The sequence below is a fragment of the Egibacter rhizosphaerae genome (assembly GCF_004322855.1).
GTDB lineage: Bacteria > Actinomycetota > Nitriliruptoria > Euzebyales > Egibacteraceae > Egibacter > Egibacter rhizosphaerae.
In genome coordinates this window covers 2,731,507-2,788,194 of sequence record NZ_CP036402.1, presented here as the reverse complement: position 1 = coordinate 2,788,194, position 56,688 = coordinate 2,731,507, and the positions used below count along the sequence as shown (strand labels likewise).

At 71.6% G+C, this 56,688-nt stretch carries 50 protein-coding genes and 2 pseudogenes (2 of these 52 cut by a window edge); 9 read left to right on the top strand and 43 right to left on the bottom strand.

Features of this window, described 5'->3' with window-relative positions; translation table 11 throughout:
• The 15 genes from ER308_RS13000 to ER308_RS12930 form a co-directional block, all read right to left on the bottom strand.
• Window positions 1-892: the 5' portion of a M24 family metallopeptidase gene (locus ER308_RS13000; RefSeq protein WP_165492068.1), read on the bottom strand. 239 nt of this gene lie to the left of the window's left edge; only the first 892 of its 1,131 coding nucleotides appear in the window; its start codon is at window positions 890-892; the stop codon falls past the left edge of the window.
• Window positions 893-903: 11 nt separating this feature from the next.
• The gene (locus ER308_RS12995) at window positions 904-1,824 is read right to left on the bottom strand and encodes a ketopantoate reductase family protein (protein WP_131155389.1); all 921 of its coding nucleotides are present in this window, start codon (window positions 1,822-1,824) and stop codon (window positions 904-906) included.
• A gap of 18 nt (window positions 1,825-1,842) precedes the next feature.
• Window positions 1,843-2,793 (bottom strand): ketopantoate reductase family protein, encoded by a 951-nt coding sequence (locus ER308_RS12990; protein WP_240732098.1) that lies wholly within the window; start codon window positions 2,791-2,793, stop codon window positions 1,843-1,845.
• A 2-nt stretch (window positions 2,794-2,795) separates the two neighbouring features.
• Entirely contained in the window at window positions 2,796-3,971 is a 1,176-nt protein-coding gene (locus tag ER308_RS12985) for a M24 family metallopeptidase (protein WP_131155387.1), read from the bottom strand.
• A gap of 44 nt (window positions 3,972-4,015) precedes the next feature.
• Window positions 4,016-4,897: a fumarylacetoacetate hydrolase family protein gene (locus ER308_RS12980; RefSeq protein WP_131155386.1), complete on the bottom strand. Its 882-nt coding sequence runs from the start codon at window positions 4,895-4,897 to the stop codon at window positions 4,016-4,018.
• Complete coding sequence (locus ER308_RS12975; protein ID WP_131155385.1) at window positions 4,894-6,144, bottom strand: M20 family metallopeptidase; 1,251 nt, start codon at window positions 6,142-6,144, stop codon at window positions 4,894-4,896. The genes ER308_RS12980 and ER308_RS12975 overlap by 4 nt, the downstream gene beginning before the upstream one ends.
• Window positions 6,141-7,223, bottom strand: coding sequence for an LLM class flavin-dependent oxidoreductase (locus ER308_RS12970; protein ID WP_205745600.1), 1,083 nt, complete (start codon window positions 7,221-7,223; stop codon window positions 6,141-6,143). Before ER308_RS12970 ends, ER308_RS12975 begins: the two co-directional genes overlap by 4 nt.
• 111 nt (window positions 7,224-7,334) lie before the next feature.
• Window positions 7,335-8,027 carry a GntR family transcriptional regulator gene (locus ER308_RS12965; RefSeq protein ID WP_131155384.1) on the bottom strand — a complete coding sequence of 231 codons (693 nt, stop codon included), beginning with the start codon at window positions 8,025-8,027 and terminating at the stop codon, window positions 7,335-7,337.
• Window positions 8,028-8,169: 142 nt separating this feature from the next.
• Window positions 8,170-9,228, bottom strand: coding sequence for an LLM class flavin-dependent oxidoreductase (locus tag ER308_RS12960; protein ID WP_131155383.1), 1,059 nt, complete (start codon window positions 9,226-9,228; stop codon window positions 8,170-8,172).
• Between the two features lie 49 nt (window positions 9,229-9,277).
• Window positions 9,278-10,852, bottom strand: a complete 1,575-nt coding sequence (locus ER308_RS12955; RefSeq protein ID WP_131155382.1) for a phytoene desaturase family protein — start codon at window positions 10,850-10,852, stop codon at window positions 9,278-9,280.
• Between the two features lie 208 nt (window positions 10,853-11,060).
• The gene (locus ER308_RS12950) at window positions 11,061-11,519 is read right to left on the bottom strand and encodes an SRPBCC family protein (RefSeq protein WP_131155381.1); all 459 of its coding nucleotides are present in this window, start codon (window positions 11,517-11,519) and stop codon (window positions 11,061-11,063) included.
• An 88-nt stretch (window positions 11,520-11,607) separates the two neighbouring features.
• Window positions 11,608-14,079: a xanthine dehydrogenase family protein molybdopterin-binding subunit gene (locus tag ER308_RS12945; RefSeq protein ID WP_131155380.1), complete on the bottom strand. Its 2,472-nt coding sequence runs from the start codon at window positions 14,077-14,079 to the stop codon at window positions 11,608-11,610.
• Complete coding sequence (locus ER308_RS12940) at window positions 14,076-14,567, bottom strand: (2Fe-2S)-binding protein (RefSeq protein ID WP_240731814.1); 492 nt, start codon at window positions 14,565-14,567, stop codon at window positions 14,076-14,078. The genes ER308_RS12945 and ER308_RS12940 overlap by 4 nt, the downstream gene beginning before the upstream one ends.
• 1 nt (window position 14,568) lies before the next feature.
• On the bottom strand, window positions 14,569-15,417 hold the full coding sequence (locus ER308_RS12935) for an FAD binding domain-containing protein (protein WP_131155378.1): 849 nt from the start codon (window positions 15,415-15,417) through the stop codon (window positions 14,569-14,571).
• A gap of 142 nt (window positions 15,418-15,559) precedes the next feature.
• A complete protein-coding gene (locus tag ER308_RS12930) occupies window positions 15,560-16,117 on the bottom strand; it encodes an NADPH-dependent FMN reductase (RefSeq protein WP_131155377.1) in 558 nt (185 codons plus the stop codon).
• 182 nt (window positions 16,118-16,299) lie between these two features.
• Here ER308_RS12930 and ER308_RS12925 point away from each other — a divergent pair, with 182 nt between their 5' ends.
• From ER308_RS12925 to ER308_RS12910, 4 genes are all read left to right on the top strand, one after another.
• Complete coding sequence (locus ER308_RS12925) at window positions 16,300-17,481, top strand: acyl-CoA dehydrogenase family protein (RefSeq protein WP_131155376.1); 1,182 nt, start codon at window positions 16,300-16,302, stop codon at window positions 17,479-17,481.
• A gap of 267 nt (window positions 17,482-17,748) precedes the next feature.
• Window positions 17,749-18,495 (top strand): Na+/H+ antiporter NhaC family protein, encoded by a 747-nt coding sequence (locus ER308_RS12920; protein ID WP_131155375.1) that lies wholly within the window; start codon window positions 17,749-17,751, stop codon window positions 18,493-18,495.
• 8 nt (window positions 18,496-18,503) lie between these two features.
• The gene (locus ER308_RS12915; RefSeq protein WP_131155374.1) at window positions 18,504-19,184 is read left to right on the top strand and encodes a Na+/H+ antiporter NhaC family protein; all 681 of its coding nucleotides are present in this window, start codon (window positions 18,504-18,506) and stop codon (window positions 19,182-19,184) included.
• A gap of 29 nt (window positions 19,185-19,213) precedes the next feature.
• A complete protein-coding gene (locus ER308_RS12910) occupies window positions 19,214-20,392 on the top strand; it encodes an aminotransferase class V-fold PLP-dependent enzyme (protein WP_165492067.1) in 1,179 nt (392 codons plus the stop codon).
• A gap of 29 nt (window positions 20,393-20,421) precedes the next feature.
• Here ER308_RS12910 and ER308_RS12905 read toward each other — a convergent pair whose 3' ends face one another.
• The 25 genes and pseudogenes from ER308_RS12905 to ER308_RS12785 form a co-directional block, all read right to left on the bottom strand.
• Window positions 20,422-21,654, bottom strand: coding sequence for a styrene monooxygenase/indole monooxygenase family protein (locus ER308_RS12905; protein WP_131155372.1), 1,233 nt, complete (start codon window positions 21,652-21,654; stop codon window positions 20,422-20,424).
• A 34-nt stretch (window positions 21,655-21,688) separates the two neighbouring features.
• A complete protein-coding gene (locus ER308_RS12900) occupies window positions 21,689-22,474 on the bottom strand; it encodes an SDR family oxidoreductase (RefSeq protein ID WP_131155371.1) in 786 nt (261 codons plus the stop codon).
• Between the two features lie 20 nt (window positions 22,475-22,494).
• Window positions 22,495-23,649 (bottom strand): LuxR C-terminal-related transcriptional regulator, encoded by a 1,155-nt coding sequence (locus ER308_RS12895; protein ID WP_131155370.1) that lies wholly within the window; start codon window positions 23,647-23,649, stop codon window positions 22,495-22,497.
• A 54-nt stretch (window positions 23,650-23,703) separates the two neighbouring features.
• Window positions 23,704-24,228, bottom strand: a complete 525-nt coding sequence (locus ER308_RS12890; protein ID WP_131155369.1) for a flavin reductase family protein — start codon at window positions 24,226-24,228, stop codon at window positions 23,704-23,706.
• A gap of 235 nt (window positions 24,229-24,463) precedes the next feature.
• The gene (locus ER308_RS12885; protein ID WP_131155368.1) at window positions 24,464-25,576 is read right to left on the bottom strand and encodes a polyprenyl synthetase family protein; all 1,113 of its coding nucleotides are present in this window, start codon (window positions 25,574-25,576) and stop codon (window positions 24,464-24,466) included.
• Between the two features lie 5 nt (window positions 25,577-25,581).
• Window positions 25,582-27,252, bottom strand: a complete 1,671-nt coding sequence (locus ER308_RS12880) for an NADH-quinone oxidoreductase subunit N (protein WP_131155367.1) — start codon at window positions 27,250-27,252, stop codon at window positions 25,582-25,584.
• Window positions 27,249-28,784 carry an NADH-quinone oxidoreductase subunit M gene (locus ER308_RS12875; RefSeq protein WP_131155366.1) on the bottom strand — a complete coding sequence of 512 codons (1,536 nt, stop codon included), beginning with the start codon at window positions 28,782-28,784 and terminating at the stop codon, window positions 27,249-27,251. The genes ER308_RS12880 and ER308_RS12875 overlap by 4 nt, the downstream gene beginning before the upstream one ends.
• A 3-nt stretch (window positions 28,785-28,787) precedes the next feature.
• Window positions 28,788-30,773, bottom strand: coding sequence for an NADH-quinone oxidoreductase subunit L (gene nuoL, locus ER308_RS12870; RefSeq protein WP_131155365.1), 1,986 nt, complete (start codon window positions 30,771-30,773; stop codon window positions 28,788-28,790).
• Window positions 30,774-30,782: 9 nt separating this feature from the next.
• Window positions 30,783-31,091, bottom strand: a complete 309-nt coding sequence (gene nuoK / locus ER308_RS12865) for an NADH-quinone oxidoreductase subunit NuoK (RefSeq protein ID WP_131155364.1) — start codon at window positions 31,089-31,091, stop codon at window positions 30,783-30,785.
• Complete coding sequence (locus ER308_RS12860; RefSeq protein WP_131155363.1) at window positions 31,092-31,874, bottom strand: NADH-quinone oxidoreductase subunit J family protein; 783 nt, start codon at window positions 31,872-31,874, stop codon at window positions 31,092-31,094.
• Window positions 31,871-32,548: an NADH-quinone oxidoreductase subunit NuoI gene (nuoI, locus tag ER308_RS12855; protein WP_131155362.1), complete on the bottom strand. Its 678-nt coding sequence runs from the start codon at window positions 32,546-32,548 to the stop codon at window positions 31,871-31,873. The genes ER308_RS12860 and nuoI overlap by 4 nt, the downstream gene beginning before the upstream one ends.
• Window positions 32,549-32,594: 46 nt before the next feature.
• On the bottom strand, window positions 32,595-33,845 hold the full coding sequence (nuoH, locus tag ER308_RS12850) for an NADH-quinone oxidoreductase subunit NuoH (RefSeq protein WP_131155361.1): 1,251 nt from the start codon (window positions 33,843-33,845) through the stop codon (window positions 32,595-32,597).
• A gap of 11 nt (window positions 33,846-33,856) precedes the next feature.
• Window positions 33,857-36,358, bottom strand: a pseudogene (locus ER308_RS12845) (NADH-quinone oxidoreductase subunit G); the annotation flags it as partial.
• Window positions 36,359-36,397: 39 nt separating this feature from the next.
• Entirely contained in the window at window positions 36,398-37,759 is a 1,362-nt protein-coding gene (gene nuoF, locus ER308_RS12840; protein WP_131155359.1) for an NADH-quinone oxidoreductase subunit NuoF, read from the bottom strand.
• Entirely contained in the window at window positions 37,752-38,681 is a 930-nt protein-coding gene (locus ER308_RS12835) for an NADH-quinone oxidoreductase subunit NuoE family protein (protein WP_131155358.1), read from the bottom strand. The genes nuoF and ER308_RS12835 overlap by 8 nt, the downstream gene beginning before the upstream one ends.
• A 33-nt stretch (window positions 38,682-38,714) precedes the next feature.
• The gene (locus ER308_RS12830; RefSeq protein ID WP_131155357.1) at window positions 38,715-40,085 is read right to left on the bottom strand and encodes an NADH-quinone oxidoreductase subunit D; all 1,371 of its coding nucleotides are present in this window, start codon (window positions 40,083-40,085) and stop codon (window positions 38,715-38,717) included.
• A 68-nt stretch (window positions 40,086-40,153) separates the two neighbouring features.
• Window positions 40,154-40,891 (bottom strand): NADH-quinone oxidoreductase subunit C, encoded by a 738-nt coding sequence (locus tag ER308_RS12825; protein ID WP_165492066.1) that lies wholly within the window; start codon window positions 40,889-40,891, stop codon window positions 40,154-40,156.
• A 307-nt stretch (window positions 40,892-41,198) separates the two neighbouring features.
• Window positions 41,199-41,669 (bottom strand): annotated as a pseudogene (locus tag ER308_RS12820) (NuoB/complex I 20 kDa subunit family protein); the annotation flags it as partial.
• Entirely contained in the window at window positions 41,660-42,025 is a 366-nt protein-coding gene (locus ER308_RS12815; protein ID WP_131155355.1) for an NADH-quinone oxidoreductase subunit A, read from the bottom strand. The gene ER308_RS12815 and the pseudogene ER308_RS12820, both read right to left, overlap by 10 nt.
• Before the next feature lie 165 nt (window positions 42,026-42,190).
• On the bottom strand, window positions 42,191-43,498 hold the full coding sequence (locus tag ER308_RS12810; RefSeq protein ID WP_131155354.1) for a geranylgeranyl reductase family protein: 1,308 nt from the start codon (window positions 43,496-43,498) through the stop codon (window positions 42,191-42,193).
• Between the two features lie 200 nt (window positions 43,499-43,698).
• On the bottom strand, window positions 43,699-44,436 hold the full coding sequence (locus tag ER308_RS12805; RefSeq protein WP_240731813.1) for a ubiquinone/menaquinone biosynthesis methyltransferase: 738 nt from the start codon (window positions 44,434-44,436) through the stop codon (window positions 43,699-43,701).
• Window positions 44,433-45,755, bottom strand: coding sequence for an amidohydrolase family protein (locus tag ER308_RS12800; RefSeq protein ID WP_131155353.1), 1,323 nt, complete (start codon window positions 45,753-45,755; stop codon window positions 44,433-44,435). Before ER308_RS12800 ends, ER308_RS12805 begins: the two co-directional genes overlap by 4 nt.
• Window positions 45,756-45,812: 57 nt before the next feature.
• On the bottom strand, window positions 45,813-46,331 hold the full coding sequence (locus ER308_RS12795) for a plastocyanin/azurin family copper-binding protein (protein ID WP_131155352.1): 519 nt from the start codon (window positions 46,329-46,331) through the stop codon (window positions 45,813-45,815).
• A gap of 134 nt (window positions 46,332-46,465) precedes the next feature.
• Entirely contained in the window at window positions 46,466-46,873 is a 408-nt protein-coding gene (locus ER308_RS12790) for a pyridoxamine 5'-phosphate oxidase family protein (protein WP_131155351.1), read from the bottom strand.
• Window positions 46,874-46,894: 21 nt separating this feature from the next.
• Window positions 46,895-48,367, bottom strand: coding sequence for a multicopper oxidase domain-containing protein (locus ER308_RS12785; protein ID WP_131155350.1), 1,473 nt, complete (start codon window positions 48,365-48,367; stop codon window positions 46,895-46,897).
• Window positions 48,368-48,594: 227 nt separating this feature from the next.
• On the opposite strand from ER308_RS12785, the gene ER308_RS12780 reads away from it, so the two are divergent.
• Window positions 48,595-49,173: a MerR family transcriptional regulator gene (locus ER308_RS12780; protein WP_131155349.1), complete on the top strand. Its 579-nt coding sequence runs from the start codon at window positions 48,595-48,597 to the stop codon at window positions 49,171-49,173.
• A complete protein-coding gene (locus ER308_RS12775; protein ID WP_205745598.1) occupies window positions 49,170-50,456 on the top strand; it encodes an isochorismate synthase in 1,287 nt (428 codons plus the stop codon). Before ER308_RS12780 ends, ER308_RS12775 begins: the two co-directional genes overlap by 4 nt.
• Before the next feature lie 70 nt (window positions 50,457-50,526).
• Here ER308_RS12775 and menD read toward each other — a convergent pair whose 3' ends face one another.
• From menD to ER308_RS12760, 3 genes are read right to left on the bottom strand one after another with little or no spacing between them, the layout of a single operon-like run.
• Entirely contained in the window at window positions 50,527-52,293 is a 1,767-nt protein-coding gene (menD, locus tag ER308_RS12770) for a 2-succinyl-5-enolpyruvyl-6-hydroxy-3-cyclohexene-1-carboxylic-acid synthase (protein ID WP_131155348.1), read from the bottom strand.
• The gene (locus tag ER308_RS12765) at window positions 52,290-53,246 is read right to left on the bottom strand and encodes an o-succinylbenzoate synthase (RefSeq protein WP_131155347.1); all 957 of its coding nucleotides are present in this window, start codon (window positions 53,244-53,246) and stop codon (window positions 52,290-52,292) included. The genes menD and ER308_RS12765 overlap by 4 nt, the downstream gene beginning before the upstream one ends.
• Window positions 53,246-54,139, bottom strand: coding sequence for a 1,4-dihydroxy-2-naphthoate polyprenyltransferase (locus tag ER308_RS12760; RefSeq protein ID WP_205745597.1), 894 nt, complete (start codon window positions 54,137-54,139; stop codon window positions 53,246-53,248). The genes ER308_RS12765 and ER308_RS12760 overlap by 1 nt, the downstream gene beginning before the upstream one ends.
• Before the next feature lie 126 nt (window positions 54,140-54,265).
• Between ER308_RS12760 and ER308_RS12755 the strand changes: the two genes are divergently transcribed.
• From ER308_RS12755 to ER308_RS12745, 3 genes are all read left to right on the top strand, one after another.
• On the top strand, window positions 54,266-55,606 hold the full coding sequence (locus tag ER308_RS12755; protein ID WP_205745596.1) for a class I adenylate-forming enzyme family protein: 1,341 nt from the start codon (window positions 54,266-54,268) through the stop codon (window positions 55,604-55,606).
• 32 nt (window positions 55,607-55,638) lie between these two features.
• Window positions 55,639-56,328, top strand: a complete 690-nt coding sequence (locus tag ER308_RS12750; RefSeq protein WP_131155345.1) for a hypothetical protein — start codon at window positions 55,639-55,641, stop codon at window positions 56,326-56,328.
• A 77-nt stretch (window positions 56,329-56,405) separates the two neighbouring features.
• Window positions 56,406-56,688: the 5' end (the start) of an AAA family ATPase gene (locus tag ER308_RS12745; protein WP_131155344.1), read on the top strand. Its footprint extends 1,076 nt past the window's final position; the window shows 283 of its 1,359 coding nt (coding positions 1-283); its start codon is at window positions 56,406-56,408; its stop codon lies beyond the right edge, outside the window.

Here is a 56,688-nt window from a genome sequence, read left to right as displayed (position 1 = left end):
GATACCCCTCGTCCTCGAGCGGCTCGGCGACCGCGCGATGGACGTCCTGGGCCGTCGCCCCGTCGCGGAGCGTCCGGGTCGCCGCCTCGAAGCACGCGTGGTACGCGTCAAACATGCGGCGGGACTCCGCGCTCAGCTCGCCCCGGATGAGGGGACGGGCGAACTCCGTCCAGTATCCGCCCGGCCCGGCGATCTCCAGCGAGTAGAGCAGCAGGTCGTCGGGCTCCACCGGCCGCTGGTGATCGGGGATCTTGAACTCGGGCTCGGCGGAGCCGCCCCGACCCGACAACACCATGTTCATCGTCCGCCGGCCCGTGCCACGCTCGACGAACAGCGCCTCCGCGGCCGCCATGAGCTCCGACTCGGTGCGGCCCGGCTCGTAGGCCCGCACGAGCGCCCAGAAGCCCTCCTCGTTGATCGCGAGGCTGTCGCGGACCAGTTCGAGCTCCTCGTCGCTCTTCACCGCGCGGGCGGTGTCGAACTCCTGATCGAACGGGACGAGCTCGACGTCCCCGGCACTCAGCGCGCGGTAGTCGCGCACGGGCATGACGAAGTCGAGGCCGTACACCCCGATCCGGCGCCAACCCCGCTTCTCGGCCTCCTCGCGGATCCAGTCGCCGGGGACCTGGGGGAACTCCTGGCGCTCGATCCAGGGCTCCGCGTGCACCCCGACCCACCGGGCCTCCGCGGGGAACAACGAGACCGGTTCGCCGTCGAGCGGCAGGACGACGTAGGTGTAGCGGTGCACGATCCGGAAGCCCGAGACGTACCGGATCCCGCCCTCGAAGCCGGTGTACTCCGTCCCGGTCACGACGAGCGCGTCGACGCCCGCGTGCTCCATGGCCTCGCGCAGCTTGCGGTAGCGGCGCTCGATCTCGGCGGTGCTCGGCATGGTGACCCTCCTCAGCGTGGTTGCGTCCATGAGCGCTCGAGCCCTTGCACGAGCGCCCAGACGGCACGGTTCATCGGCGTGGGGACCCCGCCCTCGTCACCGAAGCGGGAGATCCCGCCGTTCAGCGCGTCCACCTCGGTCGCGCGCTCGGCGAGCACGTCCTGCAACATGCTGGCCTGGTGCTCGTAGGCGACCTCCGCGGCGTGGTCGATCAGCTCGTCGGGATCGCTGTCGAGCTCGATCCCGAGCGCCTCGGCGACGGCGCGCCCCTCGGCGACCAGCGCACTCGCGAGCTCCCTCGTCGCGGGGAGCTCGCAGAGGCGCCCGTGCGTGAGGCCCGTGAGCGCGCCGAGCGGGTTCGTCGCGGCGTTGAAAATGACCTTCGTCCACTGGGCGCCGCGCGCATCGGTCATCGCGAGCGCGTCCAGCTGCGCGCGGTTCAGGGCATCCGCGAGGGCCTCGACCTCGTCCATGCGCGCGGGCTGGTCCTCGAACGGGCCGACCCACACCTTGCCCCCGGTGTCCATCGCGACGTGCCCGGGCTCGAGGATCCGTCCGGCCGGGAACGTCGTGCCGCGGATCACCCGGGCGACGTGACCGGCGATGACCTCCTCGTTGCCGACCCCGTTCTGGACCGAGCAGACCGCGCCGTCGGCGAAGCTCGCGGCGACGGCGCGGATCGCCGGCTCGGTGACGTAGGACTTCGTCGCCACGATGCCGAGATCGCATGGCGGCAGCTCGTCGGCGTGGCCGGTGGCCCGCGGCCAGCCCGTGAGGTCCCGCTGGCCCGACAGGCGCAGGCCGTGCGCGTTGATCGCGTCGACGTGGGCGGTGTCGACGTCGTAGGCCCAGACCTCCGCGTCCTCGAGTTGGGCGAGGTGGGCGGCGAAGATGCTGCCGACCGCCCCGCAGCCGATCACGGCGATCCGCACGGGTGCTCCTCTCGTGGGTCAGTCGTCGTAGGTCCGGTCACGCGCTTTCACGAGGCGGTAGAGCGCCCGCGTGAGCGGGACCGGCACCCCGTGGCGGTCGGCCTCACGGACGAGCGAGCCGGCGATGAAATCGACCTCGGTCGCCTGTCCGGCCCGCACGTCGGCCAGCATCGACGGCACGTGCGCGTACGCCTCGTTGCCGGTCTGGCCGACGCTGACCGCGCGCACGTTCATCTCCCAGGGGTCCTCGTAGAGCTCGACGCCCGCGGCCTCGGCGACGGCCTTGCCCTCGGCAACGAGGTCACTCAGGAGGTGGCCGAGGTCGGTGTCGCGCTCGCGGCGGGCGAAGACCCCGACGTGCGGCAGGTCCGTGACCGCCGCGACGCAGTTCACGGCCGTGTTGAAGAGGAGCTTCGACCACTGCGCCGGCCGCAGGTCCGCGAAGACCTCGGCGCGCAGCCCGCCGGCCACGAAGAGCTCCCCGATCGCGGCGGCCACCTCGTAGGAGGTCCCGGTCCCGTGGTACGGGCCCATCCAGGTGGCGGTGTCGAGCTCGTACTCCACGTGCACGTCCGAGTGGCGCACCCCGCTCATGAACGTCACGCCCGACACGATCGGCCACGATCCGTGCTCGCCCACGACCTCCTCCGCGCCCATCCCGTTCTGGAGGGTCAGCACCGTGGCATCGGGCGCGCGCCCCTCGAACGCGGCGATCGCCTCGCGCAGCTGGGTCACCTTGCACGCGACGATCACGAGGTCCGCGGCGGGCAGGTCGGCCGCGCGGTGCGAGGCCCGGATCGGGACGTGGCGCTCGGTCTTGCCCGACACCCGCAGGCCCTGCTCGGTCAATGCCGCAGCCTGGTTCTCGCGCCGTGTCAGCACCGACACGTCGGCGAGTTGGGCGAGATGGCCGGCGCAGAGGCTGCCGATCGCCCCGCTGCCGATGACGCAGACCGACTCGATGCGCATGCTCACCGCCGGAAGTCGTCGGGGGCGGGGCAGAGGCGCTCGCAGCCGTCGGCGGTCACGAGGAAGTTGTCCTCGAGGCGCAGCCCCCCGCCGCCGTCCCAGTAGCAGCCGGGCTCGATCGCGAGGACCATCCCCTCCTCCATCGTGGCGTCGACCGCCTGGTGCGCCCAGGGGGGCTCGTGCGCCCGAGCGCCGACCCCGTGGCAGACGAAGTGGCTGGGCTCGGTGTGGCCCGCCTCGGTGATCCGCGCGCGGATGAGCCGATCCACCTCCCCCAACGGCGCCCCGGGGTGGACGTGGTCGCGCGTCACCTCGTCCATGATCCCCAGGAGGTCGTCGAGGAGGCGCTCGTAGGCCGGCGTGAGGGGGCCGGGACACGCGTTCTTCGTGAGGTCGTTCCAGTACCCGTCCGCGCAGACCCAGATCTCCAGCAGGGTGGGTTGGTCGGGCTGGATGGGCCGGTTGCCCGTGGCGGTGAACGTGCTGATGCCCGGCCCGGACCAGGCGAGCGTGAAAGCGCGCGCCATCTCGACCGTGCCCTCGAACCCGATCCCCTCGGAGTGCACGAACGCCTCGTACATCCCCCCCACGTCCGGTTCACGCTGGTCGGCGGAGATGCGCTCGCGCACGTGGTCGACCGCCAACCCCGCGAGGCGGTTCGTGCGCCGGAGCCGCTCGATCTCCTGGGGGGTCTTGCGCATCCGCGCCCGCACGAGCAACGGCGTGGCGTCCGCGAGCTCGCCGGTCGCGGCCTCGAGGCGGTCGTAGCGGTCCTTCCAGGGCACCGTCGGCTCGCCGACCATGCGATCCGCACCCTGTGTACCGCCGGAGAGCTCGGCGCCGACCCGGCGGTCGAGGCCGCGCTCGGCCAGGACCTCGAGGGCCAGATCGAGCGCGCGCACGTGCGGCGGCCGCGGGTCGCCGGGGTCGTAGCCCGCGAAGTAGCGCACGTCGTCGACCCACGCGTTGCGTGCCACGTTCTCGGCCTGGGGCTCCACGGCGATCAGCGTCGGTTCGCCCTCGCGGGGGAAGACGAGGACCTCCCAGCCCTTCATCGTCCAGTAGTTGCCGAGGTACACGACGTTGTCGGGGGCGCTGCAGACGAGGGCGTCGACATCCTCGTCGGCCATGCGCGAGCGGACCCGGCTGAGCCGTTCCTCGTCCCGTGGGTACTCCATCTGCCGGCCCCTTGTCTCGTGAGGCTTCCGCCCCGGGTCGCCCGTCAGCGCGGCGGGGCGCTGTACGCGTCCTCCCAGCCGATGACCTGGTTGCGCAGGATCCCGACCCGCTCGATGTCGCACTCCACGACGTCGCCGGGCTTCAGGTAGTTCGCCTGGGGATCGTCGCTGAACGCCGCGACCCCCGAGACCGTGCCGGTCGAGAGGATGTCGCCGGCGCTGTAGCCGAGCGCGGAGTAGTGGGCGATGATCTGCGGCACCGAGACCCACATGTTGCTGGAGTGCGACTGCTGGCGCGGCTCCCCGTTGACCCGCAGCTCCATGCGCAGGTCGTGCGGGTCGCCGACCTCGTCGGGGGTCACGATCCAGGGGCCCACCGGGCAGAACGTATCGATCGCCTTGCAGAAGCTGAACACGCCCGAGCGCATCTCGTTTCGCTGGATGTCCCGAGCCGTGATGTCGTTGAATAGTACATATCCACCAATGTAGTCACGAGCGGCGTCGGCGTCGAAGTGCTTGCCCGCCTTCTTGATGACCACGCAGAGCTCCAGCTCGTAGTCGAGCTCGCTCGTGAGGTGCGGCGGGTAGACGATCGGGTCGTCCGGGCCGATGATCGCGTCGGTGTTCTGGAAGAACACGATCCACGGCGCGATCTCGTGCGACCAGTCCGCCTTCTGCGACTCCTCCTCGTGCTCGCGGAAGTTGCCGGCGGTGTGGAAGAACTTCTTCGGCACGATCGGCGCCTCGAGGTCGGCCGCGTCGAGCGCCGTGCCGTCGCCCCGTGCCGCCTTGGCGGAGGCGATCGCGCGGTCGTAGTCCTCGAACACCGCGCGCATGTCCGGGTAGTCGAGCGGGACGATCCCCTCGCCCCGCACCACGCCCGGTCGGGCGGTACCGGCGGCGTCGCGGTAGGTCACCAGCTTCATGTCTGCACCCCACAGAACTCCATCGCGGTCACGGCGTACGACGTGGCGATCCGGACGAGGCTGTCGATCGGCACGCTCTCCCCTTCGGGCCCCGGCAGGGCACTGGAGATCGGTCCGTAGTTGAAGGCGGCGACGCCGTACCGGGAGAGCGTCGACGCGTCCGAGGCCCATCGCACGTAGTCGTGCTCGGGCGCCTGCCCGTACGCGGTCTCGTGGCCGACCTCGGCCGCGCGCACGATCGGGTGATCGGACGCGATCTCGGCCCCCGGGGCGGTGACGAAGACCTCCCAGTCGATTTCGTGCTCTGGATGGCGATCGCGGAGCGCGGCGACGAGCCCCGCGACCTCGCGCTGCGCGTCGAGCATCGGCATCGTCGGAGGCACCCGCAGGTCGAGGAACAGGTCGGTCCGATGGGGGGTGCGGCTCACCCGCCAGGGGAAACCGCCGCGCATCGACCCGAGGTTCACCACGCCCGGCAGCCCCTGGTAACTGGCGCGCTCCTCCCAGGTCGGCGCCCACTCGAGCACACCCTGTACGACGTCCTGCATCCGGACGATCGAGTTCTCGTGCTGGCGGCCGTGGCTGAAGGCGGTGTGGAAGAACGGGCCCTGGGTGGAGATGCGCACCCACATGCTGCCGAAATGGCCGAGCACGAGGCGCTCCTCGGAGGGCTCGCCGAGGATGCACGCGTCGGCGAGGACCCCGCTCGTGACGAGGTGGCGTGTCCCGCAGCCGTAGCCGCGGTAGTCCGCACCCACGTAGTCCTCGCCCCAGGCCCGCCACTGGGTCTTCTCGATCTCGCCCGCGACGGCGGCGATCACGAGGTCGCCGGCCAGTTCCACGTCGGCGTCGCGCAGCGCTCGGGCCGCTTCGACGTAGCACGCCACCGCGCCCTTCATGTTCATGATCCCGAGGCCGAGGATCGTCTCGTCCCGGATCAGCGACGACGGCTTGAAGCCCGGCCCGGTGAGCCACGGCTCGTCGCCACGGTAAGAGGTGTCGAGGTGCCCGTTGAACATCAACGAGGGCCCGTCGCTCCCCCCGCGCCGCCGCCCGACCGCGTTCGCACGGCCCGGCTCGACCTCCTGCAGGCCCACATCGAGCCCGGCGTCGGCCAGCTCCGTGGCCATGAACTCCGCCGCGGCTTGCTCGTGACCCGTCGGGCTCGGGATGTCGACCAGTCCCGTGGCGGTCGCCTTGAGCCGGTCGCGGTCGACGCACTGCCTGACGTCGGCCAGTGACGTCATACGGGCTCCCCCTGCCCGACGTGGGGCAGGACCTGCTCGCCGAACATCCGGAGCTGACGGTTGCGGTCCTCGCCCCACAGCTCGAGCATGATGTGGCTGCAGCCGGCCTCGCGGTACTCGCGGATCCGCTCGATGCACTCCGCCGGGGTCCCCGCGATCGCCTTGGTCTTGTCGAGGACCTCGTCGGTCACGGCCTCCTTCGCGGCGAGGCGGCCCCCCTCCTCCATCGCGTCGGCGACCGGGCGGATCTCCTCCTGGGTGAGCTCGGCCTTGTCGAGCAGCACGTCGGCCGAGCCCTGGATGTTCTGGACCTTGTTCGCGAGGTACATGCCGGCGATCTCCCGCGCCCCCTCGCGGCCACGGGCCGGGTCCTCGTCGATGCTCGCGACGATCGTGCATCCGATGTCGACGTCGCCGGGGTCCCGGCCGGCCCGCTCGGCGCCGATGCGCACGTTCTCGGCGGCGTACCGCACGAACGCGGGTGTCGTGATGCTCGGCGTCAAGAGGCCCGCGGCCACCTCCCCGGCACTCTGCTGCATCTTCGGCCCGGTGCCCGCCATGTAGAGCGGCACGGGCCAGTCCGGCGCCTCCGCGTCCGCCTTGAGGGCCGGCGCGCGCGCCGTCCACTCCTTGCCGACGAGGTCGACCGCCTCACCGGCCAGGACGGCGCGGATGATCTCGAGGCTCTCCAGCAGGTTCGTCCGCGGGCGCGCGGGCCGTTCGTCCTCGATGCCCGCGGCCTTCATGAAGATCTTGGAGGCCCCCAGCCCGACCATGAAGCGGCCGGGTCCGGCAGCCTCCTGGGCGACGCGCGCCTCCATCGCCACCTGCAGGGGGTGGCGGGTGTACGGGGAGATGATCCCCCACGCGACCGCCAGACGCTCGGTCTCACGGGCGAGGATCGGCGCGAGGGCGGTCGCCGAGCGCGCCTCCATCGAGTGCTTGCGCCACCACGGGTACGCCTCGGCGAGCCACATGGTGTCGAAGCCTGCTCGATCCATGGTCTGCGCGTGCTGGATGATCTCCGGCAGCGGTTCCATGGTGAGTTGCATGACGCCGATTCGGAACGGCAGTGCCACGGGGCCACCTCCACGGGTCGCTCGAGCGGGGCAGGAGAATATGATATTTGCACAAACCTCACCAGTCGCGAGCGGCGGGTCCGGCACGGCGGACCGCGCAGCCGTGAACGATCAGGCGCTCACGTCCGAGGCGCCGGAGGCGCCCTCCTCCTCGAGCGTCTCGAGGGCGGCGTCGATCGTTCGCGTCAGGTGCTCGTGCAGTGCCGCGGCCGCGGCATCGGGGTCACCCTGCAGGCACGCGTTGGTCAACGCGTGGTGCTCCTGGAGGATCTGGGCGCGCTCGCGCTTGGGCAGCGACAGCCGTTGGTAGCGCTCGGCGTTGTCCCACAGCATGGGGATCAGCCGCAGCAGCCACTTCGAGTCGCTGTAGCCGTAGATCGCCATGTGCAGCCGGCGGTGGAGGTCGCGAGCGCGCGGGTCCTCGGCCTCGAACGCCGCCGCGTAGTCGGTGAGCAGCTGCTGGAGATCCCGGGTCCGTTCGGTGCTCATGCGCTCGGCGGCCATGCGCACGGCCATGGTCTCGAGCTCGACGCGGATCGCGTAGGTCTCCTGCAGGTCCTCGGGGGACATCGGCGCGACGAGGGCGCCGCGGTGCGGGCGCCGCTCGACGAGGCCGCTGTGCTCGAGGTAGCGCAGCGCTTCGCGGATCGGGACCGAGCTCATCTCCAGGCGATCGATGAGCTCGCGTAACCGCAGCGAGCTCCCGGGCTCCAGCTCGCACGAGATGATCGCCGCGCGGAGCTTCTGCAGCGCCGCGTCGGCGAGGGTGCGGGGTTCATCGAGATATTGCGCGTCAGAGCTCATGGTGTCCTGATCGCTGGGTGCTCATGGGGTTCGCAGGATGACGGAACAGGCTAGCCGATCCGCTGGGCACTCGGGGTGTCGGGACCCGAGGGCCCAGCCTGTGACAGCGACGGGCGCGCTACGTGTCGGGGCGGGGGCACGCTCACCCCTGCCTGAAGTGGGGCATCACCGTCCGCGCGAACAGTTCCTGGGCCTTGAGGGCCTGCCAGTGCTCGATCCCCCCCGGGTTCACGGTGATCGCGACCTCGGTCAGCCCCTCGCAGACGTCACGGACCGCCTGGATGCGCTCCCCCACGTCGTCGGGAGTGCCCACCCACACGATGTCGTCCTCGATCATCTTCTCGTAGGGGGTCTCGGCCAATCCCTCGAGGATACCCGACGCGTAGAAGCCGTAGCTCGCCTTCATCAGGGTCTCGTCATCGGGTCGTTCGTACTCGGTCAGCGGGGAGGCGTTGCCGGCGAGGAAGCCGCGCATCGCCTCCCGCGCCTCGGCGTGGGCCTTGTCGCGATCCTCGTCGATGTAGCAGGCGTGGATCCAGACGATGTCGGGCTCGTTGCCGTACACCGCGCACTTCTCGCGATAGAGGTCGAGCTGATCGCGCAGTGCCGCGTACGGCAGCAGCGGCGGCACCACGACCGCCCACCCGTGCCGGGCGGCCATCTCGTAGGTGTGGTCGCTCGTCCCGCCGAGGAACACGCGGAACTTGCGCTCCGGCGGGGGCACGACCTGCGCGTCCTCGATCTGGTAGTACTCGCCGTGGAACGAGAAGCGCGGTTCCTCGAGCGCCTTCGCGAACAGCTCCAGGGACTCCTGGTAGCGGGGCACGGACTCCTCGTCCATCGGCAGCCCGGCCTTCGGCGGCATCCAGCCGTGTCCGCGCCCGACGCCGAACTCGTACCGGCCGTCGAGCACGAGGTCAGCGAAGGCGATCTGCGAGGCGAGCGCGACCGGGTTGTAGAAGGGCAGGGGGTGCAGCAACGTGCGGAAGTTGATGCGCTGGGTGCGCTGCGCGGCGGCACCGAACAGGGCGAACGGGTTGGTCGACATCGAGAACTTCGGGAAGAAGTAGTGCTCGACGACCGCGTACGCGTCGTAGCCGAGCGTGTCCGCGTGCGCGATCTGCTCGAGGGTCTCGTCGACCTGCCGACGCCAGGTCTTCCCGGGCCAGTGCTGCAACTCGCTGTACAGGCTGAACTTCATCGTGTGCCCTCCTCCTCCGGGGCCCCGTCCGGGGCCCGTCCGATCGCCGTCACAGCAACTGCCCCGCGGCCAGGTAGCCCGAGACCCCACCGAGCCCCGGCCCGGGATGGGTCGAGGCACCGATGTGGTGGAGCCCCTTGACCGGGGTTTCGTGGTTCTTCGTCCTTCCCATCGGTCGCCACAGGAAGAACTGGTCGAGCGTGCAGGCCCCGCTGTAGGGATCGCCACCGACCAGGTTCGGGTTCAGGGCCTCGAGATCGGCCGGCGAGTACACCCGCCGCCCCTCGACCTGGTCGTCCAGCCCGGGGAGGTGCCGCGCGAGTCGCTGCTGGATCCGGTCGGCGTAGGCCTCGCGCAGCTCCTCGGTCCAGGCGCCGTCGGCCGGCGCCGACAGCTCGCCAGCGGCATCGCCGGTGACGACCGAGGGGAGCTCCTGCAACTGGATCCAGAGGATCCACTTGCCCTCCGGGGCCCGCGACGGATCCACCGCCGTCGGCTGCCCCACCACGACGGTCGCCTCCGCCGGCAGCAAGCCCCGTTGCGCCTCGTTGACCGCGCGGCTCACCCCGTCCATGCCCGACGTCAGATGCACCATCGGCACGTCCGCGAGCGCCGGATCCGGCCAGTTCGGCGGCCCGCTCAGCGCGAAGTGGATCTGCATGTCGGCGCGGCCGTAGCGATAAGCGCTCGCGTCGCGAGCGACGTGGTGGGGCACGTGCTCGGACTCCAGGAGCCGCCCGTAGAGCTGGGTCGGCGTCACGTTGCAGAACACGGCGTCGGCGTCCAGCTGCTCCCCGTCGATGAGGCGCACGCCGCTCGCCCGACCCTGGCGGACGACGATGCGCTCGACCTCGGCGCCGGTGCGCAGCTCCCCGCCGTGGTCCTCGATCAGCTGGCGGAACGCGGCCACCGTGTTCGCGCTGCCGCCGCGGACGACCGGCAACCCCGCCAGCTCCAGGCTGGCGGTGATGACCCGCGCCATGACGCCGGAGTAGGCGTCGTCCGGCCCGAGTCCCGCGTGGAGCACCCAGGGTGCGAGGAGCGCGCGTGTGAGATCGGAGGCGAACGCCCGCTCCAGCCACGCCCGGGACGTCTCGAGCGAGCGCCCGAGGAACGAGGCGGTCTCCCTCGTTCCCTGCTTGCGCACCTCGGAGGCGACCAGCCGCGAGGCCCGCCAGCTCATGGGCTCACTGCCGAGGAAGCCGAAGACGAGCCCGCTGTCCTCCTCCAGGAATCGGTCGAGCTCGTCGGCGTAGCGCTGCCCCTCACCGTCGGCGACGGCCCCCAGCCGCTGGACGTTGGCTCGACGATCGGTCGACAGGACCGTCCACTGCCCGTCCTCGGTCAGCACCGCGGTGGGCGTGTCCGTGTTGAGGAGCTCCAGCCCGCGCGCCTCGAGTTCCGGCCCGAGCTCCGCGTACGCCGGCGACGTGACGAACAGCGGGTACCAACCCGACAGCACGTCGTGGCGGAACCCGGGGAAGAGCTCCTCGGTGCGGATGCAGCCACCGAGCTCCTCGTTGCGCTCGAGCACCGTCACCCGATGGCCCCCGCGTGCCAATCGGGCCGCGCAGACGAGCGAGTTGATCCCGCTGCCGACGACGATCACATCGCGAGCCGCCATCCCGCTCCTCCTTCTCGAACTCGAGGCTCCCTGCGCGCTCGCGACCGACCTGCCCCCGGGAAGGTGGTCGCTCACCGGGCCGTGCGAGCTGCGGTGCGGACGCCTCCGAGCCACAAGGACTATAGGAGCCCCCCCGGACCCGGGGAAGGGGTTTGAGCATTTATGATCTCGTAGGGCATGGGTGTGCCCCGGGCCGGGCGTCGTACCGTCACGCCGCCGCGAGCTCCTCGGAGGCCGCGGTGAAGAACTCGTCGAGGATGCCGTCCGCCTTCTGGCGGACGGTCGACGAGCCCATGGTGGCGATGGTGCCGAGGACGCTGTACTTGCCCGACACGGCGATCGTCGTGCCGCTGGGCTGCTCCTCCAGGGCCATGGTGGCCTCCACGCGGATGCTGGACCCGCCCTTGCGGTCCTTGCCCTTGCCGGTGAAGCGGATGAAGCGGTGCTCCTCGACGTCGGTGACGTCCACGTCGATGTCCGCGTAGACGGAGAACGGACCGAACTGGTCCGCCAGGACGACGGTGTACTTCGCGAGGTACTCGTGCTCACGCACCTCGTCGGCGATCGTGACCCACCCCGCGACGCGCTCGACGTCGGTGAGCACCGCCCAGCACCGGTCGGCGGGGCTCCCGACCTGGATGTCGCGCTCGAAGGTTGACGATGGCATGACGCCTCCTGCGTTCTACTCGCGGCGGTCGGCGCGTCGACGAGCCACCTCGTCGACGCGCCGACCGCCGTTCGTCACCGGATGGGGCCTACTTGGACGCGACACGGATCCCGCGATTGCCCCCGGTGCGCGCGGTGCGCAGGAGCCCGAGGACCCGCTCCGGAGGGTTGTGCGAGTCGTGCACGATCGGGGCTCCGGACCCCAGTGCGTCCTGGATCGCACTGCAGAGGGCGTGCAGTGGGGCACCGCCACCCTCGCCCATGCCCTTGGCACCCGTGCCCGTGAAGGGGGAGGGCGATTCGATCGCCTGGGTCTTGATCGGCGGGATGTCGTCGGCCCTCGCGACGTTGTAGTGCAGGAAGTTGGCGGTCATGAGCTGACCGTCCTCGTCGTACTCCATCGTCTCCTGGAGCGCGGCCGCGATGCCGTGCGACGCGGCCCCGTGCACCTGACCTTCGACCAGCTTCGGGTTTAGCCGCGTGCCGCAGTCGTCGACGACGGAGTAGTCGAGGATCTCGACCTCGCCCGTCTCCTCGTCGACCTCGACGACGGCCACGTGCGTCTGCGTCGCGTAGGTCAGCGTGAGGTTGCCGTACTTCCGCTCGATGTCGGGCACCTCGAACGGCGGGTAGTAGACGTGTCGGCACACGAGCGAGACGCGCTCGCGCACCTCGGGCGGGAGCTCGGCCGGGCTCGCGAAGAGCAGCCCGGCCGCGCCGATGAACGGCAGCGCCCGCTCGGGATCGCCACGCACCTGCGCCATGCCGTCCGCCAGCTCGATCTCGTCCGCCGGCGCCCCGAGCACGGCCGAGGCGATGTCGCTGATCTCATCGCGCAGCTTCTCGGTCGCGCCGATCACCGCGTTGATGCCCGTGACGGCGAACTGGCTGGCGTAGGTGCCGGAGAACCCCACGTAGGTGCTGTGGGACTTGTTGAAGCCCGCGTGCACCCGGATCTGGTCGGGCGACAGACCCAGGATGTCCGCGGCGACCTGTGCGGCCGTGGTCTCGTGGCCCTGCCCCTGGGGGGTGGTGCCGAGCTGGAGCGCGACCTCGCCGTAGAGGTCGAGCTTCGCGGTCGCGGCCTCGCCCTGCCCGGAGAACGGCAGGTTCGGGTTGAGCATCCGCGACTGGCCGAAGTTGTTCGTGCCGGAGTCGAGGGTCGTCCCGATCCCGATGCCGATCCGCTTGCCGGTGCCGGCCGCCTCCCGCTGGCGTTCCCGCCACTTCGGGTAGTCGGCGCCCTCGAGCGCGAGATCCAGCGCGCGGGGCAGGTCCCCGGAGTCGTAGATGCACCCGTTGGGGGTGGTGTACGGGTAGTCCTCGGGCTGGACGTAGTTGTGCTTGCGGAGCTCGACGGGGTCGAACCCGAGCTCGTGGGCCACCGTGTCGACGATGCGCTCGGTCAGCCAGATGTGCTGCATGCGCGAGTACCCGCGGTTCGGCACCGCTGGCGCCTTGTTCGTCACGCACTCGGTGTAGTCGACGTTGATGTGCTTGAACCGGTACGGGCCCGGCAGGACCTGGGACCAGATGACCGCCCCGAGCGGCTCGTAGTGCAGGTACGCCCCGGCGTCGTCGTACGCGCGCGCCTTGAAGCCGAGGATCGTGCCGTCCTCCATGATCGGGACCTGGACGTCGAGGAACGTCCGCTCGTTGCCGTGCCCACCGGACTGGTGATGCTCGGTGCGGAACTCCGTCCACTTGACGGGCCGGCCGGCCTTCCGCGACAGCAGCGCGAGGACGCCGATGTGCACGTAGGTGTTGATCTTGATTCCGAACCCGCCGCCGATGTCCTGCGACGCGAAGTTCAGCTGGTCGATGCCCACCCGCAGCGAGGGGGCGATCACGAGCGCCGCGAACGTGGGGAACTGGTTGTTCGACACGATGTCGATCACGTCGGTTCCCTGGTCCCAGTCCACGAGCACCCCGAAGCACTCGAGCGGGGTCGACGAGAACCGGTGGAAGTGCAGCCGGTCGATCGTGACGACGTGGTCGGCGGACTCCAGCGCCCAATCGATGTCGCCGTAGTCGTACTCGCCCTTCCACGCCACGTTGTCGCCGAGGCTCTCGTGCAGGACCGGGGAGGTGGGCTCGGCGGCCTCCACGACGTCGGTCACGGGCGGCAGTGGCTCGTAGTCGACCTCGACGAGCTCCGCGGCGTCCTGGGCGACCTCGGCGGATTCGGCGAGGACGACCGCGACGGCGTCGCCCTGGTACCGGGCCTTGCCGACGGCGAGGAGGTACTCCTCCACCTGCGACCCGTCCTCCTTGGGCGCGAACTGGAACAGCGGGTCGGTCTGCTCGGCGACCTCCACGCCGGTGAGGATCGTGATGACCCCCGGCAACTGCTCCGCCCGGGTGGTGTCGATCGACCGGATCTCGGCGTGGGCGAACGGGGAGCGCACGAAGGCGGCGTGCCCCATGTTGTGCATGCCGCGGTCGTCGACGAAGGCGCTCTTGCCCGTCAGGAGCCGCTGGTCCTCCTTACGGGACAGGCTCTGCCCGGTCCAGCCGCCGGTCTTCTCGGTGCGCTCGGTCGGCGCGGTCGGTGCGCTCATCGCGAACCCCCTTCCTGGGCGGCTGCCTGCACGGCCTCGACGATGTTCACATAGCCGGTGCAACGGCACACGTTGCCGTGCAACCCCGCTCGGACCTCCTCCGCCGTCGGCTGCGGGTTGTGTTGCAGGAGGTTCCGAGAACTCATCAACATGCCCGGTGTGCAGTAACCACACTGCAGCGCGTGGTGTTCGCGGAACGCCTGCTGCAGGGTGTTCAGCTCACCGTCCTCGGTCAGTGACTCGACCGTCTCGATCTCGTCCCCCCTGGTCTGCACCGCGAGCACCATGCAGCTCTTCACGGTCTCTCCGTTACGGGAGACCGTGCAGGCCCCGCAGTGGCCGGTGTCGCACCCGACCTTCGGCCCCCGCAGCCGCAGATCCTCGCGGAGGAAGTGGATCAGGAGTCGCCGAGCGGGGATCTCCCGGCTGACGACCTCGCCATTGACGGTGAGCGTGACCTCGTGCGTCGTGTCCTTCTCGATCTCCACGTCACTCGCCTCCATTGATCGCTTGCAGCACCGCACGACGAGCCACGACCGGCGCGATCTCGGCCCGGTACGCGGCGGACGCGTCGGCATCACTCGGGAACTCGACGCCCTCCGCGACACCCGCCGTCGCCGAGCTCACCGCCTCCTCGGTCGCGGGCGCGCCGCGAAGGTCGTCCTCGACTGCCGGACGACGTGTCGGCACCGACAGGCAGCCGAGCACCACCGTCGCGTCGGCGATTCGGTCCCCCTCGACCCGAACGGTGGCCACCGCCCGCACCGCCGCCTCGTTGATCTCGACCTCCTCGTAGCCGACGCGGGCGCCACCGAGCGGCGGCAGCTCGATGCTGCGCAGGATCTCGCCCGAGCGGAGGTCGCTCCAGAACGCCCCCAGGAAGAACTCCTCGGGTGTCGCCCGCCGCTCCCCCTCGGGGCCGACGAGGTTCAGGGTGGCGCCCACGGCCGCGACGTACGGGGGGAAATCGTTGATCGGGTCGTTGTGGCAGATGTTGCCGCCGAACGTTCCTTGGTTGCGAACCTGGACGTCGACCGTGCCGGAGGCGACCTCGCACAGTTTGGGCTGCACCCGCTTGAGATCGGGGGAGCGGGCGAGTTCGGCGTACGTCACGCCGGCGCCGATCTCGACCGACCCGTCCTCCCGAACGTCGATGAACTGGAGCTCGGGCAGGCGGCTGATGTCGACGAGCAGGTCCAGCTGCGCCGCGCGCAGCTTCAGCAGTGCCAGCAGACTCTGCCCGCCTGCCAGTGGCCGTGCCGAGGGCTCCTCGCCGAGGACGCGGACCGCCTCCGCCAGGCTGTCCGGCCGACAGTAGTCAATTGGGGCCATCAACATGCCCGTCCCTCCCTTTCCCCGACCATCCGCCGGGAGACAGCGCAACGACCACCCCTACCGCGGGCAACCGTCGCACACGCGAATCGACTGAACGACCTCTGCCGCATTGCCACCCACCGAGAACCAGCCCGCGGGGCCGGCATCAGCTGCACTCCGCGGGCCGGCCGGCGAACGCCACCACTTGGTCACCGACGAGGGCCAGTTGCTCGCTCACGGCCTCGTCGACGCACGCGCCGTTGGCGAACGGCTCCTGGGAGCGGTTGACGGCCGCGCCGTACGGCGTCGGCCACCCGCGCAGGGCGTGGGCGATGTCCCTGAGCGCACACATCGTCATGACCGCCGCCTGCCACCCCTGCGCCACTGCGATGCAGCCCACCGCCCGTCCCTCGAGGTAGCAGGGCTCGGCGTCCCGGAGGTCCTCGATGTAGTCCAGGGCGTTCTTCACGAGCCCCGACACCGTGCCGTGATACCCGGGGCTGGCGATGATCAGACCGTCCGCCTCGGCGACGGCCTCGACGAGCTGCCGCGCCTCGGGGACGCGCTCCGGGTCGCCGGGATCGTAGAACGGCAGGCGCAACTGCGGCCCGGTGATCCGATCGATGCCCGCCCCGGCGCGCCGACTCGACTCAAGGGCGGTGCTCAGCGCGACCTCGGTCGTCGAGCCGGGCTGTGGCCCGCCACCGATCCCGAGGACCTTCATGGGCTCGCCTCACTCTGAGTACCCCGCTGTCCGTCGCTGCGAACCGTCGCCGCAACGGCGGGACCATAGCAAGAGGTCAAGATTTGATCAATGATGGAAGGGACGTTCCGCCTCGTGCACACAACGCAGCCGACGAGGCGGCGCCCCGCCCTGCAGAGCGCCGCCTTCCTGGAGGACAGACGATGAGCACCAGCACCGGCCACGAGCTCGACCCCCGCGACCCCGTCGACCTCGACGCGAGCCTCACCGACGAGGAGCGGGAGATCCGCGACACCGTACGACGCTTCGTCGCCGAACGGGTGCTGCCCGACATCGGCGAGCGCTACGAGCAGGCCACCTTCGACTCGAGCATCGCCACCGAGCTCGGGTCGATGGGCGTCCTCGGCATGCACCTCGACGGCTACGGCTGCCCCGGCATGAGCGCGACCAGCTACGGCGTCGTCTGCGCGGAGCTCGAGTACGGCGACAGCGGCGTCCGTTCGTTCGCGAGCGTGCAGGGGTCGCTGGCGATGAAAGCGATCCACGCGTTCGGCAGCGAGGACCAGAAGCACCAGTGGCTGCCCCCGATGGCCGCCGGCGAGAAGATCGGCTGTTTCGGGCTCACCGAGCCCGACGCGGGCAGCAACCCGGCGCAGATGCGCACCACCGCGCGCCGCGACGGTGACGACTGGGTCCTCGACGGCACCAAGATGTGGATCACCAACGGCTGCTTGTCCGACGTGGCGGTAGTCTGGGCACGCACCGACGACGGGATCCGGGGCTTCCTCGTCGACACCGCCACCGAGGGGTTCGAGAGCCGGCCCATGACGCACAAGCTCTCGTTGCGGGCATCGGTCACGAGCGAGCTGCACCTCGACGGCTGCCGCGTCCCGGACTCGGCCCGTTTGCCCGAGGCGGCGGGCCTGCGGGCGCCGTTGGCCTGCCTGGCCGAGGCGCGCTTTGGGATCATCTGGGGCACCACCGGTGCGGCCCGCGCCTGCTACGAGGCCGCGCTCGACTACGCCACGACCCGCGAGCAGTTCGGCAAGCCGATCGCGGGTTTCCAGCTCACCCAACGCAAGCTCGTCGAGATGGCCGTCGACCTCGGCCGGGCACAACTGCTCGCGCTGCACCTCGGACGCCGCAAGGACGAGCGCGGCCTCGCCGCCGAGGAGGTCTCGATCGGCAAGCTCGCCAACGGCCGCACTGCGATCGAGATCGCCCGGACCGCGCGCGGCGTCCTCGGGGCCAGCGGCATCAGCCTCGAGTACCCGGTGATCCGCCACATGACCAACCTGGAGTCGGTCATCACCTACGAGGGCACCGAGGAGATCCACACCCTCGCGATCGGGCGCGCTCTGACCGGCGAGAACGCGATCACCTGACCGTCCCGCGGGCACCGCAGCGGGAGCACGACGGCACGGGTCCGCGGCGGCTCGGGCGATCCCGGTGCGAGATCGAACGGCACCGCCATGAACGTCCGCACATCTCAGACACTTTGATCATCGATAGATCATCAGGCTCTTGACGCCGGTGCAATCCCCGAGAACCGTGTGCATCACACGGGCCGCTCGTGTCCCGGGTCGTCCTGCTGATGGACGGCCGCCGCTCGCGGGGGCGGCGCTGCTGCCCCCGGATGGAAGGGGACTGCAATGACCGAGCAACAGTCGGCAGAGCCACGTCTGCGCTTCTATGGGGGCGTCCCGGCGCTCTTCATCCCGTTCGCGGTGATGCTCGTCGGCATCCTCTGGCTCGGGTTCACCGGGCTCGCATTCCCCGAGGCCTTCTGGCCGATGGTCCTCGCGGGACTCTTCGTCGGGCTCCTGCTCGCTCGTAGCAAGCAGGCCTACGTCGACGCCCTGGTCTCGGGTGTCGGCTCCCACATGCTCGCCGTCATCCTCCTGGCCTGGTTCCTCGCCGGCATTCTTGGCACCCTGCTGAGCCAGACGGGGCTCATCGAGGGACTCGTCTGGCTGTCCCTGACCATCGGCGTCGCGGCGGCCTGGTTCCCGCTCGTCACCTTCTTCGCGTCGGCGATCCTGTCCGTCTCGACCGGCACGTCGATCGGGACGATCCTCGCGATCACGCCCGTGCTCTTCCCCGCCGGCTTCGAGGTCGGCGCCGACCCGCTCCTGCTCCTGGGCGCGATCATCGGCGGCGCCTTCGTCGGCGACAACATCGCGCCCATCTCCGACACGACGATCGTCTCCGCCTACTCCCAGGGGACCGACATCCGGAAGGTCGTGCGCTCCCGTCTCAAGTACGCGGGTGTGGCCGCGGGGATCACGGTGCTGCTCTACATCGGGTTCGCCCTCGGTGGGACGACCGGGGCGCAGCCCCCGACCGAGGCCGAGGTCGGCCCGACGGGCCTCATCATGCTGTTGGCGCCAGCCTGCTGATATTCCTCATGGTGCGCGGGTTCCACTTCGTCGTGTCGCTACTGTACGCATCGGCCTTCGGGCTGGCCCTCGGCCTGGCCACCGGCCTGCTCTCCTTCGGCGACGTCCTGACCATCGATGGGGACGAGTTCGTCGCGAGCGGCGTGATCGTCGACGGGGTCGGGGGGCTCGTCGGAATCGCCGTCTTCACGATCTTCCTCATGGGCCTCATCGGCACGTTCGAGCACGGAGGCCTCATCGAGTGGCTCATGGAGCGCTCGCAGCGCTTCGCACGATCGGTGCGCAGCGCGGAGGTCTCGATCGTGGTCCTCGCCCTGGCGGTGAACGCGCTCACCACGGCCGGCACCCCGACGATGGTGATGCTGGGGTCGTTCGTCCGGCGCCTGGGGCATCGTTTCCGGCTCCAGCCCTGGCGCCGCGGCAACCTGCTGGACGCGTGCTCGACGACCATCATCGGGTTCCTGCCATACAGCGTGGCCGTGCTCATCCCCTTCGCGCTCGTGCAGGACACCGTGGCCGGTGCGGGACTCGAGGGCTTCAACCCGGTGGGGCTCGTACCGTTCGTCTTCTACTGCTGGGCCCTGATGATCGTCATCATCGTCGCCGCAATCACCGGGTGGGGCCGGGAGTACATGGATGAGGAGACCTGGGAGTCCGAGGGCGAGGAGCTCGCCGCCACGAGCGACTAGGTCCGACGCTGGCAACCGACGCCCGCTCGGTGGGCCGCTACCTCGACCATGCGTGCCTCGGCCCGCCGAGTGAGGCGACCGTACGAGCGGTCGAGGAGGCGGTCCGTGCGTTGCGCACGACCCCGAGCCCCGGGACCGACCGCACGATCGCCGCCCTGCGCGAGACCGAGCGCGCGCGCGAGCGTGTGGCCGCCCTCTTGGAGGCACACCCCGAGGACGTTTCGCTGGTGGACAGCACGACCCACGGCCTCGGGGTCATCGCCGCCGGGATGACGCTGCATCCCGGCGACAACGTGGTCGTCCCCGACATGGACTTCATGAGCGCCACGCTGGTGTGGCGGCCGGCCGAGGCCGAGCGTGGGATCGAACTGCGTCCCGTGCCGTCGGAGCAGGGCGTGGCCTCCGTCGATGCCTTCGCCCACACGATCGACGAGCGCACCCGCGCGGTGGTGGTGAGCGTCGTGCAGGAGATCAGCGGCTACCGAGTGGACCTCGAGGCGCTCGGCACCATGCTGGAGGGTCGGGACACCGTCCTGCTCGTGGACGGGATCCAGGAGGCGGGGGCATTGCGCCGCGACCTCGCGAACCGACCCGTCGACGCCTACATCGCGGGCGGCCACAAGTGGCTCAGCAGCCCGTACGGCATGGGCTTCGCCTGGACCCATCCCCGACTCCGGGACCGCCACCGGTCCTCGTACCTGGGCTACACGAACGTGGAGGAGCCCGCCCCGGGATGGGGGCGGTACCTGCAGGACCGCCACCGCACGGCGTTCGATCGCCACGCGGCGCGCAGCTCGGGCGGGCTGCTGGAATCGGGAGGGACACCCGACTGGATCGGAGCGGTCGGCCTGCGAGCCGCGGTGGACGAGCTGCTCGCACGGGGCCCGGCAGACGTGGAACGACACGTGCTCGCGCTCGCGAGCCAACTCCGCACGGGGCTGGCTCGGATCGGCCTCGGCGAGCGGATCGCGGGCTCGGGCGACCCGATGACCCACTCGGGGATCGTGACCTTCGGTCTCCCGGGCGGCGAGATCCGCGAGCGTCAGCTCTACGACGAACTGACCCGCTCGGGGATCTACGTCTCCTTGCGGGCCATCGCCGGCACCGGAGGCATCCGGGTCTCGCCCCACGCCACGAACACCGCGGACGACATCGACGCGCTACTCGAGGTCGTGCGCGAGTACCGACGGCGTGACCGTCCGGGCTGAGCCCCCCGGGGTCGGCCCGCACAGCGTGCTCATGGCACGCCGGTGGGTTCCTCGGCGAGCAGGGCCTCGGCCGCGTCCTCCTCGAACCACCAGGGGTGATAGTCGGGCGGGTGGTCGAAGCCGTTGACGATCCGATGGGCGAGGTCTCCACGCTCCTGCGCCGCGCCGAGCAGCTTCTGCAGGTGCGGCTCGGGCGGCTTGAGCAGCGTGTTCGTCCAGTCGACGACGTACTGCACGTACTCCCAGAAGGCCTCGAAGGTGGCCTGCATCCATTCGGGGTCGAAGGGCTCGTTCCCGCGGGCGAGGATCGACCGGTAGTACACGTCCGCGCACTTCGCCGCGTTGTTGGAGCCCTGCCCGGTGATCGGGTCGTTGAGCACCACCGCGTCGGCCATCCCCACGACGTGGGCACCCGAGGGCAGCTGCGCCACCGGCTTGCGGATCGTCGGCGGGAAACGTCCGGCCAGGATCCCCTGATCGTCGGTGAGGCGCACGTCCCGACAGCGCTCGGCCTCCCACGGCATGAACTCCTCGAAGATCCAGAGGCTGCGCTCGAGGTGTTCCTCGGGCGTGGACACGTCGTGCCAGCAATCCATCGGGCCGCCAGGGACACCCTCGAACACGAGGATGTCGCACGGGCCGGTGGTCGTGAGGGCGGGGAAGGTGAAGTGCTCCCCGACGCCGGGCACGATGCTGAAGGCCACCGCGGTGAACGTGGGGCGCGGAGCCATCCCGTGGAGGTACGTGAGCGCGAGCGCCCGCTGCGGCGCGGAGAACTCCGAGCGCTCCTCGTCACGTTCGAAGAGCTTGCCGATCTCGCCCTTGCCGCTGGCCACGATCACGAGGTCGTTGGCCTCCGCCAGCTCCTCCAGCTCGGCGACGCCGGCCTCGACGAAACGCAGATCGCCCCCCATACGCTGGAACTCGTGCATCCAGCCCGGCATCTTCACGCGCTGATCCACCGACTGGCCGGGGCGATCCAGCCGGGCCTCCCAGTCGATCGCCTTGCCACCCTGGCCATCGGCGATCGCGAGGGCGATCCCCTCCGTGTACGGGCAGTCGTCCTCCCAGAAGTTCAGCCCCAGCTTGCGCTCGGTCTCCAGCGACTGGTCGAACATGAACTGGCTCGACAGCACGCGCCCGTTCCACAGCTGGTTCGGGGTGCGGTCGGACAGCATGGTCACCTCGCAGCCCTGCTGCAGCAGCCCAAGGCCGACCTGCAGCCCCGCCTGTCCGGCGCCGACGATGGCGATGGATCGCATGCGTGCCTCCTCTGGGTGGGTGTCGTGGGTTGCGCTACTTCTCGAGCTTCGGGATGGCCGGAGCGGCCTGCTCGGGCCCCATGGCGGTGTAACCGCCGTCCACGGGCAGGTCCGCGCCGGTGATGAACGACGCGTCGTCGGAGCACAGGAACAGCACCCCGGCTGCGACCTCCTCGGGGTCACCGACGCGGCCGAGCAGGTGGAAGGGCGCTGCGACGGCGTCGGTGTGCTCGCGATCGTCGCCGGACAGCTGATGCATGACCTGCGACCACGTCCAACCCGGGGAGACGCTGTTCACGCGGATGCCGTCGTCGACGAGGTCCATCGCCATCGAACGCGTGACCTGCACCATGGCCGCCTTCGTCGCCGGATAGAGCCACCGGCCCGTCTGAGCGACCTTCGCGCTGATCGACCCGAAGTTGACGACCGCCCCACCGCCCAATGCGAGGTGGGGGCGCGCTCCCTTGACCAGCATCACCGCGCCCACGAGGTTCACGTCGTAGCTCGTGAGCCAGTCCTCGCGCGTGGACTCGAGGCCGTCGTCGACGTAGACGCACGCGAGGTTCACGAGGAAGTCGAGGCCGCCGTACGTGTCGACCGCCTCCCGCACGCACGCGGCGACGTCCCGATCGGACCGCACGTCGGTGCGCACGAACCTCACCGCGTCACCGAACTCGCCCGCGACGCGGCTGCCGCCCTCCTCGTCGACGTCCGCGATCACCACCCGCGTGCCCGCCGCGTGGAAGGCGCGAACGACGGCCGCGCCGATGATGGTCGCCCCGCCGGTCACGATCGCGGTCTTGCCCTCCAGGCCTCGCATGCTCCCTCCTCGGTCGTGGTTCATCTCCGCGCTCCGACGGGCGACCGTCCGGCGCGCCGGGTGGTCATCCGTCGGCGCGGGGGCCGGCCACCGCCGACCCCGAACGCGACCCTGACCAGCCCGACGCGCGAGTCGAGTCCGAGCTTGCGGTAGATCTGCTTGAGATAGCCCTTCACGGTGTGGGGGCTCAGCACGAGGCGCTCGGCGATCTCGTGGTCGTGTAGCCCGTCCACGACGAGCCGGACCACGTCGCGTTCGCGCGCGGTCAAGCCCGCGGCCACCTCGCCCGGCAGTTCGGGCGTGCGGTCCTCCGTGCCCTCGTACACGGCGAGGAACGACACGATCACCGACGGGTCCACCGGATCGACGATCGTGCGCACGACGACCCGCAGTGCGGCGCCGTCCGGACCGGTGAGCTGCCCTTCGGCCGTGCGGACACTGCTGTCGACCGCCCGGGCCTCCGCCATCAGGTCCTCGAGCCATCCGGCAGGTGCGAGGGCATCGATCCGCTCGAGCGCCTCGCGCGCCGCCGCATTGCTGTGCCGGTCCCCGCTCGCGAGGTCGGTCACGATCACGGCCCGGTCGCACACGTCGAGCGCGGCCGCCAGCGTGTGGCGCTGTCGCGCCGTGCGCTCGTAGGCGCGCAGGGACGCGAGGCTCAGGCCGACGATGCGCCCCAGCGAGTCCGCGATCGCGAGCGAGCCGTGCCGCCCGTACTGGGGCTCCTCCCGATCCCCGAAGTTGAGGGTCCCGACGACGTGGTTGCCGTCGATCAGGGGAACCTGCAGCAGCGTGGTCATGTCGTGGAGGGCGAACACCTCGTCCCAGACCGGCAGGCCCCGCCACGCGTGCTCGCTCATGAGCGCCCGGTTGAGTGCCGGCTCACCACTCGTCACCGCGGTCTCGAACACCGGGTCCTGAAAGCGGCCGCGGTCCTCGTAGCGGCTCAGGAAGTAGTCGCTCACACCTCTGGCCGCCAACGATGCGGGCCGGTGACGCCCGTCCTCGAACACGTAGACGCCGTGCGCGCGGAACGGAAGGACCCGGGCCACGCCGTCGAGGTAAGTGCGCTCCAGCTCGGCGACGTCGGCCGCCTCCCCCAGCTCGCGGCCCAGACGGCTCAGCTCACCGAGCAGATCGACGTCGACGGCGAGCCCGTGGCTGGCGGTCGGCATCGGCCGCACCTCCGTGGATGGTGCGCAGGGGAAGTGGACATCGGCGGGATCAGCTCACGACGCGGAGCGAGCCACCTGCGGCGCCTGCTCGGACACGAACGCGCCGAACGTCCCGCGGCAGAAGGCGAGCGGCTCCTCGTCGCCGGCCTCGAACCCGTGCACGGCCCCGACAACCACGTCGTGGTCGCCGACCTCCATGCGGGTGTCCACGTCGCAGCGCAGGACGGCGACCGCCCCGACGACGGGCAGGAAGCCGGCACGTTCCTGGTGCACGTGCTCCCACGGGAACGGCACGTGCGGCCTGGCGAAGGCGAGCGCGGTCTCCTCCTGCCCGTTCGCGAGGACACTGATGGTGAGGCGCTCGGTGTCGCGGACCGCGGCCAGGGTCCGACTCCCGTGGGCGAGGCACACCAGTACCCGCATCGGATCGAGCGAGACGGACGTGAACGAATTGACCGTCATGCCGGCGGCATCGTCTCCGTGCCGCGCGGTCACGACCGTCACCCCGGTCGGGAACGTCCCCATGCAGTCACGGAACGCGCGGTCCTGCTGGTCCACCGCCGATGGCGACCGGCTCATCGTCGACCCTCCAAGGACGTTGACGGATCGGGGTCGAGCTCCGCATCGAGGACCCAACCCCGAGGTGACGGTACGAAGGGCGAACGTGCCATGTCATCCCCTCGGACGGTTGTGGTCATCGCCCCCCTCGATCGAGGGGTCAGCGATCACCTCCCTGCACCGAGATCTTTTATCAAGTATGACAGTAGATTCGGCCCCTCCGAAGGAACGCGACGAAGCGCGGCGAGGCGCCCGGTCAGACCAGGCGGTCGACGGCGTAGTCGGCCAGCGCCAACAACCCGCGTCCGGTGACGAGGTCGCTGTCGGCGCCCTCGGCGGTCGCGGTGAACTCGGGCAGCTCGGTCAGCGCCATCACCGCCCTGCGGGCCTCGAGGCGCGCCTCGTCGCGCGCCCGTTCCATCGCGGGGCTGCCCCGCAGGTGCCGCAGGGCCCGCGCGAGCGCCTCGTCGACCTCGGCCGCGGTGGGGCCGTCGTCCTCGTCGGGCTCCGCCGCGGCGACATCGACGAGCCGCGCGAGCTCGCCGGTCGGGTCGTCCTCCAGGGCCAGCAGGACCGGCATCGTCTTGACGCCCTCGCGCAGGTCCGTCCCGGGCGACTTCCCGGCCTCCTCCTCGTCGCCGACGATGTCGAGCACGTCGTCGGCGAGCTGGAACGAGAGACCCAGGTGCCACCCGTAGGTGGTGAGCACCTCGACGGCCTCGCGCGGCTGCCCGGACAGCAGGGCGCCGAGCCGGCAGCTGGACGCGATGAGCGACGCGGTCTTCTCGCCGAGGACCGCCCGGTAGTGCGCGGTGTCCGCAGCGACCGTGGGCATGCCGTGATCCTGGCCGCTCGCGGAGCCCTGGACCTCGCGGATCTGGCCCGTGCACAGGTCCGCGATGGTGCGGGCCATCACCTTCGTGACCTCCACCCCGAGCTCCGCGGAGAGCTCCGACGCGCGCGCGAGCAGGAAGTCCCCCGTGAGGATCGCGGTCGTGTTCGACCACTTCACGTGCGCCGCGTCGGCGCCCCGGCGCACGTCCGCCGCATCGATGACGTCGTCGTGGTAGAGCGTCGACAGGTGGACGAGCTCGACGATGGCACCCGCGTCGACGAGGTCGCGCGCCGTGGGCTCCACGCCACCGTGCAGCCCCGCCAGCAGGACGAGCATCGGCCGGAACCGCTTGCCGCCGGCGTCGATCAGGTAGCGCGAAGTCTCCTCGACCAGTGCCAGGTCGGCGCGGACGAGCTCCCGCAGCCGGGTCTCGACGAGTTCGAGGCCGGGGGCCAGGTCGACGCCCTCCTCGGCGCCACGCTCGGCGAGCTCGTCGAGCGCGCCCTGTGCCACGCCGCCCTGGGGGATCGCCACGAGGCCTACCCGATCCCTGCGATGAGCGTCGCCTGGCCGGCGACGTCGACGAGTACCGTCGGCAGGATCCCGAGGACGACCACGGCGGCGCTCGTCGCCGTGAGAGCGGTCGTGGTCCCCAGTGTCGTCTGCAGGGGCAGCTCCGCCAGCTCCTCGGGCTCGTCCTCCATGAACATCGCCCGGATGACGCGCACGTAGAAGTAGGCGGCGATGACGCTCGAGACGACGCCGATGACGACGAGCGTCCACTGCCCGCCGGCGACACCGGCCCGGAAGACGGCCAACTTGCCCATGAAACCGGCGGTACCGGGGATGCCCGCGAGCGAGAGCAGGAACAGCGCCAGCATCCCCGCCGGCACCGGATAGCGCTTGCCGAACCCGCGCAGGTCCGCGATCGAGATCGCCTTGCGCTGGCGCTGCTCGAGCATGGCGAGCACGCCGAACGCCCCGAGCGACATGATCGCGTAGGCCAGCAGGTAGAACAGCACGCCGCTCACGCCGTCACGGTTGACCGCGACGATCCCGATCAGAGCGTAGCCGGCGTGCGCGACCGCCGAGTAGGCGAGCATGCGCTTCACGTCGTCCTGCACGACCGCCAGGACGGCCCCGACGATCATCGTGAGCGCCGCGAGCGTCCAGAGCACCGGCACCCACGACCACTCGAGCCCGGCGAACGCACCGGAGAACAGCCGCAGGAACGCCGCGAACGCGGCCGCCTTCGTGGCCGCCGCCATGAACCCGGTCACCGGCGTCGGGGCGCCCTGATACACGTCGGGCGTCCACATGTGGAACGGCACGAGCGCGGTCTTGAACGCGAGCCCCACGATGAGGAAGGCGAGCGCGGCGAGCGTGAGCCCCGTCGGCGCATCGGCGGCGCTCATCGCCGCGCCGACGGCGGCGACGTTGGTCGATCCCGCGACGCCGTAGGCCAGCGCGATCCCGTACAGCAGGATCGCGCTGGAGAACGCACCGAGCAGGAAGTACTTGAACGCCCCCTCCTGGCTGCGCAGGTCCCGCTTCGCGAAGCCGGTCATGATGTAGAGCGCGAGCGACAGGATCTCGATCGAGATGAACACCATGATGAGGTCCTGCGCGGACGCGAGGAGGTTCATCCCGACGGCGGCGAAGATCAGCAGCGGGTAGTACTCGCCGCGATGCATGCGCCGGTCCTCGAGGTACTGGTACCCCAGTGGGATCGCGATCAGCGCCGCGAGGCACACGGTGATGCGTGTGAACAGGGCGATGCCGTCCACCGCGATCGTGTCGGCGAGCACCTGCTCCGGCTGCAGTTCCGACCCCAGCAGCCGACCCTCGGCGGACGTCACGATCCACTGCCACGCGATTACGCCGAGCGTCGCGGTGAGCCCGAGCGCGCTCAGCACCGCCGACAGGACGCGCGGGCGCAGGCGGAACAGCACCGTCAACCCGAGCACGACGAGTGCCGCGACGGCGAGCAGTGAGGGTCCGACGATCTGCTCGGTCAGCACGAACCACGTGGCCGCCGCCGCGACCGTGAGCACGAATCCGAGGCTCCCGACGCGCACGCGCGTCTCGCCGGCGGTCTCGAGCAGCAGCACGATGATGCCCGCCCCGAAGAGGACGAGCTCCGGCGACAGCGCCCCCCAAGGGATCTCGGGGATCTGGGGCGCGACCTGGGCGAGCGTCGCCTGGATCACTGGTCTGCCTCCTCATCGGCCCCGTCGACCTCGTCGGCCACCGCGGGCTCGTGGGCGTCCGCCGCGGTGGCTTCCTGCACGTCGACGACGATGGCCTCGACGCTGGGGGTCACGCGGTCGTACATCGGCTGGGGGTAGAGGCCGATCCCGACCATCAGCAGGATCAGCGGCACCATGATGCCGATCTCGCGAGGCTTGAGGTCGGTCATCTTCGCCGCGAGCCCCTCGACCGGACCGTGGAACATCCGCTGGTAGGCCCAGAGCAGGTACAGCGCCGCGAAGATGACGCCAAACGCGGCGAGGACCGCCGCCCACGGGACGGACTGGAAGGTGCCCAGCAGGATCGGGAACTCGCCGACGAACCCGTTGAGACCCGGCAGCGCGACCGAGCTCATCGCGGTCACGAGGAACAGCCCCCCGAACACCGGCGTCGCGGACATCAGTCCCGAGTAGTCGGCGATCATGCGGGAGTGGGTCCGCTCGTACATGAACCCGACGAGCAGGAACAGGGCCCCGGTGGTGAGCCCGTGGTTGATCATCTGGACCACGCTGCCGGCCGCCCCGGTGACGTCGAGCGCGAAGATGCCGAGCACCACGAACCCGAGGTGCGCCACAGACGAGTACGCGACCAGCTTCTTGATGTCGGCCTGCACCATCGCGACGAGCGCCCCGTAGATCACGGCGATCACCCCGAGCACGAGGATGGGGGGCGCGAGCGTCGTGGTCGCCTCGGGGAAGTAGGGCAGGCTGAACCGCAGAAACCCGTACCCGCCGATCTTCAGCAACACGGCCGCCAGGATCACGCTGCCGACCGTCGGCGCCTCGGTGTGGGCGTCCGGCAGCCACGTGTGCACCGGGAAGACCGGCACCTTGATCCCGAACGCGGCGAAGAACGCGAGGAACAGCCACGTCTGCTCGACCGTGGTGAGCTCGACCTGGCGGATGACGTCGTAGTCGAAGCTCTGCGCCCCCGCCGCGAAGTAGAGGTAGAGGATCGCGACGAGCATGAGCAGCCCGCCGATCAGCGTGTACAGGAAGAACTTCAGCGCTGCGTAGCGGCGGTTCTTGCCACCCCAGATCCCGATCAGCGCGTACATCGGCACGAGCATGATCTCGAAGAAGACGTAGAAGAGGATCAGGTCGAGCGCCACGAACACGCCGACCATCGCGGCCTGCAACGCGAGCAGCGAGCCGAAGAACCCCTTCACGCCCTCGACCTGGTCCCACGCCGCGAGGATCGCCAGCGGCATGATCAGGGTGGTGAGCAGCACCAGGAACAGGCTCACCCCGTCGACGCCGAGCCGGTAGGTGACCCCCCACTGGGGGATCCACTGGGCAGTCTCCTCGAGTTGAAAGCCCGGCTCGCCGACGCTGAACCATCCGAGCAGGAGGAGGCTGGCCACGAACGTGATCACCGTGCCGGCGAGCGCCATGCCCCGGATCACGTCGCGCCGGTCCCCCGGCACCGCCGCGATCAGCGCGGCGAAGATCGCCGGCAGGACGATCAGCAGGGTCAGCAGTGGGAAGTCCATCGGTTACGCCCCCTGCCCGAAGAAGAAGCCACCGGCGAACAGGACCGCCACCAGGATCGTCCCGGCCGTGACCGCGAGCGCGTAGCTGCGCACGAAGCCGGTCTGGGCCCGCCTACCGACGCTGGCGACCACGGCGGTGCCGCGGCCCAGCCCGTTGACGATCCCGTCGATGACATAGCGGTCGAAGGCGGCGAAGCCGTCCGACAGCACCTTGCCGGGCTTCACGATCGTGTTGATGTACAACTCGTCGACGTAGAACTTGTCGTGCGCGAGCCAGTAGAAGCCGCCGAGCCGCTCTCGGACGACCGTGTGGTCCACGGGGCGCAGGTAGAGCGCGGCGGCGGTCAGGATCCCCAACACCGCGACGCCGGTGACGATGAACACTGCGGGCACGTGAGGGACGAACGGGACGTCCCCGGCGTACGGCATCACCGATCCGGCCAGCCACCCATCGAGGAACGCCGCCTCGGGGGCCCAGAAGACGGCCAGTGAGCGTGGCGTGACGTTGAGCAGGCCACCCAGCGCGGAGGCGACGGCGAGCACCACGAGCGGCAGGGTCATCGCCGGTTCCGACTCGTGGGGGTGCACGTCGGGCAGCTCGCGCTCGTAGCGCTTCTCGCCGAAGAAGATCAGGAAGAACCACCGGCTCATGTAGAACGCGGTGAGCCCCGCCACGATCGTGCCGAGGATCCAGATCCCCTGGGCGCCGGGCGTGTCGAGCGCGGCGACGAGGATCTCCTCCTTGGAGAAGAACCCGGCGAACGGCGGCACCCCGCTGATCGCGAGCCAGCCGATCAGCGACGTACCGAACGTGATGGGCATGATCGTGCGCAAGCCGCCCATCTTCCAGACGTCGGTGTGCTCGTGCATCGCGTGCATGACGCTGCCGGCCGCGAGGAACAGCAGGGCCTTGAAGAACCCGTGCGTGAGCAGGTGGAAGATGCCCGCGACCTGGGCGCCGAGACCGACGCCGACGAACATGTAGCCGAGTTGGCTGACGGTCGAGTAGGCCAGGATCTTCTTCAGGTCCCTCTGCGCGCACGCGATGAGGGCCGCGAGCAACGCCGTGAGGATCCCGACCCAGGCCACGGCCATGCCGACCTCGGGCACCTGCACGTAGATCGGCGAGACCCGCGCGACGAGGTAGACGCCCGCGGTGACCATCGTCGCGGCGTGGATCAGCGCGCTCACCGGCGTGGGCCCGGCCATCGCGTCGGGCAGCCAGACGTAGAGCGGGATCTGCGCGCTCTTCCCGGCGGCGGCGAGCAGGAACAGGAGCCCCACCACCGCGGCCGTGCCCGTGGCGAGCGTGTCGGCTTGGGGCAGCACCTCCGTGAACGACAGCGAGCCGATCGCGCTGAAGATCACGAACATCGCGATCATGAACCCGACGTCGCCGATCCGGTTCAGCACGAACGCCTTCTTGGCCGCCGACGCGTAGTCGCGCTTCTTGAACCAGAACCCGATGAGCAGGTAGCTCGACAACCCGACGAGCTCCCACCCCACGAAGAGGGTGAGCAGGCTCTCGCCGAGCACGAGCACGAGCATCGACGCCGCGAACAGGTTCAGGTACGCGAAGAAGCGCGGGTAGAGCTCGTCACCCCGCATGTAGCCGACCGAGTAGATGTGGATCAACAGACCGACCCAGGTGACGAGCAGCAGCATCACCGCCGACAACGGGTCGACGAGCACCGCCCAGTCGACCGCGAAGTCGCCGGCCGCGATCCAGGTCGTCACGGTCATGACGAACGAGCGCTCGTCGGCGGGTGCCCCGAGCAGCTCGATGAACACGAACGTCGAGGCGACCGCGCTGAAGCCCATCGCGGTGATGGCCACTCCGGAGGCGGCCTGGCCGAGGCGCTTGCCGACCAAGAGCAGCACCGCCGCGCTGATCGCCGGCACGACCGGGATCAGCCACGACAGGCCGATCGCGCTCCCTGGATCGGGCTGCGCGAACGCAGGGGCGTACGCGAGCACGGACTGCAGCATGACCCCTCCCTAGGCCCGCAGGGCGTCGACGTCGTCGGCGTCGGTGGACGCACGCAAGCGGAACAGGTTGACCACGAGCGCGAGCCCGACCGTCACCTCGGCGGCGGCGACGACCATCACGAAGAAGGTCAGCACCTGGCCATCGAGCGTGCCGTGGACGCGCGAGAACGTGACGAGCGTGAGGTTGACGCTGTTCAGCATCAACTCGACGCACATCAGCATGACGATGATGTTGCGCCGCACGAGCACGCCGACCAGGCCGACGGTGAACAGCGCGGCGGCGAGCAGCAGATACCAACCGGCGGGTACTGCGAGCATCTAGCGACCCTCCCCGCGCACGTCGTCCTCGTCGTCGGTGTCCGGCGGGCTCGCGTCCTCGGCCCGCGCGCCCGGCTCGTCCGCGGCCGACCCCGCGGCGCTCGCCGAGGCCGTGCCCGCCGTCGACGGCCCCCGGGTCGCCGGCACGGCCGCGGCCGGCTGATCGACCACGTCGGCCGGGTCCTCGTATCGTTTGCCGAGGACCATCGCGCCCAGCGCCGCGATCACGAGCAGGACGCTCATCACCTCGAACGGCCAGACGTAGTCGGTGAAGATCAGCAGGCCCACGCCACGGACGTTGCCTTCGGCGTTCGCCTCGGCCAGACCCTCACACAGCAACCCGTCGCCCTCGGCTCGCACCTCGAACGGCAGGTTGCACGCCGCGGCCTCGCCCCAGTAGGGACCGGTGATGCCGGCGAGCACCGAGAACAGCGCCAGCCCCAGCAACACGGCGGCGACCTTCTGCCCCCGCAGCCGCCCGGTGAACGCCTGGCCACCGCCGACGCCCAGCAGCATGATCACGAACAGGAACAGCACGACGATCGCGCCGGCGTAGACGATGATCTGGATGACCGCGAGGAACTGCGCCTCGAGCATCGCGTAGAACGCGGCGATCGTGAACAGGTTGAGGACGAGCATCAACGCGGAGTGCACCGCGTTGCGCATCATCACCATCGCGATCGCGGAGCCGAGGGACAGCGCGCCGATGATCACGAAGGCGTACAGCTCGGCGCTGCCGCTCGCTTGCGCCGCCTCGGCGGCCTGGGCGAGGACGGGCGTCACGATCCCTCCTCACTGTCGCTGAGCTCGCCCTGCGGCTCCTCGTACTCCGTCCAGATGTTGCGGTCCCGCTCGACGTGGTTGTACTCGACGTCCGACAGCTGCATGAGGGCGGGGTCGAGCATCGCGCGGTGCGCGGCGGTCTCCTCGCTGTGCTCCTTCGTCGCGAGCGGGTCCTGCGACTGCGCGCCGGGGTAGTACGTTATGCCGCGGGCCCGCACCTCCTCGTCGGTGTGCGGCGGAGGCTTCGCGCCCTCGGGCAGCGGCGCGAGCAGCTGGTCCTTGGTGAAGATCAAGTCCTCGCGGCGATCAGCGGACAGCTCGTACTCGTGGGTCATGGTGAGCGAGCGGGTCGGGCACGCCTCGATGCACAGGCCACAGAAGATGCAGCGCAGGTAGTTGATCTGATAGATCGCGCCGTAGCGCTCCCCCGGCGAGTAGCGGGCGCCGGGCGTGTTGTCCGCGCCCTCGACCCAGATCGCGTCGGCGGGACACGCCCACGCGCACAGCTCGCAGCCGATGCACTTCTCGAGCCCATCGGGGTAGCGGTTCAGGACGTGCCGGCCGTGGAAGCGCGGCTGGACCTGACGCTTCACGTCGGGGTACTCGGTCGTCACCGCGGGACGGAACATCGTCTTCGCGGTGAGGCCGAATCCCTTGCGCAGTGCGTTGAACATCGTGCTCGCCTCCTCGACCCGTGCTCCTCGCGCGGGTTGGCGCTCGTCAGACGTCGACTTCGATCTGCTTCGCGCCACGCCGCTCGGCGGCCTCCCGAGCGGTCTCTGCAGCCGACGGCAGCGCCGACTGATCGGTGGGTTCCGCGTCCTCGTCCTCCGGCTCGGGCCCGCGGCGCTCGAACAGCATGCTGACGAGGAGTAGAGCGATGAGGACCGCCAGCACCACGCCGATGCCGAACAGCAGCTCGTCCTGCGCGAGCGTCTCCTGCGCGACGACGATCGCGGCGGTGAGCATGACCCACAGCAGCCCGAGCGGCAGGAAGACCTTCCAGCCGAGGTCCATGAGTCGGTTGTAGGTGAACCGCGGCAGCGTACCGCGCAGCCAGATGAACACGAACACGAAGGCCACGGTCTTGATGAGGAAGTAGAAGTGCGCGAGCAGGGCGCCCAGCAGCGTCCCCTCGAGCCCGAACAACGGGCCGTTCGGGCCGCCGAAGAAGACCGTCACCGTGACGGCGCTCATCGTGACCATCTGCATGAACTCGCCGAGGAAGAACATAGCGAACTTCGCGCCCGAGTACTCGGTCACGAAACCGGCCACGAGCTCGCCCTCGGCCTCGGGGAGGTCGAACGGGGGGCGCTGAGTCTCGGCGACCGCCGCCACGAAGAACAGCACGAACGCGAAGATCTGCGGCCCGATGTTCCAGGCGGGCAGGAAGCCGAAGAACGTGCCGGACTGGGCCTCGACGATCTCGGACACCTGCAGGGTGCCGGTCCAGATGAACACGGCGGCGAGGCCGAGGCCCATGGCCAGCTCGTAGCTGATCATCTGGGCGCTGGACCGCACCCCGCCGAGCAGCGGGTACTTGGAACCGGACGCCCACCCGCCGAGCGCGATGCCGTACACGCTGAGCGAGCTCATCGCGAGGACCCAGAGCAGCCCGATCTCGGGGTCCCAGATCTGCATGGTGACCTCGCGGTCACCCACCTCGAACGTGCCGCCGAACGGGATCACCGCGAACGTGAGCATCGCGACGACCGCGGAGAGCATCGGGGCCACGTAGTAGGTGAACTTGTCGGCGGCCTCCGGGGTGATGTCCTCCTTGAAGAACAGCTTGATCCCGTCGGCCAGGGTCTGGAGGATGCCGAGCGGGCCGACGCGGTTCGGGCCGATGCGGGTCTGCATCTTGGCGACGACGCGTCGCTCGCCCCAGATGGTGAGCGCCGTGCCGGTCAGCCACAGCCCGAAGCCCGCGAGGACGACCAGCAACGCGATCAGGACATCGGTCAGGTCCATGCCACCGCTCCTTATGCGCTCGCGCCGGCGCTGTCGTCGGAGGCCGCCACGGCCTCTCGCGGGGTCAGCTGCACCTGGACGGTCGGGCCGACGCCCTCGGGCCCGATCTCGGCGGGGGTGATATCGGTGGAGTTCGCCGGCACCACCGCCGAGCCGACGGCAACGTGCTCGGTCACCCGGGCGGACAGCTCGATCCGCCCGCGGGCTCCCTGGACCGCGACGAGCTCACCGTCACCGATCCCGAGGCGCTCGGCGTCCTCGGGGTGCACGAGGATCGCCGGTGGGCGCGCCGTCGCGAGCAGCTCGTCCGCACCGGCGAGCAGATCGCCGTGCCCGAGCAGCCAGTCGACCTCGTGGAGTGCGAGCATGCCCTCCTCGGGGCGAGGCGGGGCCGCCGTCCGCGGCACCGGCACCTGCGACAGCCGGGCGTTCAGCGGCGTCGACGGCGCCATCAACGGCGCGGCCTCCTTGCGGATGTCCGTCGCCGTCTCCCACCCGAGGTCACGGCCCATCGCCCGGGCGACGTGACGCAGGATGTCCCAGTCCTCGAGGGCGACCCCCTGGGCCGACACGGCCTGCGGGAAGGGCTGGCGCCGCCCCTCCCACGTCGTGAACGAGCCGGTGCGTTCCTGGGGCGCCGACGCCGGCAACAGGACGTCGACGTACGCCGTCGTCTCGTTGGTCACGAGCTCCTGCGCGATGACCGTCGGAACGGCGTCGAGCGCACGGCGGGCGAGCTCGGGGTCCTCGAAATCGCGGGCCGGGTCGACACCGACGAGGTACAGCGCCTGAAGCTCCCCCGACAGTGCGGCCTCCAGGATCCCCCGGGCGTCGAGTCCCGAACGCTCGGGCAGGCGGTCCCAGGCGTCGGCGACCGGACCCGGTTCGTCCAGGGTCCGCCCCCCGGGCAGGAGCCCGGGCACCAGTCCCGCGTCGACCGCGCCGCGCGCGTTGTTGCGGCGGCCGACCCACGCGAACGGCGGGGCGGACGCGTCCAGCTGCACCGCGAGCCCGGCAGCCGCGGGCAGGGCGCCGGGACTCTGGGCGAGCCGCTCACCGGCGAGCACGACGACCCGGGGGCCGTCGCCGGGCTCGGTGCCGGCCTGCGCCTCGCGCACGGCGGTGGCGACCTCGGCGAGCTCGCCCTCGGGCGTCGGCGCCTGCTCGTCGCCGGCGAGCGCCCGCAACGCCGCCGCCTCGTCGCCCGCCTGGGTCGCGATCCATCGCCACGCGATGTCGTCGAGCTGGTCGAGGCTTGGTCCCACGGACACGATGCGCTGCCCCCGGTTGCGCCACGCCTTGCGCAGCCGCAGGAAGAGGATCGGGACCTCCTCCTTGGGGTTCAGCCCCGCGAGGATCACCACGTCGGCGTTCTCGAGAGCCTCGTAGGTGACCGGCTGGCTGCCGCTCATCGCGCGCAGCACGGGACGCTCGTCCTCGGTCCGGGGCCGCGCCCGGAAGTCGACGTGGTCCGTGCCGATCACGTCCCGCGCGAAGCGCCCGAGCGCGTAGGCGTCCTCGTCGGTGATCCGCCCGCCGGTCAGGACCCCGACCGACTCCGGGCCACCGGCGTCGACCGCGGCCTGCAGCCGCCGCGCGGCCGTCCTGGTGGCAGCACGCCACGACACCGGCTGCAACCCCTCGGCCTCGTCGCGCACCTGCGGCTCGAGCACCCGGCGCTCGTGGTCGACGAACTCGAAGCCGAACCGGCCCTTGTCGCAGTTCCAGCTCTCGTTCACGGCCATGTTGTCCCGGGCCAGCTGGCGCTGGAGCCGACCGCGGCGCACGTCGACGCGCAGGTTGCAGCCAGCCGAGCACTGGTTGCAGATCCCGTCGGCACTGCGCAGGTCGAACGGACGCGACTTGAAGCGGTACGTCGACGCGGTGAGCGCACCGACCGGGCAGATCTGCACGACGTTGCCGGAGAAGTAGCTGTGGTACGGCTCGTCGCGGTAGATCGCGACCTGCTCGAGCGCGCCGCGCTCGAACAGCTCGATGAACGGGTCGCCGGAGATCTGCTGGCTGAAGCGGGTGCAGCGGGCGCAGAGCACGCACCGCTCGCGGTCGAGGCCGATCAGGGGGCTGATGGGCACCGGCTTCTCGTAGCGGCGCTTGGTCTCGATGAAGCGGCTGTCGGGCGGGCCGTGCGCGAGCGTCTGGTCCTGCAGGGGGCACTCCCCGCCCTTGTCGCACATGGGGCAGTCGAGCGGATGGTTGATGAGCAGGAACTCGAGCTGGCCCTCCTGGGCGACGCGCGCCATGTTGCTCGTGAGGTGGGTCTTCACGACCATGCCGTCGGTCGCCTGCGTGGTGCACGAGGTCATGGGCTTGGCCGCGCCCTCGATCTCGACGATGCACTGGCGGCACGCGCCGATGGGGTCGAGCAGCGGGTGGTCGCAGAACCGCGGCACCGTGATGCCGAGCGACTCCGCCGCGCGGATCACGAGCGTCCCCTTGGGCACGCTCGTCTCGATCCCGTCGATCGTCAGGGTGATGGTCTCGTCGCTCATGCGGCGTTTCCTGCGGTCGGGGCGGTCTCGGGCCTCGGGGGTCTAGCCCGCGGGGGTCGGGTCGCGCGGCACGGCGTACGCGGTCGGTCGGCTCGACTGTGCGTTGTCGGCGATCACGCCCGCGTGCGGCTCCAGGCCGTCGGGCAACCGCCCGTGCTCGATCAGGTGCTCGTACTCGTCGCGGAAGTACTGGAGCGACGACTGGATCGGGCTCGCGATCGCGTCACCGAGCGCACAGAACGCACGGCCGAAGATGTTGTCGCAGACTTCGTCCAGGATCCGCAAATCCTGCCACCGGCCACCGCCGGCGAGCATGCGTTCGTAGACCTGGCTGAGCCAGAAGGCCCCCTCGCGGCAGGGCGTGCACTTGCCGCAGGACTCGTGTTCGTAGAACTTCGTCCAGTTGTAGGCCGCCTGGATCGCGCTGGTCTTGTGGCTGCAGACCACCACCGCAGCCGTCCCGAGCAGGCTGCCGGCCTCGGCGATCGACTCGAAGTCGAGCCCGACGTCCTGGTGGTCGGCGGTGAGCAGCGGGGTCGACGAGCCACCGGGCGCCCAGAACTTGAGCTCGCGCCCCTCGAGCATCCCCTCGCACGAGACCTCGAGGATCTCGCGCAGGGTCGCGCCCATCGGCCACTCGTAGTTGCCGGGGCGGTTCACCTCGCCCGAGACGCACACGAGCTTCGTGCCGGGCGCCTTCTCGGTGCCGAGCGACTTGAACCAGTCGACCCCGCGCTCGACGATCCACGGCACGTTCGCGATGGTCTCGACGTTGTTCACGGCCGTCGGGGAGGCGTAGAGGCCGGCGGCCGCGGGGAAGGGCGGGCGCAGCCGGGGCTGGCCGCGACGGCCCTCGAGGGAGTCGAGGAGCGCGGTCTCCTCGCCGCAGATGTACGCACCGGCGCCGTAGTGGACCGTGACGTGGACGTTGACGCCGCTGCCGAGGATGTCGTCGCCGAGGTAGTTGTGGCGGTACGCCTCGGCGATCGCCTCCTCGAGGCGCATCCCCGGGAACAGGTACTCCCCGCGGATGTAGATGAAGGCGCGCTCGCTCTTCAGCGCGTGGCAGCTGATCGCGATGCCCTCGAGCAGCTGGTGGGGGTCCCGCTCCATCAGCTCCCGGTCCTTGAAGGTCCCGGGCTCGGACTCGTCGGCGTTGACGACGAGGTACACCGACTTGTCGGTCTGATCGACCGGCATGAACCCCCACTTCACACCCGTGGGGAAGCCCGCACCGCCGCGTCCACGCAGCCCCGCGTCCTTCACGGTCTGGCGTAGCTCGGCGGGATCGGTCTCGAGCGCCTGCGGCAGGGCGGTGTAGCCGCCCGTGCGCTTGTAGCCCTCGAGGGTGTGAGCGTCCTCGACGTCGTACCGCGAGGACAGCACCGCGACGGGTTCACTCATTTGCGTCCCCTTCGTTCTCGTCGTCCGCGCCGGTGCGCTCGCCTTCCCGCCCGGGGATGCCGGCCTCGCGGTGCTCGGTCTCGCCGGGAGCCTCGCCCGGGCGCTGCGCCACCGCGTCGGGGTCCCGGGTGGGGAACTCCCGCGCGCCGGGGCCGGCGGCCCCCTCAAGCACACCGGGGTCGGCACCGGTCTCGCGCACCTGCGCGCGCGCCCGCTCGCGCTCGGCCTCGTCCTCGTCGGAGTAGCTCGGCACGATCGTCGCCGGCACGTGGCCGGGGCCGCTCGTCGCGGTCGTGAGCGGCGTGGACCCCCCGTGGTGCGCCCGCGCGGCGCGGTTGGCCCGAGCGATCTCGCCATCGGGGTCGTCCGCGTCGCCGAGGCCCGCCAGACGGTGCGACACGTGGCGGATGCCCTCGGGCACCCGGCCGCGGGTCGGCGGTGGCACGTCCTCGCCCGCCACGAGCTTGTCGACGAGCTCCTCGGCCTGTTCGGGGGTGAGGCACTCGTAGTTGTAGTAGTCGACGGTGACGAGGGGCGCGCCCTCGCAGTTGCCCAGGCACTCCGCGTGCTCGAGGGTGATCGCCCCGTCCTCGGTCGTCTCCTCGTGGCCGACGCCGAGCTTCTCCGACAGGCGCTGGTACACCTCCTTGCCCCCGCGCACCACGCACGAGAAGTTCGTGCACACGCTGACGAGGTGGCGGCCCATCGGCTCACGCTTGTACATCGTGTAGAAGGTCGCCACCGCACCCACCTCGGCTTTGGTGAAATCCGTGAGCTCGGAGATCTCGGCGACGCCGTCGTCGCTGATGTAACCGTCCTGGTGCTGGACGAGATGCAGCAGCGGCAGCACCGCGGAGCGCTTCTCGGGATAGCGCCCGACGAGCTCCTCGGCTCGCTCGCGCAGCTCGGGGGTGAATGCCACGGGACTCTTGCCTCCTGCTACCGGTCTGCCGGTCTACCGGTCGACGCCGCCCATGACCGGGTCGACGCTCGCCACGGCCACGATGATGTCGGCCACCCCGAGCCCCCGGGAGAGCGGGTCGAGGGCGCCGATGTGGATGAAGCTCGGGTCGCGCACCCTGACCCGGTACGGCTTGTTCGTGCCGTTCGAGGTGATGTGGTAGCCGAGCTCGCCGCGCGGCGACTCGACCGCCGCGTACGCCTGCCCGGGCGGGGCGGTGAAGCCCTCGGTCACGATCTTGAAGTGGTGGATCAGGGCCTCCATGGACTGGCCCATGATCTTCGAGATGTACTCCTCGGTGTTGCCGAGGCCGTCCGGTCCGAGGCCGAGCTGGGCGGGCCAGGCGATCTTGTCGTCGTCGACCATGACCCGGCCGCCGGGCAGGCGGTCGAGCGCTTGCTCGACGATCGAGAGCGACTCGCGCACCTCCTGCACGCGGATCAGGTAGCGGCCGTACGAGTCCGCGGTGTCGGTGATCGGCACCTCGAAGTCGTACTGCTCGATGCCGCAGTAGGGCTGGGCCTTGCGCAGGTCGTGGGCGATGCCCGCGCTGCGCAGCACCGGCCCGGTCGCGCCGTAGTCGAGGCACGTCTCGGCGTCCATGATGCCGACGCCCTTGTTGCGCTCGATCCAGATCGGGTTCTTGGTGAGCAGGTCCTCGATCTCGTCGATGCGCTGACGCAGCTCGCTGATGACCTGCCGCACCCGCGCGTCGAACGTGTCGGGCACGTCGTTGGCCAGCCCGCCCGGACGGATGAACCCGTGGTTCATCCGCAGGCCGGTGACGTGCTCGAAGATGTCGAGCACGCTCTCGCGCTCGCGGAACCCGAAGATCATCGCGGTGGTCGATCCGAGCTCCATCCCGCCGGTCGCGAGCCACACCATGTGGCTGGAGACGCGGTTCAGCTCGGTGAGGATCACCCGGATCGCCTGCGCCCGCTCGGGGACCTCCTCCTCGATGCCGAGGATGCGCTCGGTCGCGAGGCAGTACCCGAGCTCGTTGAACAGGGGCGAGAGGTAGTCCATCCGCGTGACGAACGTGACCCCCTGCACCCACGGTCGGTACTCGGTGTTCTTCTCGATGCCCGTGTGCAGGTAGCCGATCACCGGGTCGTTCGAGAGCACCGTCTCGCCGTCGAGGGTGAGGACCAGGCGCAGCACCCCGTGGGTCGAGGGGTGCTGCGGCCCCATGTTGATGACCATCGTGTCGTCCTCGACGGCCTCGGGCAGGTCCTGCCATTCGCCGCCGACGACGAGGTAGTCGCTCTCGCCCGTGCGCGCGAGCGAGCCGGGCTGCTCCTCGCCCTGCCAGACGGGGCCCTCGCGGGTGCGGTCCGGCCCGGACTCGCCGTGTGTGTCGGTCATCTCGCCATCACCTCTCCGGGCGGGTACCCGGGCATTGGATCGGGTCGGGGATCGGACGCACCGGGCCCCTAGTACTGGCGCTGGTCGGGCGGGGAGATCGAGCCACCCTTGTACTGGATCTCGACGCCCCCGAGGGGATAGTCCTTGCGGTGGGGGTGGCCCTCCCACTCCTCGGGCATGAGGATGCGGACCAGCTCCGGGTGCCCCTCGAACACGACCCCGAACATGTCGTAGACCTCGCGCTCCATGAACAGGGCCGCCGAGTAGAGATCGGTGACCGTGCCCATCCTGGGCTCCTCGTCCGACACGTGGGTGCGGATCCGGAACACGTGGTTGTGGGTGATCGAGCGCATGATGTAGTCGACCTCGATGCGCCCCTCCGACTCCTCGGTCTCGTAGTTGGGCCACCCCGTGGTCTCGGCCGCGCGTTCCACCCGGCTCCCCCCGGGCCAATGCACCCCCGAGAGATCGCTCAGGAGCTCGCAGCGCACGTCCGCGTCTTCCTTGCAGAACCGCACGAGGTCGGGCAGGCGCTCGGGCTCGACGAGGAACGTCAGCTCGCCGCGGAACACCTCGGTGTCGAGGTCGCCGAAGGCCGCGAAGATGTGATCGCGCAGCGCCGCGAGCTCGGGATCGAGCTCGTGGGTGTCCTCGCGCCACAGCTCGCGCAGCTGCGTCGCCTCGCCCCCGGCCATGTTCGGGTTCGCGGTGCCGGGGCCGCCCATGCGGTGCTTGGACGGCTGCGGTTTCGTCGCCGGCACCTCCGGGTCGTGACGCTCGACCTCATCGCCGTCGGCCTCGCTCATGTGCTCCTCGCTGGTCGGTTCCTCGCGGACCGGGACACTCCGGAGCGCGGGGCTCGGTCCAGGGTGCTGCCCGCCCGGTCGCCGCCCGTGGCGGCCGGGGGGCTCACCACTCCTCGGAATCGGGGGTGGTCTGGCCCGTGCCGCGCGCGTAGTGCCCGACATGGCCGCGTCCGCCGGACTTCTCGGTCGGCTGGCCCAGGTCGTCCCCGGGCTGCTGCGACTCCTCACCGTCCGGCCAGCCCATGCGCCCGGCGAACTCCTCCTCGGTCTCGCCCTCGCGGGGGCGATCCACGAACTGCTCCTGCTTGACCTTGTCGTGGAGCTTGAGGATCCCGTCCATCAGCATCTCGGGGCGCGGCGGGCAGCCCGGCACGTACATGTCGACCGGCACGACGTGGTCGACGCCTTGCACGATCGCGTAGTTGTTGAACATGCCACCGCTCGACGCGCACACGCCCATCGACAGGACCCACTTCGGGTCGGCCATCTGGTCGTAGATGTTGCGCAGGACCGGCGCCATCTTCTGGCTGACCCGACCGGCCACGATCATGAGATCGGCCTGCCGGGGCGAGGCGCGGAAGACCTCCTGCCCGAACCGCGACAGGTCGTAGTGCGCGCCACCGGTGGACATCATCTCGATCGCGCAGCACGCGAGGCCGAACGTCGCCGGCCAGAGGCTACCGGAGCGACCCCAGTTGACGAACTTCTCGACGTTCGTCAGCAGGATCCCCGTCGGCAGCTGCGCCTCGAGGCCCCCCTGTTGTGGTGTTACTCCCATTCCAACCCACCTCGACGGAGCACGTAGTAGTAGCTCTCGAACAAGAGCACCATGAAAATCGCCATCGCCCAGAAGCCGTACCACCCGAGGTCACCCAGCACGACCGCCCACGGGTAGAGGAAGACCGCCTCGATGTCGAAGATGATGAAGAGCATCGCGATGACGTAGAAGCGGACCGTGAACCGGCTGTTGCGCGGGTCCGTCTCGACCTCCGGGATGATCCCCGACTCGTAGGCCGCGTGCTTGGTCGGGTTCGGCGCCGTCGGGCCGAGCCGCGCGGACACGAGCAACGAGAGGCCGACGAACGCGACGGCCACGACGAACAGCAGCACCAGCGGCAGGTACTCGGCGAGCATGTCACCTCTCCCCGGCGCCCGACGGCGGGGCGCCAGCGTCCTCTCGGGCGGCGGTTCCGGGGTGCGGCGCGCCGCTCCGTCCCCAGGGTGCCCACGCTAGAGGGCGTGCGTTCATGGCCACAAGCCAGCGGGGCCGTGGGGCGGCAGCGGCGGCGATCGTCGGGCTCATGCGGCCGGCACCGCCCGCGAGAGGCTGTTCAGGATCAGGTCGGTCGCGTCCCGACTGCGCGGGCTCACGAGGTGCGCCATGGTGCGGAACACGAAGTCCATGAGGCGGCGCCGCGGCATCCCGTAGTCGCGGCAGACCCGCATCACCGTGGGGTGCCCCATGAGCCACGTGAATGTCCGCCCCAGGGTGTAGTACCCGCCCCACTCGCCCTGCACGAGCTCGGGATAGCGCGAGAGGGGCGCGTCCGAACCGCGCGCGATGGCCTCGTCCCCGACCTCGGCGGCGAACGCGGCCGCCTCGATGGCGTAGCTGATCCCCTCCCCGTTGAAGGGGTTGACCATGCCGGCGCTGTCGCCCACCAGCAGGGCGCCGCGGTGGAGCATCGGGTGTCGGTTGTGCGCCATCGGCAGCCCGGCGCTGCGGACGCCGCCGGTCCGCGTCTCGGGGGTGATGCCCCACTCGGCGGGGAACTGGTCGACCCAGGCCTCCAACACCTTGCGGTAGTTGATCGAGCGGAAGTGCGGGCTGGAATCGAGCAGCCCCCAACCCACGTTCACCACCCCGTCGTCGAGCGGGAAGATCCACCCGTAGGCGGGCAGAAGATCGCCGTCCTCGTAACGGGCGCCCTCCTCGGGGGGCGTGCGCATCTCGAGGAACCCCTCCATGCGGTCCATCTCCGCGCGGGGGCTCTCGTAGTACGCGCGCACCGCGACGCCCATGGGGCGGGACGCGTCGCGGTGCAGCCCCAGCGCGACCGCCATGCGGCTCGAGTTGCCGTCCGCGAGGATCACGAGCGGCGCGCGGACGGTGCCCTCCTCGGTGGCGCCGTCCTCGCGGTCGCGTGTGCGGTAGGTCACGCCGGCCACACGCTCCTGCCGGTCCGACAGCCAGACCGGCGCGGTCGCCTCGGTGCGCTCCCAGAGCTGCGCCCCGCCCTTGACCGCGTGCTCGGCGAGGGTGTGGTCGAAGAGCGAACGGGTGGCGGTCACCGAATGGGTGGGCCAGCCGCCGACCTCGGGCCAGGGGAGGTCGAGGACCGTCCTGCCCCCGTACATGCGCAACCCGGACTGCGCCACCCAGCCGTCGGGCTCCCCGGCCGCCTCCTCGTGCAGGCCCAGCTGCTCGAGCGCCCGCACCGCCCGCGGCGTGAGCGCGTCGCCGCACACCTTGTCGCGTGGGAAGGACGCCTTCTCGAGGACGACGACGTCGCGGCCCGCATCGGCGAGGAATCGGGCCGCCGCGCTGCCTCCCGGGCCCGCGCCGACCACGACGGCGTCGGCGTGCGTGATCGGGTGCTCGCTCATGCGCCTGTCGTCTCCGGCTGTCGACAACTTGGGCGGGCTGGCGCGCCAACCGGGACCGGGTCTCCGGCGCTCCGCGGACCCGGGTGGTCTCCCTGTCCGAGCGGCCACGCTAGCACGATCGCGCCGACGTCGTGATCCGTTTCACATGAGGCGGACAGCGTGATGCAACGCGACGATGCCGCCGGTGAGGTTCTTCCACCTCACGTGCCCCCACCCCCGGCGAGGAGGTGCTCGGCCAGCCGGGGCTGGTCGGGCCAGCGGCGGATCGACTCGGCGAGGTAGCGGTACGCCGCGGGCGCCGAGCTCACCCGATCGGCGACCGCGGGCAGGACGGTGCCCAGGTACGCGTCGTACACCCGCCGAAAGGCCGGGTGCACAGGGCGCGAGAACTCGAGCACCGCGAGGCGCCCGCCCGGGCGGGTGACCCGCGCGAACTCGGCGAGGCCGGCCGCCGGGTCGGGCAGGTTGCGCAGGCCGAAGGCGATCGTGACCGCGTCGACGCTCGCGTCGGGCAACGGGAGGCGGGTGCCGTCGCCGGCGACCCACGCGAGACCCGAGCGGCGGGGCACCCCCCGCTCCTCGCGTTCGGCGCCGGCGTCCAGCATCGCGGTCGAGAAGTCGAGGGCGACGACCGTGGCGCCGTCCCCCGCGGCCGCCGCCAGCTCGTGGGCGAGTGCCCCGGTGCCGGCCGCGACGTCGACGATCGTCTCAGCCGCCCTCGGTGCGACCGCGGCGACCGCGACCCGGCGCCAGTGCCGGTCGTGGCCGAGCGACAACAGCGCGTTCACGAGGTCGTAGCGGGGAGCCACACGATCGAACATCCGCTGCACGAGCGCGGCGTCCTTGGCGGGACCGGTCTCCGGGTCCGGCAGCGGGAAGTCGGCCTCGTGGCGCGCGCTCGCGCGGGTCGCGTCCATGCGCGCCAGTCTGCCGCTCACGAGGGTGTGCCGTCCTCTTCGCGGGGGTCGTGGGCGGGCCAGGGCTCATCCGCCGTCCGACGACGGGCCCGGCGGACCCCCGCGACGACCGTGAGCACCTGTCGCCCGGCACCGCCGTCGACGACGTCCTGGGTGGCCCCTTCCGCGTCGGTGTCGAGCTCGACGCCCACCAGGTCGGCGCGGCGACCGACGGCGAGCGCGCCGGAATGGTCGCCCCATCCCATCGCCCTCGCCCCGTCGGCGGTCACCAGCCGCAGCGCCGCCTCGGCGAGCGGGCGTGGCCCCCCGGGCAGCGGCCAGGTCTCGAAGCCACTCACTCTGGCGGCCGAGGCGAAGGCCCGCGCCTCGGCGAGCGCATCGACGTCCCCGGAGGCGGCGGGATCGTCGGTACCCAGGGCGACGGGCAGCCCCGCGGACGCCAGCGCGTGCAGCGGCGCCCCGCCGAGCCGGGTCCGCGCAGCCGCCCGGACGGCGACGACGACGCTGACCCCTCGTTCCGCGAGAAGGTCGAGCTCCCCGGGGTCGGCCTGCATCGCGTGGGCGATGCTCGTGCCGGGGCGCAGCACGCCGCAGGCGTCGAGGTATCGCAATGGCGGCAGACCGGTCCCGCCCTCGAGCCATTCGGCCTCGAGCCCGTGCCGCACGGCAGCAGCGGCGGTCGGCCCCGTGCCCTCGGCGATGGCCGCGACCTCTCCGCGCGTCACGGCCGCGGGCAGGTGGATCGGTCGACCGCGTCGTGCCGCGAGATCGGCCAGTGCCTGCAGGACGCCGGTACCGACCCGGTGCGGCCCCGGCAGCGCGATTCCGACCCGTCGGCCGGGCGCGGGCAGGCCGAGCGTCCGCTCGAGGGCCGCGATGAGGGCGTCGTGGCCGCGCTCGTCGACGTCGGCGACCTCCACCCACGAGTCGCCCACGAGGCCGGCACGGACCGCGGCGGGCACCGCGGGCCCGGCCCCGACCACGTCGCCGGCGCAGGTCACCCCCGCGCGCAACAGCGCGTGCACGCCGCGCTGCGCCGAGCGGCCGACGCGCTGCTCGTCCCAGTCGCGCGTCCGCTGCGCGACCGCGGCGAGCCACCGGTCGTGGCCGCCGCTCCAGGTGAGACCCGCCGCGTCGGTGTGCTCGATGCGCGTCCGGGCGTTGACGAGGCCGGGAAGGAGCGCGCCGTCGATGCTGTGCTCACGGTTGGCGCGCCCCGACAACTCGGCGGCCGATCCGACGGCGACGATCCGGTCACCGTCGACCACGACCACGCCGTCGTCGATCGGTGGCGTGGTGACGGGCACCACGACGCGGGCGCGGTAGGCAACGGGTGGCATGGTCGCCGAGGGTCGCCCCGGCCCGGGTGGCCCGCAAGCTCCGGCGGCTGACGCCGGTCAGCCCTCGACGGTGATGGTCGCCTCCATGCCCGCCTCGCGGTGCCCGGGAACCGAGCAGTACAGCGTGTACTCCCCCGGCTCCAGCTCCACGGTGCCCGACGCGGTCTCGCCGCCGGGGGTCAGCTCGACGACCTCCTCGTCGCCCAGCTCCTCGATCACCATGTCGTGCTCGGCCGCGCCCTGGTTGTCCATCACGAACTCGACCGTGCCCGCCGACACCGAGTCGGGCAGATCCTCGTAGAAGTTGTCGTCGGCGACGAACTCGACGGTCTCCTCCGCCTCGCCGTCGTCGGCGGCCTCGTCGTCGGCGGCCTCGTCGTCGTCGGCGGCTGGTTCCTCGTCGGGTGCCTCGGCGACCTCGTCGGCCGGCCCCGCCCCCGGCGTGCCGAGCAACACCCACAGAAGAAGGATCACCAACAGCGTCGCCGTGAACGCGAACGCCGTCCACGCGACCGTCGCCGAGTCCAGGGCGCTGCCCCCGCCCGACCGGGGATCCTCGTGTGACGTTGCCGACATTCCTCGCTCCTCGACGTGACCGGCGGCTACCACACCGCGCGCCCTCCCGGGGCGTGGTGGTGACGTGAATTCGTCCCGCCAATAGTACGCATCCGGCCCCGCGCCGTCCCATCCGGCGCGAGCGCGCAGGGGTGTCAGTCGATCCGGCGACCACTCACGTCGTCGATCCGCACGCGGCGGTACTCGTGGTGTTCACCCGGCGCCCACGGCTCCAGGCCGAGCTGCTCCAACTCCGCGCGCAACTCCTCGCCCGGCACCTCGACCGTCCCCTCGGCGATGACGCTCCAGCCCTCCCGCCAGTGGGCGTCGACGTCGTCGACCTGGAACGTCACCGCCGTGCCGTCGGGCAGGCCGGCGAGCGTGGAACCGACGGCCGTGCGGAAGACGAGCCCTCGGTGGTGCAGGCGGTAGTTCACGGGCCGGATCGCCGCGCGGTTCCCCTCGACGAAGCCGACCCGCCCCAGCAGGTGGCGGTGGGTCCGCAACAGCTCCCAGCACCTCGTCTCGGCGAGGCGCACGACCCCCGTCGCGGAACCGGCCATGGGAACTCCCTCGGTCGCTCGCTACTCGACGATCATCGCGGTGACCATCCCGAACATACCGTCCGAGCCCTCCGCGTGGCTGAGCACGTGGCAGTGGAAGGCCCACGCGCCCGGCTCGGTGGCCTCGATCAGCACGTCGACCCGCTCGCCGGGCGCCACGTTGACCGTGTCCTCGGTGTGGGTCTGCTCGAGCAGGTCACCGTCGTAGGCGATGACCTCCTGGCGCATTCCGTGCAGGTGCATCGGGTGGATCTCGAGCCCCTCGTTCATGTAGCGCACCCGCACCGTCTCGCCCTGTTCGACCTCGATCGGCTCGGTCGCGGGGAAGCCCTTCCCGTTGATCGTGTAGCCGAGCGGACCGTCGTTCAAGATCATCGTGACGTCGTGGTCGGCGTCGACGGCGTCGGGGTCCTCGTCCTCGACGACGAACGCCCCGAGCAGGCCGCCGGGGACCTGGCGCGCCGAGTCGAAGTGCGAGTGGTACATGTGCGAGCCGTCGTTGTCGACGGTGAACTCGTAGGTGAACGTCTCGCCCGGCAGGATCGAGTCCTGGGTCAGGCCGGGGACGCCGTCCATCTCGTTCGGCACCGCGAGGTGGTGCATGTGCAGCGCGGTGGGCTCGTCCAGCTCGTTGGTGAGCTCGATGCGGACATCGTCGCCGACCTCGGCGCGCAGCTCCGGGCCGGGGATCATGCCGTTGTAGCCCATCCCCTCGCGGACGTCGCCGGGCTCGACCTCCCACTCGACGTGCTCGGCGGTGAGCTCCCAGACGAGCGTGCCGTCGTCGTCGATCTCGGGCTCGAGCGGCTCGCCCCCCTGCCCCTCGGTCTCGGCGGGGAAGTCGGCGACGCCGCCGTCGTGGACCTCGACCATCTCCTCGGGGGTCATGTCCCCATGGTCGCCGCTCTCCGTGGCGTCGGAGCCCTCCTCGTCGCCCTCGGAGTCGCCTCCGTCGGAGGTGCCGTCGCCTTCCTCGTCGGTAGCGGCCGGCTCCGCGGCGACCTCCGCGTCGGGGGTCGCGACCACGGTGGCGGTCATGCCCGCGCCCTCGTGCCCGGGCACGGTGCAGATGGCGCCGTGCTCACCCTCGGGGATGCCGTCGACCTCCCAGGTCAGGGTCTCACCGGGCTGGACCATCGGGCTCCCGCCCACTCCGTCGATCTCGAAGTCGTGCTCCGCGCCGCCCACGTTCTCGAGCTCGAACGCGACCGGGGTGTCGGCCGGGACCTCGATCTCGTCGGGGTCGATGTACATGTCGCCGAGCTCGATCCCGACGGTCACCGCCTCCCCGGCGGGCTCGGCCTCCTCGTCGGCGGGTTCGGCCGTCGGCTCCTCCGGGGTCTCCGCGACGTCCGCGGCGGGGGTGGTGGCCGGGCCCACGACGAGCAGCCAGACGAGCAGGGCGAACAGCACCACCGCCGTGGCCGCGAACGCCGCCCATCCCGTGGTGGCGCGGCTGCCTGTCTGTGTCCCGTGCTCGTGCTCCTGCGCCATGGCGCGCTCCTCGACTCGTGGTGGCGGCCGTCGACCCGGCCAGGCATGGAGCCGACCGATCGACTCGTCCGATCAGGACTGACGAGAGCATGACGTCGCCCCGTGCCGAGGATCAGGGCCGCTGGTCCCGGACTGGCGAGACGTTGGTCACCGATCGTCGCGGACCGCTTGGGCGCGCGGACGGGGCGACTCGGACCGGATGCCCGCGACCTCGTAGCTTGGGCACCATGAGCGGACAACACGATGACGAGGATCCCGCCGACGCCGCGCTCGTGCGCGCGCTCAGCGGCCCGGCCCCCGGCGAGCCCGACGAGGCGACCCTGAGCGGCGAGCAGCTCGCCGAGCAGACCGGCGTTCCCGAGGCACTGCTGGACGCGCTCGCGCGGGAGGGGCTGCTCGCGCCCCGCGAGATCGACGGCGCCACGAGATATTCCGCCGGTGACGCCGAGGCGCTGCGCGCCGGCCTCGCGCTCATGGAGGCCGGGGTCCCCCTCGACGAGCTCCTCGGCCTGGCGCGCCGACACGATCACGCGATGCGGGTCATCGCGGACGAGGCGGTCGAGCTGTTCGTCCGGTTCGTGCGCGACCCGATCCAGGGGTCGGCGGGTTCGGACGAGGAGGCCGGCGAGCAGCTGGTCGCCGCGTTCCAACGGATGCTGCCGGCGAGCAGCGCGCTCGTGGCGCACCACTTCCGTCGCCTCCTGCTCGAGGCCGCCGAGGCCCGCGCCGTCACCGGGCGGGACACCAAGCACGACACGGGGGGCAACACCGAGGACCCGGGGCGCGACACCGAGGACACGGGTTGAGCGCACCGGCCCAGGCGCGCAACGAGGAGGCACCACCGGCACTGTGCGCCCGGACGGTGCCCTTGTCCGACGACCGCGCGCTGCTCGACTTCCTGCCCGGCCCCGACGGGTGGGCCTGGCTGTACGGGCAGGAGGGCATGGTCGGCTGGGGGGAGGCCGCGCGGCTGCCGGTCGGCACCGGGCCCGGGCGGTTCGACGCCGCTCGCGATTCGCTGGCAGGGCTCGCCGCGTACACACCCGTCGACGACCCACTGGACCGGCCGGGCACCGGTTTGGTCGCGACGACCTCGTGGGCGTTCGAGGACGACGGCCCCTCGGTGCTCTCCGTCCCCGCCACCGTCGTCGGGTCCCGGGGCGGGCAGCGCTGGGTCACCGCGATCGGCCCGCCGGGCGACCCGCGCTTGGAGGACCCCTCCGCCGCGCTGCCCGGCCCGGCTCCGGTGCGCCCGCACGGCCGAGTGCGCTACGCGGGAGCCTCCCAGTCCGAGCTCGCGTGGCTCGACGCGGTCGCCCGCGCGACCGCCGAGATACGCGACCACGCCGGCGGCGAGCCACTCACCAAGGTGGTTCTCGCCCGGGACCGGGTGGTCTGGGCGCGCGAGCCGTTCGACACGCGCCTCCTGCTGCAGCGGCTCGCGGACCGCTTCCCGAGCTGCTTCGTGTTCGCGATCGACGGACTGGTCGGCGCGACCCCGGAGCTGCTCATCGGGCGGGATGGTCGCAGCGCCCGGTCGCTCGTGCTGGCCGGCACCGCACCGCGCGGGCGCGATGAGGTCGAGGACGCCGAGCTCGGCGCGCGGCTGCTCGCGTCGGCCAAGGATCGCGACGAGCACCGCCCGTCGGTCGACTCGGTACGCGAGGCCTTCGACGGGATCGCCGAAGACCTCGCGGTCGATCCCGAGCCGTGGCTGCTGCGTCTGGCCAACGTCCAGCACCTCGCCACCGACGTGCGCGTCCACCTCCGGGAGCCGGCGCCCGACCTGCTCGAGCTCGCCGCGCGCCTGCACCCTCCGGCCGCGGTCTGCGGCAGCCCCCGAGACGCCGCTCGAGCGACGATCCGTCGACTCGAGCAGCTCGACCGTGGCCGCTATGCCGCGCCGGTGGGCTGGGTCGATCCGAGCGGGGACGGTGAGCTGGGGATCGCCCTGCGCTGCGCCGAGGTGGACGGCGCGCGAGCCCGGCTGTTCGCCGGCGCCGGGATCGTGGCGGGCTCGTTGCCGGAGGCCGAACTCGAGGAGACCCGGCACAAGCTCCGCGCGATGCAGTCGGCCATCGAGGGCTGACCCACGGGCGGATTCACATCGCCGCGCCCGGGCGGGATTCGGCTCAGTCGTGCACGAAACCCCGCCCGGATCAGGGGAGGGCGTCGAGGGCCCGCGCGGTCGCGGCCTGCAGATCGCGGTGCAGCGCGCGGTTGGCCTCCCGGTCGGTGCGGACCTCCACGAGCCGCACCCCTCCGGCAGCGACGGCCTCCCCCACCGCCCCGGGCAGCGCCGCGGCACGGTCCACACGCGTGTGCGGCACGCCGTGCAGTCGGGCGAGATCAGCGACGTCGCGGCCGTGGGGGGTCGAGAACAACCGCTCGAACGCCTCGGACGGCAGGTGGTCGACCGGGGGGAGCAGCGAGAAGATGCCGCCACCATCGTTCTGGACGACCACGAGCGTGCAGTCGAGCCGCTGGGCCTCCGCGTCGAGCAGGAACCCGTTCGCGTCGTGCAGCAGCGACAGGTCGCCGACGAGGCCGAGCACCGGCCCGGGTCCGCCGAGGGCCGCTCCCAGGGCGGTGGAGACGATCCCGTCGATGCCGCTCGCGCCACGGTTGCCGAGCACCCGCAGGCCGCCGCGGGGGCGCATCGCGAGGTCGAGGTCGCGCACCGGCATCGAGGACCCGACGACCAGGGTGGCGCCATCAGGGGCGGCCGCGGCGACGTCGCGCGCGGTACGGGGCTCGCTCGGGGCGTCGGTGGCGTCCAGGACCGCGTGCAGGGCGTCGGTGGCCCCCGCGTCGGCCTCCCGCCAGCTCTCCAACCACGCCGGGTCGAGCGCCGCTCCGAGGGCGTCGAGCCGTCTCCGCAGCCCCTCGCAGGCCCTCGCCGGATCGGCGACGAGGATCCCCGACAGCGCCCGCTCGGGGTCGGTCCACGCCCCGTGGGGGTCGAGCAGCACCTGCGACACGTCCGCGCCGAGCCACGACCCCAGGGCACGGGAGAGTCCCCCGCGACCGATGCGCAGGACGAGATCGGGCCGGTGGGACGCCGCGAAGCCCTCGTGGGCGGCGAGGTACGGGGCGGCCGCGACCACGAGCTCCCCGTCGCGGGCGCCCGACAACGGCTCGGCCACGACCGGCCAACCGGCCGCGCGGGCCAGGCGGTGGATCGGCTCCGGCGGCGCCGTGGTCTCGCCGACGACGACCAGGCCGCGCGGGGCCGCGGCGATGCGGGCGGCGAGGTCGTCGAGCTCCTCGGGCTCGGGTTCGGCCAGCGTGCGGGTCACGCGGGTCCAGGGCTCCCCGTCGGCCCGCCCGTCGAGCGGTGTCCGGAACGGTTCCCCGCGGGTGCGGCCGTCGTCGCTGGCGGGGACGGTGGGCTCACGGAACGCGACGTCGACGTGCACCGGTCCGGGTCGGGCCCCCACCCCGCGCGCCTCCGCGACGGCGCGGCACACGGTCGACCGCCACGCGGCGGGCGCGCCCGCTCGGTCCTCGGCGACCCCGAGCTCGGCGAACCAGCGCACGTGGTCGCCGAACAGCTTGGTCTGGTCGATGGCCTGGTTCGCCCCGGTGCCCCGCAGCTCGGGGGGACGGTTCGCCGAGACGACGAGCAGGCCGGCCCCCGCCTCGTCGGCCTCGACCACGGCGGGCAGGAGGTTCGCGACGGCGGTGCCCGAGGTGGTCACGACGGCGGCGGGGCCACCCGCGGCCCGTGCGATCCCCAGGGCACAGAAGCCGCCGCTGCGCTCGTCGAGCGCCACGTGCACCCGCACGCCGGAGTGCTCGGCGAGCGCTCCCGCCAGCGCCGCCGAGCGCGAGCCCGGCGCCAGCACGACATCGTTTACCCCGGTCCGCGCGAGCTCGTCGACGAGGACGCGCGCGATCGCGGTGGAGGCGTTCGGGGCACTCATCGAGGGTCCCCGCCGGCCACGACGGCCTCGGCGGCACGCAGCCGCTCCCGGAGCGCGGCCGCCCGATCGGGGTCCGGGGTCCATCGCGCCAGCGCCTCGGGGTCCACGGTCGGCGGTCCGACCGGCAGGCTGCCGGCGACGGGCACCAGCGGGTCGACCACGACGTCACCGGTGAGCAGGGACTGCGTCCCGAGCCCGCACGCGTGTGGGAGTTCCGGCAGGGCCGCGGCCAGCGCGACGCCCGCGGCCAGCCCGACGCTGGTCTCGACGGCGCTGGACACGACCGTGGCGACCCCGCGCTCGTGGCAGCGGTGCGCGATCTCCAACGCGGGTGCCACCCCCCCGAGCGGTTGGACCTTGACGACGACCACGTCGCAGGCGGCGGTGTTCGCCGCACGCAGCGGGTCGTCGGCGGTGCGGATCGCCTCGTCCGCCGCGAGCGGCACGTCGACCCGCCGGCGCAGCTCGGCGAGTCCGTCGAGGCCGGGAACCGGCTGCTCGGCGTACTCGAGCGCGTACCGGTCGAGGGCACGCAGCGCCCGCTCGGCGGCCTCGAGGTCCCAGGCGGCGTTGGCGTCCACACGGACGTGGCCGCCGGGCCCGAGGGCGGCGCGCACCGCGGCGACGCGGTCGATGTCGGCCGACAGCGGCTGGCTGGGCTCGGCGACCTTCACCTTCGCGGTCGCGCATCCGCTGGCGGCGACGATCTCCGCGGCACGGTCGGGACCGACGGCGGGCACGAGGCAGTTGACCGGCACCCGCTCACGCCGGGGGGCCGGCCACCCGGCGTTGGCGGCCTCCCGCGCGGCGGCGGCCCAGCGCGCGGCCACCTCGGGCGGGTACTCGGGGAAGGGGCTGAACTCGCCCCAACCGGCGGCCCCCTCCACGAGCACCCCGGCGCGCTCGTCGACACCGCGGAACCGCGTGGTGAGCGGGATCACGAACGGGTGCATCAGGCCGCCAGCATGAACCCGAGGGTGACCAGCAACGCGACGAGCAGTTGCAGCCGCGCGGTGGCCATCAGGATCGGAACCAGCTCGGATCCCGCGGCGCCCCGGCCGCTCTGGCCGCCCGTCAGAACCGCCTGGGACGGGAGCACGGCCTGCAGCCCCACCACGAGCGCGATCAGCGGCTGCCACTCCCCCGCCAGCCACGCGACGAACGGGAGGCACACGAAGGCTCCGGTGAGCAGCGCGACGTAGAGCCAGCGCGTGGGGCGATCGCCGAGACGCACCGCCAGGGTGCGCTTGCCGGCCGCCTCGTCGGTGGGCAGGTCGCGCAGGTTGTTGGCGACCAGGATCGCCGAGGCGAGCAGCCCCATCGCGACTGCCGCGGGCCAGGCCGCCGGGGGAACGGCCGCGTCGTGCACGAACGCCGAGCCCACGGTGGCGACGAGCCCGAAGCAGACGAACACGAAGGCCTCACCGAGCCCCGCGGAGGCGTACGGGCGGGGTCCGCCGGAGTAGGCCCAGGCCGCGAGCGCGCAGAACGCGCCCACGGCGATCAGCCACCACGAGACCGTCGCGGCGAGCGCGAGCCCCGCCGCGCACGCGATGACGACCGCGAGCGCGGCCGCGTTCCGCATCGCTGCGGCACTCACGGTGCCCGACGCCACGGCCCGGCGCGGACCCGTGCGCTCGGCGGTGTCGACGCCCCGGGTCGCGTCCTGGTAGTCGTTGGCGAAGTTCACCGCGACCTGGAATGCCAGCGCGACGATCAGCGCGGCGAGCGCTCGCCACGGCACGAACGCGTCGGCGATCGCCGTGCCGACCAGCACCGGGGAGAGCGCGGCCGGCAACGTGGCGGGGCGCGCCGCGTCGAGCCACACGCGCGCGGACGCGGCCACGGGCACCTCCATCGAGCAGCGGGACGGGCAGCGGCGGACGACACCGGGACGACACCGCGCCGACCCCGAGTGGGCGCCGCTCGGCCGCCACACGGGGCCAGGATCGCCGCAGGGTATCGTGGCCGCGTGGTCGCATCGCTGGAACCGGCACCCGCGGACGCCCCCCACGCGCCGCTCGTCGGGGTCGTGGCCCGTCCCGGTCCCGCGCTGCTGCCGACCGTCGACGCGGTGTGGGCGCGCGGGGCGGCCGTCCTGCCGATCGACCCGGAGCTGGCCCCGCCGGCCCGCGACCGGCTCCTCGCCACCTTGCGCCCCCGAGCGGTCGTCGAGCCCCCCGCCGCCGGCACCCGGCCATTCGCGCCCCCGACCCCCGCGGACGTCGCATCGTCGGCGACCATCGAGTGGCGGGCCGAGGCCGAACCGGTCCCGCGTGGCACCGCGCTGGTCGTCGCCACCAGTGGCTCGAGCGGGGCGCCCAAGGGCGTGCGGCTCTCCCACCGCGCGCTGCGGGCGAGCGTGACCGCGGGTCTCGCCCGCCTCGACAGCCGGCCCGACGACGTGTGGTTGGCGTGCCTGCCACCCCACCACGTCGCGGGGCTGCTCGTCCTGCTCCGGGCCCGCGCCCTGGGCGCGCCGGTCCGCATCGTCGCGCCGTTCGACCCCGGCGAGATCGCCCGCGCGCCCGAGCTCGCCCGCGCGCCCGACGTCGACCCCGGCGAGGTCGCCCGCGCGCCCGCCAACCGCGTCGCGCTCGTGCCGACGATGCTCTCCCGGCTGCTGGACGCGGGCGTGGACCTCTCGGGGTATCGCACGGTGCTGCTGGGTGGCGCGGCCCTGCCCGGCGAGGTGCGCGAGCGCGCCGTCGCCGCGGGCGCGCCCCTGGTGGAGAGCTACGGGATGAGCGAGACCGCGGGGGGCTGTGTCTACGACGGCCGGCCGCTCGACGGTGTGCGGGTCGCGCTCGACGACACCGGGCGGATCCACGTCACTGGGCCGGTGCTCTCCGACGGGTACCACCTCGACCCGGCACGCACCGCGGAGGCGTTCGCGGACGGATGGTTCGCCACCGGCGACCGGGGCCGGTGGGACGGCGACCGGCTCGTGGTCGAGGGACGCCTCGACGCCGCGGTCACCACCGGTGGGGAGACCGTGGACGTCGAGGCCGTGGCGGCCTGTCTCGCCGCCCATCCGGGGATCGCCGACGCGGCGGCCGGGGGGCTGCCCGATCCCGAGTGGGGCGAACGGCTCGTCGCCTGGTGCGTGCCCACCCACCGCGACCTGCCCACCCTCGAGGAACTGCGCCGGCACGCCGCCGAACGCCTCGGCCGGGCCGCCGCGCCCCGCGACGTCGTCGCCGTGGACGCCATCCCGCGCACGCCGCTCGGCAAGGTCCGGCGCGACGCGCTGCCCGGACCGAGCGGGCTCGACGGCACGGGCCGGTGTGCGGAACCGCGCGCGCCGCGGTAGAACGGCCCCCGACGGGTCGAGAGGAGCGTGCGATGAGCGACGCCGAGGCCGAGCGGCGCGACGAGGACGAGACCGGCGAGACCGACGAGGCCAACGAGCCGGACAACGGCACGGGGTCCGCGGCCGACGAGGCTTCCGAGCGCAGCGAGGCAGCCGAAGCCGACGAGCCCGACGCCACGGCGCCGATGGTCCGCCGGATCGGCAACGAGGACCGCGAGGCCGGTGACTACGTCACGCAGGCTCAGCGCGAGTTCACCCGGGTGCAGCAGCTGCCCGAGCAGGAGCGCGACCTGCCCACCGAGGTGGAGTCACACGGCAGCGAGGTCCCCGACGTCGCCCCGCCCGAGCCCCACGACCCCGAGCGCTTCCCCCGTCGCCCGACGAGCATCCTCGACAACCCCGAGCGCATCCAGTCGCGGTCCTACGACCGGTACTGGGCGAGGTTCCCCCTCGACGAGGTCGACCAGACGACCGGTCCCGGCGCCGGACCCTACGGCAGCGTCGGCACGGCCGACACGAACTGGGCCGTGGTCACGATCTGGCTCGGGTTGGCGGCAATCGCCCTGAACTTCTTCGTCCAGCACCCGATCGTGCTCGGGCTGGGCGCGCTCCTGATCGTCGTCGGCGCGGTCTGGACGATGTTCTGGCGCACCCACCCGGGCTCGTTCAAGGGTGTCGGCACCTCCAAGGTCAAGGCGCGCAACCTCAAGAAGCAGTACTGACCGCCTGCACGGACCCGACCTGAACGGACCCGAGCCGGGTCCTGGCATCGTCGCTTCGGATCGGCCATACTTCGGTTATGCCGAAGTTTGTCAACCGCGAACGTGAACTGTCCGCGCTCCAGAAGGCGCTCGGGCGCGAGCCGGGCCTCGCCGTCGTGTCCGGTCGCCGACGGGTGGGCAAGACCGCACTCCTCGACCGCTACGCCCGCGAGTGGGAGGAGCAGGGCGGCCGCGCGATCTTCCTTCCGGGCACGCGCGCGCCGGCCAGCGAGGCGTTGCGACGTCTCGAGGAGCGCATCCGCGCCGCGGTCCCGCCGATGCCCGGTGACCTGCTCGACCTCGGGCACCTCGACTCCTGGG

What these genes read in the sequence shown, in the direction of transcription:
- menD (WP_131155348.1), bottom strand. Translation starts at nt 52,293, where the DNA reads ATGAGTGCCCCGAACGCCTCCACCGCGATCGCGCGCGTCCTCGTCGAC.
- ER308_RS12935 (WP_131155378.1), bottom strand. Translation starts at nt 15,417, where the DNA reads ATGTTGATGGCCCCAATTGACTACTGTCGGCCGGACAGCCTGGCGGAG.
- ER308_RS12815 (WP_131155355.1), bottom strand. Translation starts at nt 42,025, where the DNA reads ATGCTCGCCGAGTACCTGCCGCTGGTGCTGCTGTTCGTCGTGGCCGTC.
- ER308_RS12930 (WP_131155377.1), bottom strand. Translation starts at nt 16,117, where the DNA reads ATGAAGGTCCTCGGGATCGGTGGCGGGCCACAGCCCGGCTCGACGACC.
- ER308_RS12800 (WP_131155353.1), bottom strand. Translation starts at nt 45,755, where the DNA reads ATGCCACCCGTTGCCTACCGCGCCCGCGTCGTGGTGCCCGTCACCACG.
- ER308_RS12925 (WP_131155376.1), top strand. Translation starts at nt 16,300, where the DNA reads ATGAGCACCAGCACCGGCCACGAGCTCGACCCCCGCGACCCCGTCGAC.
- ER308_RS12960 (WP_131155383.1), bottom strand. Translation starts at nt 9,228, where the DNA reads ATGAAGTTCAGCCTGTACAGCGAGTTGCAGCACTGGCCCGGGAAGACC.
- ER308_RS12965 (WP_131155384.1), bottom strand. Translation starts at nt 8,027, where the DNA reads ATGAGCTCTGACGCGCAATATCTCGATGAACCCCGCACCCTCGCCGAC.
- ER308_RS12790 (WP_131155351.1), bottom strand. Translation starts at nt 46,873, where the DNA reads ATGGCCGGTTCCGCGACGGGGGTCGTGCGCCTCGCCGAGACGAGGTGC.
- ER308_RS12750 (WP_131155345.1), top strand. Translation starts at nt 55,639, where the DNA reads ATGAGCGACGCCGAGGCCGAGCGGCGCGACGAGGACGAGACCGGCGAG.
- ER308_RS12985 (WP_131155387.1), bottom strand. Translation starts at nt 3,971, where the DNA reads ATGGAGTACCCACGGGACGAGGAACGGCTCAGCCGGGTCCGCTCGCGC.
- ER308_RS12810 (WP_131155354.1), bottom strand. Translation starts at nt 43,498, where the DNA reads ATGAGCGAGCACCCGATCACGCACGCCGACGCCGTCGTGGTCGGCGCG.
- nuoL (WP_131155365.1), bottom strand. Translation starts at nt 30,773, where the DNA reads ATGCTGCAGTCCGTGCTCGCGTACGCCCCTGCGTTCGCGCAGCCCGAT.
- nuoI (WP_131155362.1), bottom strand. Translation starts at nt 32,548, where the DNA reads ATGTTCAACGCACTGCGCAAGGGATTCGGCCTCACCGCGAAGACGATG.
- ER308_RS12830 (WP_131155357.1), bottom strand. Translation starts at nt 40,085, where the DNA reads ATGACCGACACACACGGCGAGTCCGGGCCGGACCGCACCCGCGAGGGC.
- ER308_RS12955 (WP_131155382.1), bottom strand. Translation starts at nt 10,852, where the DNA reads ATGGCGGCTCGCGATGTGATCGTCGTCGGCAGCGGGATCAACTCGCTC.
- nuoF (WP_131155359.1), bottom strand. Translation starts at nt 37,759, where the DNA reads ATGAGTGAACCCGTCGCGGTGCTGTCCTCGCGGTACGACGTCGAGGAC.
- ER308_RS12875 (WP_131155366.1), bottom strand. Translation starts at nt 28,784, where the DNA reads ATGGACTTCCCACTGCTGACCCTGCTGATCGTCCTGCCGGCGATCTTC.
- ER308_RS12780 (WP_131155349.1), top strand. Translation starts at nt 48,595, where the DNA reads ATGAGCGGACAACACGATGACGAGGATCCCGCCGACGCCGCGCTCGTG.
- ER308_RS12890 (WP_131155369.1), bottom strand. Translation starts at nt 24,228, where the DNA reads ATGAGCCGGTCGCCATCGGCGGTGGACCAGCAGGACCGCGCGTTCCGT.
- nuoH (WP_131155361.1), bottom strand. Translation starts at nt 33,845, where the DNA reads ATGGACCTGACCGATGTCCTGATCGCGTTGCTGGTCGTCCTCGCGGGC.
- ER308_RS12975 (WP_131155385.1), bottom strand. Translation starts at nt 6,144, where the DNA reads ATGACGTCACTGGCCGACGTCAGGCAGTGCGTCGACCGCGACCGGCTC.
- ER308_RS12950 (WP_131155381.1), bottom strand. Translation starts at nt 11,519, where the DNA reads ATGCCATCGTCAACCTTCGAGCGCGACATCCAGGTCGGGAGCCCCGCC.
- ER308_RS12905 (WP_131155372.1), bottom strand. Translation starts at nt 21,654, where the DNA reads ATGCGATCCATCGCCATCGTCGGCGCCGGACAGGCGGGGCTGCAGGTC.
- ER308_RS12825 (WP_165492066.1), bottom strand. Translation starts at nt 40,891, where the DNA reads ATGAGCGAGGCCGACGGCGATGAGGTCGAGCGTCACGACCCGGAGGTG.
- nuoK (WP_131155364.1), bottom strand. Translation starts at nt 31,091, where the DNA reads ATGCTCGCAGTACCCGCCGGTTGGTATCTGCTGCTCGCCGCCGCGCTG.
- ER308_RS12785 (WP_131155350.1), bottom strand. Translation starts at nt 48,367, where the DNA reads ATGGCGCAGGAGCACGAGCACGGGACACAGACAGGCAGCCGCGCCACC.
- ER308_RS12920 (WP_131155375.1), top strand. Translation starts at nt 17,749, where the DNA reads ATGACCGAGCAACAGTCGGCAGAGCCACGTCTGCGCTTCTATGGGGGC.
- ER308_RS12765 (WP_131155347.1), bottom strand. Translation starts at nt 53,246, where the DNA reads ATGCACCCGTTCGTGATCCCGCTCACCACGCGGTTCCGCGGTGTCGAC.
- ER308_RS12795 (WP_131155352.1), bottom strand. Translation starts at nt 46,331, where the DNA reads ATGTCGGCAACGTCACACGAGGATCCCCGGTCGGGCGGGGGCAGCGCC.
- ER308_RS12990 (WP_240732098.1), bottom strand. Translation starts at nt 2,793, where the DNA reads ATGCGCATCGAGTCGGTCTGCGTCATCGGCAGCGGGGCGATCGGCAGC.
- ER308_RS12945 (WP_131155380.1), bottom strand. Translation starts at nt 14,079, where the DNA reads ATGAGCGCACCGACCGCGCCGACCGAGCGCACCGAGAAGACCGGCGGC.
- ER308_RS12915 (WP_131155374.1), top strand. Translation starts at nt 18,504, where the DNA reads ATGGTGCGCGGGTTCCACTTCGTCGTGTCGCTACTGTACGCATCGGCC.
- ER308_RS12895 (WP_131155370.1), bottom strand. Translation starts at nt 23,649, where the DNA reads ATGCCGACCGCCAGCCACGGGCTCGCCGTCGACGTCGATCTGCTCGGT.
- ER308_RS12980 (WP_131155386.1), bottom strand. Translation starts at nt 4,897, where the DNA reads ATGAAGCTGGTGACCTACCGCGACGCCGCCGGTACCGCCCGACCGGGC.
- ER308_RS12900 (WP_131155371.1), bottom strand. Translation starts at nt 22,474, where the DNA reads ATGCGAGGCCTGGAGGGCAAGACCGCGATCGTGACCGGCGGGGCGACC.